The sequence below is a fragment of the Sphingopyxis sp. genome, from assembly GCF_016463645.1.
GTDB lineage: Bacteria > Pseudomonadota > Alphaproteobacteria > Sphingomonadales > Sphingomonadaceae > Sphingopyxis.
On record NZ_JAEMQX010000024.1, the window covers coordinates 1 to 42,212 of the forward strand.

The following is a 42,212-nucleotide window of genomic DNA, read 5'->3' on the forward strand; positions in this document are numbered from 1 at the left end:
ATCCGGCAAAACGCTGGACGATCATCGCCGCGAGCGCCGCCGTACTGATGATCGCCGCAACCGGTGCGCTCGCCTATTTCGGCCTGCCGGGCTGGGCGCAGGGGCTTGGCCTGCCGGGCGGGGTCGACGAGCCCGACCTCGTCATCGAATTGCCGCCGAACCAGGATCACCGCGAGCTGGCCGACGGGACGATCTATTTCGCCGCGTCGGGGGTAATCATCAACCCGACCGACCGCGAACAGCGCGTGCCGCCGATCCTCGCCGAACTGCGCGATGCGCAGGGCACGATCGTCTACAGCTGGACGATCAAGCCGCCGGTGCGGATGCTGCCGCCGAACGAGAAGGTCAATTTCAGCGAGGCCAAGCTCGACATTCCGCGCCGCGCGACGCAGCTGACGGTGAGCTGGGCGCTGCCGAAAGGCTGAATCCCGAAGCATTGCCACGGCGTCATGGCGTCACAGCGTCACAGGCAGAGCGCGGCCGCCAGCGACAGGAGGAAGCTGGTCAGCGTCGCGACGATGATCGGCGCGAAGCTTTGCCATCCCTGATCGAGCAGCAGGTGCAGCCGTGCCTTCATCGCGGTCGCGACGATGGCGAGGAGGAGCAGGGTCGAGGCGGCGGTGGCCGCCGCTTCGTCGACCGGCTTTGGAACGGCGACCAGCGAATTGATCGCGGCGACGACAAGAAAGCCGAGGATGAACCAAGGCAGGCGCAGCGGAATACGGGTCCTGGTTCCTGCCTCTCCGCTCCGGCCCAGCCACAGCGCGACGAGCATCAGCATCGGCGCCAGCAGGGTGACGCGCGTCAGCTTGACGATCGTTGCCACCTCGCCTGCGGCGGGTGAGTAGGAAAATCCGCCGCCGATCGCTTGTGCGACATCGTGAATCGCCGCCCCGATCAGGAACCCCGCCTGCGCATCGGACAGGCCGAATTCGGCTGCAAGCACCGGATAGAGCGTCATCGCGAGCGCACTTGCGACGGTGATGCCGACGAGCGTCAGCGTGAAACGCGCCTGATCGACGCGGCGATCGCCGATCAGCGAATAGAGCGCGAGCGCGGCGCTGGCGCCGCAGATCGCGGTCGCGCCGCCCGCGAGCAGGCCCGCGTCGCGGCTTTGTCCGAACAGCTTCGCGCTGGCGACCGTGATCAGGATGACCGCGATCATGATCAGCACCAGCAAGGCAAAGGGCAGGGGACCGAGGTCGGCGAGCTGCTGCGCCGTGATCCGCGCGCCGATGAGGACGATGCCGATGCGGAGCGCGGTCTGCGACATCAGGTCGAGCCCGGCATGCGTTCGCGCGTCCTGCGACAGGAAGGAAAGGGCGAGGCCGATCAGCAGCCCCATCAACACGATCGGCACGGCATAATGATCGGCGAGCCACCCCGCCGCGAGCGCGGCGATCGCGGTCACGAGCATGCCGGGAAAATAGGCCTGCCAGCGCCGCCGGGCGGGGGGATGCGCCTCAAGCTGCATTTCGCCATAGAGATCGGCGGCCATCGGCCAGCCCTGTTCGGATATTTTCACGCGATTTGCCCTGTGCCCATGCGGCGCGCTTCGCACATCGGCGCCTTGCGGTCGATAGGCCATTGCTGGCGGGCCGCGGGCTTGCTAGAGGCCGCGCTCTGTGCGCACCCGTAGCTCAGCTGGATAGAGCGCTGCCCTCCGAAGGCAGAGGCCAGGGGTTCGAATCCCTTCGGGTGCGCCAATAAAATCAATAGCTTATTCTATTTTTGGAGAGGCTTGCAAAAAAGCTAAACTCACCAAAACAAATCGCGCTGTGGCGTAGAATCGCCGAGGACCTGCCGTGATCAGCGCATCGACACGGCCGTTTTCGCCAACAATCCAGTCATTAATCGGTCCTTGGCACCCGCCTCAAAGCGGAAATGGCGCTTCGGAATATCGCAGAAGCGGATTCGATCTCCGTTTCGCTGTTCATGTGGAGTGCAGACCACTAACGTGACCGGAAACTTCACAAGGAGCGAGACAGTGACTCGATCCGACGCCAGGGACGAGAATTGCGTCGACAACCTCAATGACCTCCATAATCTTTGCCGGGCGTTCAAGGCGGCCGTGGGTGCAATCGAGGTGTGGAATGACCGTGGCCAGGGCATCGGCACCGGATTTCACATCGGGAACGGCTATATGATCACCGCCGCTCATGTACTCGATGGGGCCAGCCGAGCGACATTGGCATTCCATGACATGATATCGCGCTGTTTCGGAGCCATGTCTTCGCGGCAAACGATATCGAAAGATGCAGAACCAGTCAGCGTCCGGTTCCGGCGCACCTATATGACCGGATTCACCTCGGTCCACCCATGGAAGACGAACTCAGCGATGATTTGTTGATGCTTCAGGGGGTCGTGCTCGGCTATCCTTCGATCCCTTTTTCGGCCGAGCCGGCACTGGTCGCACATGAGTTCCGCCTCAGCGCCGTCATTAACCGCTACGATACCGGGAGGCCCGCCTTCATCATCTCGGGCATACCACGCGGCGGCTTCAGCGGCGCACCGGTGATCGCTCAGAGCGGATGGTTTCTCGGAGTGATCACCGAGGCACTCTACGGACAGACATTGACCGATCCGCAGGCCGCACCCTATTTCCAGACAGTCACCCCCGACCCGGTATTGGAAATCGTCCAGCAAGCGGGCACCAAGCCTGAGCATGTCAATCCTGAGCTCGCGGAGCTTTACCGGGAATATGACGTCCACACGATGGATACTGAGGAGAAAGAAGTCTTCTGGCGGCAGGCCGTTGCCAATCAACCAGAAACATGACGAACAGCGAACATGTAGTGGACTGCCCGTATGAATGTTCTTCGCCAAGAGCCGATAATGTCGACGTTCAGAAGCTAGGAGTGGCGGGTTGGAGACAGTCCGCTATACCCGCGCACGACCGCGGTCGCCTTCACCGCGGCGGGCAATAATTTCGAGCTGGCGATCGCGGTCGCAATCGCCGCTTTCGGCCTCGCTTCGCCGGTTGCCTTCGCGGCCGTCATCGGCCCGCTCGTCGAGGTCCCCGTCCTCATTCTGCTCGTCGGCGTCGCTTTTCGCCTCGGACGCCGATGGTTCCCGGCAACCACGCCTGCACAAGCCTGAGTATCATGACAGAATTGACCTATACGCGCCTTCGCACGCTCACCGACCCGGACCACCTCCCGGCGCTCAGCCCCGAATATCTTCACGCGCAGCCCGCGCTCGGGCTCGGCCCGCTCGATCCCGCCCCGCGCATCCTGCTGCTCTACGGATCCTTGCGCGAGCGCTCCTATTCGCGCCTCGTCGTCGAAGAGGCGGCGCGCCTGCTCCAGCTCTTCGGCTGCGAGACGCGCATCTTCGACCCGTCCGACCTCCCGCTTCCCGACCAGATCGCCAACGACGATCATCCCGCGGTGGAAGAACTCCGACAGCATTCGATCTGGTCCGAAGGCCAGGTCTGGTGTAGCCCCGAGCGCCATGGACAGATCACCGGCATCATAAAGGCCCAGGTCGATCATCTTCCGCTCGCGTACAAAGGCCTCCGTCCGACGCAGGGGCGCACGCTTGCGGTGATGCAGGTTTCTGCGGGCTCCCAGTCCTTCAACAGCGTCAACACGCTCCGCATCCTCGGTCGCTGGATGCGGATGATCACCATTCCCAACCAGTCGAGCGTCGCGAAGGCCTATCAGGAGTTCGACGAGGCCGGCCGGATGCTGCCCTCGAGCTACTATGACCGTATCGTTGACGTCGCAGAGGAGTTGGTGCGCTTCACCGTCCTGACACGCGGTCATGCGGACCAGCTCGTCGACCGCTATTCGGAACGCAAGGATCGGAAGGAGCCCGTCGTCACGCCAGCCGAACTAGCCGGAATTCCGGGCGCCCGCTGAACAATTCTGGCCGGTTAGAGACAGGCAGCTATGGATAGTTAGCTATAAGAAACGGACATTGCGCGCCAGCGTTTGAATCTGATGCCAAAGGGGCTGTTGCCCGCCAATTTCAGCCCGCTCGCCGGACTGCGCCCGCAGCGCGCGCGCCCGCTCGCAAAGCCCCCTCGAGGTAGCCGGGAAATTCGGTTGCAGTTTCGGTCCCGGCCCAGTGGATACGCCCGCACGGCTCGTGCCATGGGTGGCCATAACCGGTCAAAACACCGGGAGGCAGATGCGCGGCATACCCCCCAAGCGACCATCGCTCGTCCAGCCAGTTCTGCTCGACATAATCCAGGGGTTGCGAAGCTTGGACGCCGAAATAGTGCACGAGATCGGCAACCACCGCTTTGCGCCGCGCCTCCGGATCGAGGGCACTCATTGCCAGCGCATGGCGCGCCTCGATCAACCCGACGAGTATTCCCACACCGTCGTCGCCAAGCGACTGATCGAAGACGGCCCCCAGGTGACGGTCGCCGCTGATCGCCGAGCCCGTGAGGCCGCGATGGCGCCAGAAAGGCGTTTCGTAGGCAACATGAACCTTTATCACCGCTCCCATCGGCATGCGGCTTAGCAAGCCGGACCGTTTCACAGGCAGTGCCGGCGTGAAATGGATATGCGACGCGAGAATCGGGGGCACCGCCACGATGACATGGTCGGCGGAATAGGTGCCGTGGGAGCTGATCACACGCACGCCCTTCGAATCCTGTTCGACCGCGAGCACCGGACTGTTCAGCTCCACGTCGCCGTCGAGGCTATGCGACATCCGCTCGGGAAGCTGCCAGGCACCGCCAACGAATTTGTCCTGCTGCGCGCCGCCTGCGACGCCGATCATCGTTTCCAATCCGCCGCAGCGCCGGAGCATGTCGAGAAAGAACAGGTAAGAGGCCTGACTGGCATCGGTGCAAAGCAGCCCCGCCGCGACCGTCCGCACAAAATAGCGCGCTGCGGACGTGCGAACATGTCGGGATGCCCAACTTTCGAGCGAATGGGCATCCCATTCATGCGCGCGCAGCGCCGTCCACGGCGTCTCGGCCGGCAGCGCGTTCATGTCGCGCCGCCAGCGCCTCGCGATCAGGCCCAGCTCGACCAGCGACGCGACGGGAAGTTTCGGCGTCTCCCCATAACGCACCACGCGGCCGTTCCGGCTCATCAGATTCGCACCGGCGACATATTGCGGATAGATTTCGACCCCCAGTTCGCGCGCCTGGGCCAGCAGAAAAATCTGCTGCGGTCCGACCCATTGCCCGCCGAAGTCCACGACCTGACCGCAAATCTCGCCCCGCATCGCGCGTCCGCCGACGCGATCGCGCGCTTCGAGCACCCGCACCGTCTTTCCCGCCCGCTTCAACTCGAGCGCGGCCTTGAGACCCGAGAGCCCTGCGCCGACCACGATCGCGTCGAAGCGTGTAACCGGAACGGCCATTTTCCTATCCCTCGGTCAGAAGCCGGTGCAAGGCGCGCGATGTCGTAATACCCTGCTCGATCGCGCCGTCGATCGCGCTGCGCCAAGCGCTGGCCCAATCGCCGCTGGCGAAGAAGATTCGGCCGTGAGGCGCCTGCAAATCCTTGAGCGCCTTCGAAATCTGTCCCGGCCGCGAGATACACCAAGCGCCCCTCGAATAGGGGTCGTTGTTCCAGTCGTGCGCCTTGACGTCGACCACAACCGCGTCGGGCAGGAATTGCCTGACCACTTTCTGCACCTCGCCCTTGTCCATGATCCGGAGCGGGTGATCGCCCGAGCCGAATGCGATAAGATGCGTACGCCCGTTCGCAGCGCCATCCCAAAACATATGGTTGATCGGACTGGGGCCGGTCCCTGGCGCCCAAGCCGTAAAGATCGGCCGTTCGCCCTCGATCAGGATATGGATCTTGTTCGCCTTGCCCGCATGGCCTTCGACCGAGACGTCGAGCTTCTGCCTGGGAAGCGGCGGACGGAAACCGACGTCCTTGAGTGTGTTCAGCGGCAAGGTGGAAATCGCGGCCCGGGCCGACCAGGTCTTGCCGTTCGTGCCGACGATGCGCACGCCGTCGCCCGTCGTTTCGATCATGGCCACCGGGCTGTTCAACTCGATGGTTGCCCCGCAATCGTCCGCCAGCGCGGAATATAGCGAGCGCATTCCACCTTTGAGCTTGAAACGGCTTACGACATCGGACTCGAGCTCGAGACTATAGCCGCTGAGCGCGACCAGCCGGACGATATCGACCCACGAAACATTCGCCGCCGCGCCGCCGCTGCTCGCCGCAAAAATCGTCGCCGCCAGAATGCGCCCCTCGGGAGTCAGCGAAGACGCTGCAATCTTGTCCGCGACGGAAATCGTATCCGCCGCAATCCAGCCCGCATCCGCGAACGGCTCCGCCGGCCGCGGCATGATCGTACGCGCATCCGCGAACATCGTCTGGACGGGTCCGTAAAATTCGCTTCCCCGCTCCGACATTTTGGCTTGGTGACGCCCCCCATTCTCGTCGAGATAGATGACGTCATCGGCAAAATTCCCTGGAGATTCCTCCAGCTCTACGCCGTAGCGGTTGATTTCCGCCCAGACATGCGGCTGGAACCAATGCACCCATGTGCCCCCCATGTCGTTGGGCTTGCCATCGAACTCGGCGGTATAGGTTCGGCCTCCGATCCGGTCGCGCGCCTCGAGGATCAACACCTTGTAGCCGTACCGCTTAAGCTCGCGCGCGGCCGTCAGCCCGGCGAAGCCGGCCCCGACGATGATCGCGTCATAGTCGCCCTTGTCCTTTCCACCGCTGGCGGGGCGCGCCTGCGCGATTGAGGATGTCATGACGCCCGCCGCTGCCGTGGCCAACACCGCCCGGCGCGACGGAAAACTATTCTGCGATCGATCGTCACTCATTGCTGATGCCCTCTTCCAATTCTGTCCGGATGGCCCTCCGAACACAATATTTGACGTATGTCAAACTTTCTATGACTCTCGTTTCGACTCGCGCCAAGGGCAAAGCGAACCATGGCGCGTGCCCGACACCGGATCCCGTCGAACCAGAATAATATTGAATATATTCATCTATTTAAAATAACATTTAAGACGATTGACCAATTTTGGACATTTATCTAATATTTAAATGCAGCCGGACATGCGGAGCGCGACAGACGCTCTCCGGCCGCCCATTTGGAAGGGGACCCGGAATGAAGAAGACTAGTCTGTTTTTGCTCTCCACGGCGTGCGCAGCTACCCTCGCGGTGCCGGCCGCGGCCCAGCAGCAGCCGACCGAAGACGCCGCACGATCGGGAGGCGACGACATCGTCGTGACCGCGCAGCGCCGCGAAGAGGGGATCAACGACGTCCCGATTGCGATCACCGCCATCAGCGGCGACAGTCTCGAGCGCTTCCGGTTCAACGACGCGACCCAGATCGTCCAGCAAATCCCCAACATGAGCGCGACCAATACGCTGGGAGCAAGCGCGCCGCTCTTTTCGGTGCGGGGTATGAGCAACGCCGATTTCAACCCGTCGTCGAATACGCCCGTCCCGATCTACAGCGACGACATCCTGATCAACAACGTTACCGGTCAGGGGTTCGCGCTGTTCGACCTCCAGCGGGTCGAAGCGCTCAAGGGGCCACAGGGCACATTGTTCGGCTATAACTCTTCGGCCGGCGCCATCCAGTTCATCTCCCGGCGCCCGACAGACAGTCTCGAAGGATCGGGATCGGCGTCGATCGCGGGGCATGGCGAGCGGACGCTCAACCTGGCCGTCGGCGGTCCGCTGGTCGGCGACAGCGTCCGCGGCCGGATCGCCTTTTTCGGTCGCCGCGATGACGGCGATTTCATCAACATCAACAATGGCGAGCGGATCGGGAAGGATAATCGCTGGGCCGTTCGCGGGCTGCTCGACGTCGACCTCGCAACGAACGCCAGCGTCCTGATCAAGGCCCAATATGGCAAGTATAACGGCGACCCGGCGATCCGGCCCACCGAGCAGGATGTCAACAATCTGACCGGCGAAACATTGGGCGGGAAGCGCGAAATCCGCCAGGAACTCGCGCAGTATGAGAATGTCGAATATGGCGAACTGTCTTCGCGCCTAAAGGTCGATCTGGGCCCGGTAGGGCTCGATCTCATTACGGGCTATCTCGATATCAAATCGGGTCTTTCGACCAACTTCTTCGACGGCACACAGATCGGCCTCCTCGATCTCGGCTATGGCGCCGGTCCTGTGCAGACCGCGCTTTACGGCGTCCAGGGCGGCACCGCGCACAGCAAGCAGTTTTCGCAGGAGGCCCGGCTCACGTCGCAGACCGACGGACCGCTGTCGTTCATCCTCGGAGCCTATTATCTCAAGGAAAAGCTCGACGGGAGCATCTGGTTTTTCGCCGGCGACGATTCGGGGGCCTTCGGCTATTTCGGGACCGACCCTGCGGCCTTCCTGACCTACAGCATCTACAAGCAGAATCTGTCGTCGTTCGCGCTCTTCTCGCAATGGGACTATAAATTCACCGACAAGCTCAAACTGACGCTGGGCGGCCGCGTTTCCTGGGACAGGCGCTCGCTCGATCTGACGTTCGCCAACTATGACGGCGCGACAACCTTCGTGAACGGCGCGACGGTCGATCCGCTTCACCCGAAGTTCTCGGACGTCACCGACCTGTCCGGGCTCGACCGCACGCAGCAAAAGCTGGACTGGACGAACTGGAGCGGCCGGCTCGCTATCGACTACCAGCCGTCGCCCGACGCCTTGCTCTATGCGAGCCTGTCGCGCGGCGTGAAAAGCGGGGCTTTCAACACAGCGGCGCTGGTCGATATTTCCGAGGCGAATTCCATCGGTCCGGAAACCGTTCTCGCTTATGAAGCCGGCGTCAAGCTGACGCTGGCGGACCGGCGCCTGCAAACCAACCTCGCGGCTTTCTATTACGACGTCGACAATTATCATCAAAAGGTAGTCGACCAGTTCGCCCGCGAATTCCTGAGCAGCGCCGACAAGGTCGAGTTCTACGGTTTCGAATTCGAAGCCACCGCGCGTCCGGTCGATATATTGACAGCGAAGCTTGGTGCCGGATGGCAGAAGGGCAGGTATAAGCGCTTCATCGAACCGACCGGCTCGGGCCCCGTCGACCGTTCGGGGAACACCGTTCCGGGTACCGGCAACTGGACCGTCAACGGATTGGTGCGACTGGATCTGCCGGTAGCGAACGACGCGGCGCTGGTCTCACCGCAGATCGACTTCAACTTCGTACAAGGGTCCTATTATTCGACCGGCAATGACGTGAAGGCCCCGCAGCTCAGCCTCGCGCGAAAAACCGATGATTTCATCAATCTCAATCTCCGGCTGACGCTGCAGGACGCCGACGAACGATATGGGATCACCTTCTTCGTCCAGAATGTCCTCGACCAGTTTCGGGTGCTGCGACGCAATCCGGTCACATTCCTCGACAATTCGCTGAGCGGCTATTCGCCCCCGCGCACCTTTGGCGTGAGCATCAACGGGCGCTTCTAGAATCCGGACGCCATAGGGCGAGATCCCGTAGCATCTGAACAGGGTAGCACTCCCTGACCTAGCCCGGCGCATTTTCAAAGAATTGCGCCGGGTTCCTTTTCAGATTCGGTCAGGTTGTTCCGAGAGCTGGGGACATGGCGTAAACTTTACGAAAATCGTCGCTGAATTCGGCCGTTCCCGAATAGCCTTTCGGCAGAACGAAGCAGTCGCCGACGCCAAACGACTGCGCCTCGCCGGTCTTGCTCACGAAATCAACCTTACCCGAGACGATGTGCCAGAGTTCGTCGCTCGGATAGGCTGCAATGGTCACGCGGCCGGCCGACCCTTGCCAGACACCGACATCGATCCGCCCATCGGCGCTCCGGTAGAATGAGCGCGCTCCGCCTTGCACCACGCTCCCTTCCGGACCGGGCAACGGGTGCAAGCCATCGATCGGCACGGCGGAATCGAGCTCCACAAGCTTAGGCGGAGCGGAGGTTCGGGTCATATCCATTTTGCGTTCCTTCAGCGATTGGGGAACGGCAACGATCGCCTTTCCTACCATCAAGAAGGCTCTCTATATTTTTGACATATGTCAAGAATTGCATTTGATGACGCGAACGGCTTTACCGGTTTACCGGCCGGAAGGTCCGGAGGTAGTGGTTCACGCCCGAAGTTGGGCTGGAAGAAAGGTATCGGGGTGCCCGACCTCAATTTTTCGGTTTTGAGATTCGTCCCGCGCGAAGGCGGATATGCACGCGGCCAGGAAGGCTTCGAGCTGATTCTGAAGACCGCCGTCTCGGTTCTCGTCGAGCATGGCTACAAAGACATGACGCTCCGTCGTATCGCCAAGGAGTGCGGCATGAAGGCGGGCAATATCTCCTATTATTTCAAGTCAAAGGACGACCTCGTCCGTGCGCTTCTCCAGGCGATATCGGGCAGTTACGAGGCAGCGATTAGCGAAGCGACCGCCGGTGCCGGCGCTGACCCGGAGAGCAAGCTGACCCAGCTCATCTCCTTCATTCTTCAGGATGGCACGACGCGTCAGACCAGCTACCTGTTCCCCGAGCTATGGTCGCTCGCGAACCATGACCCATTTGCGAAACAGTGCGTCGACGAACTCTATCTTCGCGAGCATCGACGTTTCGACGAAATCATTGGCGAGCTGAACCCCGCCCTGTCGGCGGACGACCGCTCCATTCTGTCCACCTTCATCCTGTCCTCGATCGAGGGGATCGGCGTGTTCGCCGGCTACGGCAAATATTGGCAGGATGCGATGCCGCAGTTGCAGGCAACCGCGTGCCGCTGCTTCCTCGAATTCGTGAAATCGGCAAAACCCGGTGTGGACGGCACCCTTTCAGCCAGCAAGCTCGAGCTGAAACCCTGAGCTAGAGCCCATCGAAGTCCGAAGGTCCGAGCGACGTTACAAGCTGGACGAAAGATTTGCGTGCCAGAAGCTTCAGCACCGGCATGCGATCGACCCATGGCTTCTGATAGCCTGCAAAAACGGTCATGCCTTCCATCGACGCCGAGATGAACAGCGCCAATATTTCGCGTTGATCGGCGGACAGGCGGGGATTGATCTCTGCGATCAACTCGTTGAGCGATACCCGCGCACGCTGGTAAAGCTCATTCATCCGGTCGTAGACGAAGCTGTCGTGGTTCGCCATCGCCCATAGTTCGGGAAAAAAGCGCGTCGTCTTCTTGGTCGTGATGTCCTCAAGAATCAACGACACCAGATTTTCCAGCCGCGCCTCCGCGCTCGCGCCCGGTTCGTGCATGATCTCGTCGAACGATTCCTCGTAGCTGCTGATCACCGCGTTCAGCAGCTCGCGAATCAGGTCTTCCTTCGATTTGAAATAATAGTTGAGGCTGCCGACATTCATGCCCGACTCGGCGGCGATCCGGCGAAGCGTCAAAGCCGACGCGCCGTGATTCACCAGCAACGCCAGCGACGACCGAAGTATCTGCTCAAAGCCATCCTGGCCCCGCGCATATCCACCTGTTCGCGGGGTGATCTTCAGGTCTGGAACGATGAAATCCGACAATTTTTCATGGCCTCCTGCGCTGCGACTAGCCCGTTTCGCGCTACCGGACAAGTGTCCTACTTTACTCACTTGACTAAAGTTAGTCGAACGCATAATTTTTAACGCGCGGGCCGTCAGAGCCCATTGATGAACAACAGGGAGGCCGAGATGGCGCGCGTCTATCGAATGGCGACTTTTGCCATGTTGCTGCTGTCGGCAGGTGCGGCGGGTGCCGCGGATTTTCCGCAACCGCTGCCCGAGGAGCCGGTGTCGACCGTCACCGAATTGCCCGAGCGCTATCCCGACAGCTGGGTCTTCGTGCACGACCTGCATTTCAACAGCTTGCCCGACGGACGCGCCGCGATCGTCGACGTCGGTGCCGAAAACAACAATCTGCGCGGGCAGATCCCCGTCGCGCAATTCGGCAACATCCTGCCGTCGACGACGCGCGGCGAAATCTATGTCGGCGAAACCTTTTATTCGCGGCTGACGCGCGGCGAACGCACCGATGTCATCACGATCTGGGACACGAAGACGCTGGCGCCGAAGGACGAGATCGTCCTGCCCGGTGGCAAGCGCGGACTGTTCGTGACGCTGCGCAACAGCCTGCAACTGACCAATGACGAGAAATGGGCGCTGGTGTTCAACTTCACGCCGGGGTCTTCGGTGACCGTGGTCGACCTCGACGGTCGCAAGATATTGTCGGATATCGACCTGCCGGGCTGCTCGCTCGTCTACCCCACCGGTCCGCGCGGTTTCACCTCGCTCTGCGCCGACGGGACGATGACGAGTATCGCGCTCGACGCGACGGGGAAGGCGGGGCCGGCGGTTACCAGCGAGGCGTTCAACACGATCGACGACGATCCGCTGTTCATGACGCCGGCAATGGTCGGGCGCACCGGCTGGTTCGTCAGTTTCAAGGGTAATCTGCGGGCGATCGATTTTGCGGGCGCGGCGGCCAGGGACCTCGGCGGTTTTGCGATCCCGAAACAGGCGGGCGGCGAGCCCGAATGGCGTCCCGGCGGCTGGCAGGTGATATCGGCCGACCGCGCGGGCCTGCTCTACATCCTGATGAACCCCAAGGGCATCGAAGGATCGCACAAGGATGGCGGCACCGAAGCGTGGGTCGTCGACCCGAAAGCGAAGACGGTCGTCCGCCGCATCGCGCTCAAGAACCACAGCGTGTCGATCGAGGCGACGCAGCAGGAAAAGCCGCTGCTCGTCGCGTCGCGCTCCGACGGCTCGCTCGACGTCTATGACGCCGCGAGCGGTGCGTTCGTGCGGACCGTCGCGAGCGTCGCGCACGATCCGATGACGATGACGGCGGCGCGCTGATGACCGCCGTCCTGTCCGTCCTTGCGCTGGCGCTCGCGATCATCCTCGCGGTGGCGGCAGCGCACAAGTTCGCCGAACGCGCACGGCTGACGCGGGCGACTGCGGGGCTGCTGCGCCTCGCTCCGGCGCTCGCGATGCCCGCGACGATGGCGGCCGCGGCGATCGAGTTCGCTGCCGCGCTGGCGCTGCTCTTTCCGGCCTCCCGGCCCGTCGGGGCGCTGCTCGCAGCCTTGTTGTGGGCGGGATATGGCGCCGCGCTGCTCGCGGCGCGCCGGCGCGGCGATGGCGGCCTCGATTGCGGCTGCGATTTCGGCGCGCGGCGCAGCGGGATCGGCGGCTTCACGATCGCCCGCGCCTTCGCGCTCGCCGCCGCGGCGCTCGCGCTTTGTCTCTCTCCCGCAGGGGGCGGCGGGATCGACATCCAGTCGATCTTCGCCGCCCTCGCCTTTGTCGCGCTGCTCTTTGCGGCCGGCGAAATCGCCCATCTTCCCGCCCCCAGCCGGAGTGCCGCCCGATGACCGGATTTTTCCTTGCCTCGCAAATCCTGCTCTGGATCGCCGTCGCGGTGCTCGGCGTGCTCGTCGCGGCGCTCGCGCGGCAGGTCGGCGTGCTCCACGAACGCATCGCCCCCGCCGGCGCGCTGACGCTGCACCAGAAGGTGAATGTCGGCGACAGGGCGCCCGAAATGACGCTCGCGACGATCGAGGGCAAGGAAGTTGCGATTGGTGGCAAGCGCCATCGCCGCGGCCAGCTCATCTTCTTCCTCTCGCCCGACTGCCCGGTGTGCAAGACGTTGCTTCCCGTGGTCCGTTCGGCGAGCGGGGCCGAGCGCGGCTGGCTCGACGTGGTGCTGGCGAGCGACGGCGACGCCGCCGCACACCGCCGGCTCGTGATGGCCGAGGGACTGGCGGGTTTCGACTATGTCCTGTCCGAAGATCTCGGCCGCAAGCTTGGCGTATCGAAGCTGCCTTACGCGGTGCTGATCGACGAGGAAGGCAACATCGCCTCGCTCGGCCTCGTCAACAATCGCGAGCATCTGGAGAGCCTGTTCGAGGCCAAGGAACGCCGCGTCGCATCGATTCAGGAATATCTCGCACGCGGCTGATCCCGCACGCCGCGACAGGAAGGGGACGAATATGTCGGGACTGGACAAATTTTCGGAAAAGATGACGCGGCGGGTCGCGCGCGCGACCTCGCGGCGCAGCCTGCTGACGCTGATCGGCGGTGCGCTGACCGGCGCGGCGGTGATCCCGGTGCTGCCCGTGTCGCGCGCGCAGGCGCAGGGGCACGGCCACGGCGGCGACCCGGTCGCGCCGCAGACGACAGGCAACCCGCAGGATCCGGGCGACCAGACGCAGTGCGATTACTGGCGCTATTGCGCGATCGACGGTTTCCTCTGCAGTTGCTGCGGCGGCACCGCGAGCAGTTGTCCGCCGGGGACCGAAATGTCGCCGATCACCTGGATCGGCACCTGCTTGAACCCCGCCGACAACCGGTCCTATATCGTCAGCTATAACGACTGCTGCGGCAAATCCTCGTGCGGGCGCTGCCTGTGCAACCGCAACGAGCGCGACCGGCCGATGGTGCGTCCGCAGGCGAACAACGACATCAACTGGTGTCTCGGCACGTCGAGCGCGATCTATAATTGCTCGACCGCGGTGATCCTCGGCGTTGCGCTGGAGCAACAGTAATGCGGGGGTGGGCGATCCTGCTGGCGGTGACCGGATTTGCGGCCACCGGACCCGCGATGGCCGCCGATGACGGCGCGACGATCTACAAGCGCTGCGCCGCATGCCATCTGGCGAACGGCGCGGGGGTTCCGGGCGCCTTTCCGCCGCTGAAGTCAGACGTGCGTGCGCTGGCTGGAACCCCTGCCGGGCGCCGCTATCTCGCGCTGGTCGTTATCCGCGGCGTGTCGGGGGCGATCACGGTCGAAGGAAAACCCTATCGCGGGATGATGCCCGCGCAGGCCGGGCTCAACGATGCGCAGGTCGCGGCGGTGCTGAACCATGTGGTTCGCGGCGGATCGGCGAAAGCGTTCACTCCGCGCGAGATCGCCGGATATAGGGCAGGTAGCGCGGCGCTCAATTCCGCCGCGGTGGGGCGCCTCCAGCCGGCCGCCGCGGGCAAATGAAATGGCTGGCCGCATCCGCGCTGATCGTGGCGACCGGAGCGGCCGTGACAACCCCGGCGTGGAGCGGTCCGGAAGCGATCCCGGGCGTCGCCAATCCGGCGCGCGCGAAGCAGAACTGGATGCTGTCGTGCCAGGGATGCCATCGCGCCGATGCAACCGGGACGCCGCAGACCACGCCGACGATGGCGGGGTTCGTCGCGAAGTTCCTGCACGTGCCGGGCGGCCGCGAATATCTGGTGCAGGTTCCGGGCGTCGCGACCGCCGCGCTGTCCGACGCCGATCTGGCCGAAGTGGTGAACTGGTCGCTCGTGCGGTTCGACGCGGCGAATGTGCCTGCGGATTTCAAACCTTACACAGCCGCCGAAGTCGCGCGCCTGCGGCTGAAGCCGCTGCGCACGGAGGCGATGACGATACGGGCGGGCATGGTCGCGCGCTTCGCTCCGGAACCAAAACAACAGAAATAAGAACAGGGGAGGATTTTCGATGACCAAGGTAATGACGACCAAGGTAGCGGGGCGCCGCGTCGCGCGCCCGGCGCTGGCCCTGCTTCTCGCAGGCGTTTCCGTTCCGGCGCTGGCACAGGAGGCCGCGACCGAAACCGCTGCCGAAGCCGTCGCCGCCGCCGAAACGGTCGACGGCACCGACATCGTGGTCACCGCGCAGAAGCGGTCCGAACGCCTTCAGGACGTCCCCATCGCGGTCAGCGCGCTCGGCGGCGACTCGCTCGAACGCCAGCGGGTGACGCAGGCCGACGAACTGGCGAGCAAGATCGTCAATCTCCAACTCACCTCGACCGTCGGCGACAACACCCCGATCTTTGCGCTGCGCGGCGTGTCGATGTCCGATTACAGCCTCAATCAGGCGAGCCCTGTCGCGACCTATTATGACGAGGTGTACAAGGGCAATTTCGCCTTCCTCGGCGTCGCGATGTACGACCTCGAGCGCGTCGAGGTGCTGCGCGGCCCGCAGGGCACACTCTATGGCAAGAACACGACTGGCGGCGCCGTCAACCTGATCAGCCGGACACCGGTGCTGGGCGATACCGAGGGCTATCTGAACCTCGGCTATTTGGCGAGACATTGGCGGCGCGCGTCGCCTTCACCTTCGCGCGCGCCGACGGCTGGTTCAAGAACCAGCTCCCCGGCGAGCCCGACCTCGCGAGCGTGCGCGAATATGGCGTGCGCGGCAGTCTGCTCTTCGAACCGAGTGACAGCGCGCGCTTTGTCCTGCGCGCCTCGACCAGTTACCAGAACCCCCGCAACTATGGCATTTACGCCCAGCCCGAGGCGGTCAACCGGCCCGGGCTCGGGCGTCGCGAGATCGAGGCCAATGTCACCGACCGCCGCCGTGCGCGGACCTGGTCGGTGTCGCTGACCGGCACCGTCGATTTGAGCGACACGCTCGCGATCACCAGCGTGACCTCGTGGGACAAGGGTCGGCTGAGTTTTTATGAGGATACCGACGGCACCGCGACCGGGCTGCTCGAAATTCCATACACCGACCGGGCGACGCAATTCGCGCAGGACCTGCGCCTGACGAGCGACTTCGGCGGTCCGTTCAACTTCATCCTCGGCGCCTATTTCAACCGCGAGAAGGTTTATAACGAGACGACGTTCGAGATCGGCAAGGACATCGATTCCGATGGTCTGCCCGGCGTCACCGATGCGGATTGCGCGGCTGGCTTCCCCTTGGGATGCCTGTTCCGCAACAGCTTCGACCAGCTCAAGAAAAGCTATGCCCTCTATTCGGACGTCAGCTTCGAGCTGACCGACCAGCTCACGCTGCGCGGCGGCCTCCGCTTCACGCACGACAAGGGAACACAGAGCAATTTCGAAGCCAATGCCTTTGGTCCGAACGGCGTGCTGGTGATGAACCTGATCCCGCCATCGCGGCTCGATTACAGCCAGGAGAATCTGTCGGGCAAGGTCGGCGCCGACTACAAGATCAATCCCGATGTGATGGTCTATGGCAATTACAGCCGTGGCTATCGCGCCCCGAGCTTCAATGCGCAGGCCTTTTTTGACCCGTCGGAGCTGTCGGTGGCGAAGGCCGAGAAGATCGACGCGTTCGAGCTGGGACTGAAGAGCCAGTTCGCCGACCGGCGCGTCACGCTCAACATGGCGGCGTTCCGCTATACGTACAGCAACCAGCAGTTCATCAACGTCGATCCGGCCACCGCAGCGCAGACCTTGCTCAACATCCCGCGCTCGCGGATCCTCGGCGGCGAGGCCGAGCTGACCGTACGCGCGACCGACATGGTGACGCTGCGCGCCGGGGCCGGGCTGCTCGACACGAAAATCAAGCGCGGGACGGTGAGCGGCGTCGATGTCAGCGGTAACCGGCTGTCGAACGCGCCCAAGCTCACCTTCACCGGCGGGGTCGATGCGACGGTGATGGATGGCGGCAACGGGAAACTAAGCCTGCACGGCGACATCAACTATTCGGCGAGCCAGTATTTCGAGGTGCTCAACATCCCCCGGCTGCAGCAGGACAGCTATGTGCTTCTTGCCGGGCACATCGACTGGGAATCGGCCGACGGCCGCTGGAACGCGTCGGTCTGGGGAAAGAACCTGACTAACAAATTCTACTTCACGTCGCGCGTGGACCTGCTCGCAGGCTTCGGTTTCGACTATAACCATGTCGGGACTCCGCGGACCTATGGCGTGACCGTGGGCATGAAATTCTGATCGGAGAGAGAAAATGCCTGATTACAAGATGCTGATCGGCGGCCGGCTGGTGGACGGCGACCACGCGATGGACGTGATCAACCCCGCGACCGAGGAAGTGTTCGCCACCGTTGCGCGCGCGTCCGAACGGCAGGCCGATGAAGCGATCGAAGCGGCGGCAACCGCCTTTCCCGCATGGGCCGAAACCCCGATGGCCGAGCGGCAGGCAAAGGTCAGCCAGCTCGCCGACGCGATCGTGGCGAATGCCGACAAGCTCGCGCGCGCGTTGACGCAGGAACAGGGCAAGCCGCTCGCCGAGGCGCAGGGCGAAATCGCGTGGGCCGAAGGCTATCTGCGCCATTACGCGACGCTCGAAATCGCCGAACGGACGATCCAGGACGACGCGGCCGGGCTAATCCGGGTCCGCCGCAAGCCGCTCGGCGTCGTCGCGGGGATCATCGCATGGAATTTCCCGCTGCTCGTCGCCTGCTGGAAAATCGGGCCGGCGGTGATCGCGGGCAACACGATCGTGCTGAAGCCCGCGCCGACGACGCCGGTCACGGCGCTGATGCTGGGCGAACTCTGCCGCGACATCTTCCCCGCCGGGGTGGTGAACATCATCACCGATGCCAATGACCTTGGCGGCTATCTCACCGCCGACCCGCGCATCGCCAAGGTCGGCTTCACCGGATCGACCGCGACGGGCAAGAAGATCGTGGCGAGCGCCGCCGCCGGGCTCAAGCGGCTGACGCTCGAACTCGGCGGCAATGACCCCGGCATCGTGCTTGAGGATGTCGACGTCCGCGAAACCGCGCAGGGCATCTTCAACGCCGCCTTCCTCAACTGCGGGCAGGTCTGCCTCGCGATCAAGCGCGCCTATGTCCATGACAGTATCTATGACGCGATGTGCGACGAACTCGCGCGGCTTGCCGAGGCGGCGGTGGTCGATGACGGGCTGGCGCAGGGCGCGCAGATCGGGCCGATCCAGAACAAGGCGCAATATGAAAAGGTGAAGGCCTTCCTCGAAAGCGCGCGCCGCGACGGCACGATCGTTGCGGGCGGCGAGGTGATCGACCGCGCCGGATATTTCCTCCGCCCGACGATAGTTCGCGAGGTGACCGACGGGCACGAAATCGTCGACGAGGAACAGTTCGGGCCGATCCTGCCCGTCATACGCTACACCGATATCGATGATGTGGTCGCACGCGCCAATGCGTCGCCTTACGGCCTTGGCGCCTCGGTTTGGTCGCGCGACGTCGATCGTGCGGTGTCTGTCGCAAACCGGATCGAGAGCGGATCGGTGTGGGTCAACCAGCATGTCGCGATCGGCCCGCATATCCCGATGGCGGGGGTTAAATCCTCCGGCCTCGGGGTCGAGCAGTCCGAAGAGGGGCTCGCCGAATATACGCAATTGTCGGTGATCAATGTGGCGCGCGGCGGATGAGCGAGGCTTTCGACTGGAATCCGCCGACGCACTATAATTTCGCACGCGATGCGATCGGCCGGCTCGCTGCGGAGCACCCCGACGCGTGCGCGCTGCTATGGACCGACGGCGCGGGCGCCGTGATAGACCGCAGCTTCGCCGAACTCGCCGACCATAGCGCGCGCGCCGCTGCGGTGCTGAAGGCAGCAGGGGTCGGGCGCGGCGACACGGTGCTCATCCTGATGTCGCGCGAGATCGAATGGTGGGAGCTGATGCTCGCTTGTCTGCGGCTCGGCGCGATCGCCTCGCCCGGCACGGTGCAACTGACCCCGAAGGATATCGCCTATCGCTGCGAGGCGGCCGATGCGCGCTGCATCGTCGCGGGGGTCGACGTCGCGCCGCGCGTCGACGAAACGCCGGTCGATGCGGCGATCCCGCTGATCCACATCGGCGGCCCCCGCCCCGGCTGGACCGATTATGACGCGGCCAAGGCGGTGGCCGAGCCGCTGGCCGACATCGCCGACACCGCGTTCGATGATCCCGCGCTCTGCTATTTCACCAGCGGGACGACGGGCCAGCCGAAGATGACGATCCATGGCGCGGGCTATCCGCTGGCGCACGAAATCACCGGGCGCTTCTGGCTCGATCTCGGCCCCGGCGACCTGCATTGGAACATGTCCGACACCGGCTGGGCGAAGGCGGCGTGGAGCAGCCTGTTCGCGCCCTGGCTGATGGGCGCCGCGATCTTCGTCAATCACGCGTCGGGGTTCGATCCGGTCGCCGCGATGGACCTGCTCGAACGCTTTCCGGTGACGACGCTGTGCGCGCCGCCGACCGCCTATCGCATGTTCGTGCGCGCCGATCTGGAAGGGCGGTCCTTTCCGCACCTGCGCCACTGCGTCAGCGCTGGCGAGCCGCTGAACCCCGAGGTCATCGACCTATGGAAGAAGGCGACGGGGCTCGATATCCACGACGGCTATGGCCAGACCGAGACGGTGCTGCTCTGCTGCAATCGCGCGGGCGCTGCGCGGCAGGGGGCAATGGGCCGCCCGACGCCGGGCATCGACCTCGCGGTTATCGACCATGATGGCGCGGTCCTGCCGCCGGACGAGGAAGGCGACATCGCGCTGCGTGTCGGCGAGCGCCGTCCGCCGGGCCTGTTCCTGGGCTATCGCGGCGACCCCGATCGCACGGCGAGCGTATTCCGGGGCGGCTGGTATCTGACCGGCGACCGCGCGCTGGTCGACGCCGACGGCTTTTTCTGGTTCGTCGGGCGGGCCGACGACGTGATCCTCTCGTCGGGCTATCGCATCGGGCCGTTCGAGGTCGAAAGCGTGCTGTTCGAGCATGAGGCGGTCGCCGAAAGCGCCGTCGTCGCGAGCCCCGACCCGACGCGCGGCGAGGTGGTGAAGGCGTTCGTCGTCCTCGCCCCGGGGCATAGCGCGTCGGACGCGCTGGCAAAGGCGTTGCAGGATCATGTCAAGGCGACCACGGCGCCGTATAAATATCCGCGCCGCATCGAGTTTGTCGGCAGCCTGCCCAAGACGATCAGCGGCAAGATCAGGCGCAAGGAATTGCGCGACGCGGAATTCAGGAAAGTGAGTGCATGACCGACAGTTTCGTTCGCGGTGATACGAGCGCCACGCTGATCGAAATGACGATCGGCGAATGCTTCGACCGGACCGCACAGTTTCATCCAGACGGTGAAGCGCTCGTCGTCCGTCACCAAGGCGTCCGCTGGACATGGCGCGAGCTCAAGACGCGGGTCGACGCGGTCGCGGCGGGGCTGCTCGCGCGCGGGTTGAAGCCCGGCGAGCGGGTCGGCATCTGGGCGCCCAACTGCGCCGAATGGGTGATAGTGCAGTTCGCCACCGCCAAGGCGGGGCTGATCCTCGTCAACGTCAACCCCGCCTATCGCGTCGCCGAACTCGATTATGCGCTGAACAAGGTCGGCTGCGCGGCGCTGATCCTCGCACCGTCGCACAAGACGAGCGACTATGTCGCAATGCTCGGCGAACTCGCGCCCGAGCTTTCATCGTCAACGCCGGGAGCGTTGAGCGCGGCGCGCCTGCCCGACCTTCGGCTGGTCGTGGTGCTCGGCGACGACGAGCATCCCGGCTGCCTGCCCTTCGCGGCGCTCGCAAGCGACGACACGGCCGCGCTGGCGGACATCCGGCTAGGTCCGGGCATGCCGGTCAACATCCAGTTCACCAGCGGCACGACCGGCTTCCCCAAGGGCGCGACGCTGTCGCATCGCAACATCCTGAACAACGGCGCTTTTGTGGGCGCACGGATCGGGCTCAGCCCTGCCGACCGGCTGTGCATCCCGGTGCCGCTCTATCACTGCTTTGGGATGGTGATGGGCAATCTGGCGTGCGCGGTCCACGGCGCGACGATGGTCTATCCGGCCGAAACCTTCGACCCGCAGGCGGTCCTGGAGGCGGTCGAGACCGAGCGCTGCACCGCACTCTATGGCGTGCCGACGATGTTCATCGCGGCGCTGGCGCATCCCGAATTCGCCCGCTTCGACCTCTCGTCGCTCCGCACAGGGATCATGGCGGGGTCACCCTGTCCGATGGCAGTGATGCGCGAGATCATTGACCGGATGCACATGGAGCAGGTGACGATCGCCTATGGCATGACCGAGACCAGCCCTGTCAGCTTCCAGAGCGATACCGACGATCCGCTCGACCTGCGCGTGTCGACCGTCGGGCGGGTCCAGCCGCACCTCGAGGTGAAGCTCATCGACCTTGGCGGCAACGTCGTCGCGCGCGGCGAGACCGGCGAGCTGTGCACGCGCGGCTATTCGGTGATGCTAGGCTATTGGGATGATGCCGAGCGCACCGCCGAGGCGATCGATGCCCAAGGCTGGATGCATACCGGCGATCTCGCGACGCTCGACGAGGACGGCTATTGCCGGGTCGTTGGCCGCATCAAGGACATGGTGATCCGCGGCGGCGAGAATATCTATCCGCGCGAGGTCGAGGAATACCTGCTTACCCATCCCGACATCACCGACGTCCAGGGGATTGGCGTTCCCGATGAAAAATACGGCGAAGAAATGTGCGTCTGGATCATTCTGCGCGCCGGCGCAGTGTTGAACGAAGAGGAAGTCCGCGCGCATTGTCGCGGCCGGATCGCCCACTTCAAGATTCCGCGCCACATCTTCTTCGTCGAAGATTTCCCGATGACGGTCACCGGCAAGGTCCAGAAATTCGCGATGCGCGAGCAGACGATCAGGCTGCTCAAGGAAGCAAACCGACCCTCCGGGGTGGGAGGGTGAACGTCCATTTAATCCTTAGCCATCTCGTTCCCGATCAAATCCCCTGAAAACGGAACGCCGGCGCCTCGACGAATTTCCCGCTGACATCACCCGAAAATACATTCGCCTGATCGACGCCGAGATCGAGCTTGCGGACCTTGCTCGTCCCTTTCGTGAAATCGATCTTGCCAAGGTCGACCCAGAAAGTGTTGGGCGTCGTCGCGGATTCGAAGAAATAGAGCTTTCGTTTGTGGTCGAAGACGGTGCGCCACCGCGTCGAAGAGATTTCGGGCTGGTCGGGCGACGAGATGCCGAGCGGAACCGACACATTGCGGATGACGCCGAACACGCTCGCGAGCATCCGGTTCGGTTCGCCTGTTTTCGGAATCGCATTCACATAGAAGGACGCGCGCGCAAAGCGATCGGCGGCGCGGTTTGTGCCTGGGAGGACCGTCGTGCCGCCAATCGATTGCCAATAGGCATTGAGCGCCAGCTGCTGGTCATAGGTCGGCGAATTGGTCATCACCTGATACTGCCGGCCGTGATGGATGACCTGCTTCCCGTCGATATATTCGATGATCGCGCTGTCGCCCGTTGCGTCCGAAAGCGACAGGTGGAGCGTGGTCAGCCGGTTCTGCCCCGGCACATTGTCGGTCACGATGGTGAAGGGCTCCTTGCGCAGCGCCGCAACGGCGGCGTCGACCGTTGGAAAGCTGTCGAGGACATACTGGGCCCAGGCGGCGATGGTCAGCCCCGGTTTGCTTCCCTTTTCAAACTTCGGATATTCGGCTTCGGCGAGCCAGAGGACATTGGCAACCAAGCCCGCCTCATTGGCCCCGTCGGTCGTCGAGACATCATAGCCGGTAGCGACGACCGAGCCGTATTTCGCGGTCCATTTGAACGAATTCGGTCCCGCCTCGCCGCTGCGCGCGATCCCGCGCGGCAGTATATAGAGGTTCGTGCCGATGTCATATTTCCAGTCCATCGATCGCGCGGTGACAACATGGTCCTCGTCGCCCAGATAAACGAAGCGCGAGCAGGCCTCTGCGGCGATCGGCGCACCCGCCAGCGCCGCCGTGCAAAGCGCCGTTACTCTCTTCCAGGATCGAATATCGAAAACCATGCCTGGCTCCTATCCCATGTGAAAACCGGGCAAGCGCCGCGCGGCCTGTCCGGGCGCGACCGGACATTGCGCATCGACTGCGCCTTGCGCGCCCTCTCGCCACGAAAGGCGATAGGTGACGAGAAAACCGTCATGGTCGGACAACCGCGCTCCATTGTCAGAGCCGTCGAACATCGCTTCGACGCGGATGGGTTCGACGGACACCGCCTTGCCATTGTCGAACGCCTGCAAATCCTGCGTGTCGAGCCACGGCGCATCGCCATCCCATGACATTTTGACGTCGCAGGCCGCGGGTTTCTCGATGCACCAGCGATGGACGATCGTGTAGGGAACCGCGGTCGAGAAGAAATCGAACCGCCCGGGGTTCCGGCGCATGTTGAAATCGCCTCCGATGATCAGCGGGTTATCGGGCACATGATATTCGTCCAGAAAATGCGCCGCCTCGAGCGCCTGATAATGATGTGCCTCGCCGGAGCGTTCGAGCGAGACGCGCGCTGCCCGGCCCGCGTTCATATGCGTCGTGAAGATGTCGATCGGCGACGGCACGCCGGGTATCGTGGCGCGCACCAGCATCATCCCCTTGGCCGCAAGGCAGTCGAAACCCGCGCATGCATTGCGCGCATATCCTTCGCGGACCATTTCGGTGACCGGAAAGTCGCTGAGTACATAGAGACCGCTTCGCATCAACTTGGGCCCGCGCTCGCCCTTCTTGCGGCGGCGTTCGGCGACGAATTTGCCGGCGACCGCGGGGTCTTTCACCATATCCGATCGTTTCGGCCCGCCTATCGCATTCGCATAGCCCGTATGCGCGCCTATCCGCGCCGCCCGGCTGGTAAAGGTCTCCTGCATCAGCACGATATCGGGCGCCCGGCCCTCGGCCCGGAAGGCGGCGAGAGTCTGCCCGATCCGGTCGAGCGAGGGACCGCGCTTCTTGCGGGCAGGCCATGGCAGGCCTTCGACATTGTAGATCAGGACGCTGAGCGTCGTGCTCTGCCGTCCGTCCGCCAGACGCGTGATGACCGGAGTTTCGGACGCATTTGGGCAGGAGGCATATCTGTCCTTCGGCCACGAGGCACAGCCGCCCGCGAGCAGCATGATCGCCGCGGCGGCGGCGATGCGTCGCATCAGCCCCGCACCTCTGCGATAACCCGGCGCCCGAGTGCCGCGACGGCGAGCAGCGCGAGACCGTTGAGCATCAGTTCGACGCCAAGGAACGTGCCAAGGATGGCCGAGCGCCCGCCCTGCAGGTGGCGATACACCAGCAGCGCAAGCAGGAGCGAGACGACACCCGAAACGAGGAGCGGCCAGAAGCTCGAATCCTCACGGTGCGAGAAGCTCCAAACGAGCTTGCCCAGCCCCGAAACGAGCAGCAGTATGCCCATCAGGATCGTGAGCGCCTTGGCGCCGGCGACCGGATGGAACAGGATCGACAGGCCAAGCGCGAGCGCGGCCCCCGCCGTCAGCAGCGACGGAGCGCGCGTTCGCCATTCCTTCTCGAAAAAAGCACCGGCCAGCTGGATCCCACCCGACAGGACCAGCGCGATGGCGGCAAGCGTGACCGCCGCCATCGTCGCAGCCAGCGGGTTGAGAATGGCAAGAACGCCGCAGATGACCGAAAAGACGCCTGCGAAACGGAGCATCATGGCCAGGGTCGACATAGGTTTGCACTCCTCTTGTCGGCCGCAGTCAGCCGAACGACATCGAGCTTAGGGTACGGCGGATATCAACAGGAAAAAGCCGCAAATGACGAGATGGATCGCACCCTGTAAGACCGTTGTGCGCCCGGTGCCCAAGGTCAGTGCGCCAATGAGCAGGGTCAGGCCAAGCAGCGCGATCTGCGCCGGCGGAAGCCCGAGATCGAGCGGCTGCGCGACGACGAGGGAAACGATCGCCACGGCGGGAATGGTGAGCCCGATGCTCGCGATCGCCGAACCGAGTGCGAGATTGAGGCTCACCTGCAACTTGTTGCGAACCGCCGCCTTGATCGCGGCGATGCTCTCGGGAAGCAGGACGATCATCGCGACGATAACCCCGACGAACGCTTGGGGAAGCCCCGCCCCTTCGATCGCCTTGTCGAGCGGATAGGAAAGCTGCTTCGCCAGCAGGACGACGGCGATCAGGCAAAGGACGAGCAAGGCAAGACTGACGAGCGCAAGGTGGCGCGAGGGAAGTATCTCGCTTTCCGCCTCGCCATCGTCGGTCCCGAAAAGAAAATAGTCGCGGTGCTTCACCGTCTGGACGCGGATGAAAATAGCATAGAGCAGGAGCGAGGCGAACGCCACGAACAGGAGCTGGACGGACGAATAGGCCGCGCCGGGAGCCGACAAGGTATATTGGGGCATGACGAGGCTCAGCACCGCCAGCGTGCCGAGGACCGCGAGCGCCGCGGTCGCCCCATCGAGCTTGAATCCGAGCTCGCCATGCCGCCGCGCGCCGACCAGAAGGCTGATGCCGACCACGCCGTTGACCGCGATCATCACCGCCGAAAAGATCGTATCGCGCGCGACCGTCTCGACCCCCTCGGCGCCCGACAGGAGGAATGATACGATCAGCCCGACCTCGATCACCGTGACGGCGACCGCCAGCAGGATCGAACCGAAGGGTTCACCCAGCCGCAAAGCCAATATCTCGGCGTGATGTACGGCCGCAAAGACCGACGCGCCGAGCAGCGCTGCCGCGAGCGCAAGTATGCCCGCATTCCCGACCCCTATGACGTGCGCGCTGAGGCCCGCTATCAGCACAAGCGCGAGGATCGGTACGGCCGCGGTCCAGGCCGGGACCTTCCCGATGGGCGATGCGCTCACGCTATCGGTATCCGCGCACGAAGCGCCGGACTGCTCACTGGCCGCCCTTGTAGAATTTGCCGTCCTTCATGATCACGTCAAAATTCTTTGTCGGATCACCGAGCAGGTCGATGCTCGCGAGCGGGTTGCCATCGACGAGAATAAGATCGGCAAGCGCGCCTTCCTCGACGACGCCGAGTTTCCCGGCATAGGGCGTCCGGGGGCCAGACAGCGCAAGAAGCTGCGCATTGTCATAGGTCACGAGCTTGACGATCTCGGCCGGGGTGAACCACGACTTCAATCTGATCAGATAGGCGTTCTGTTCGGCATTGACGTCGGGCTCGAACAGGAAGTCTGTGCCCCAGGCAAGCTTCACGCCGAGCTTCTTCGCATTCTGCCAAAGCGCCGCATTATTGGCGAGAATCTCGCGACGCTTTTCGCGCCGATTGGGGTCCATGTTCGGATTGTCGTCGGCCAGCGTCTGGGTCGAAAGCCAGATGCCCTTTTCGGCCATCAAGCGAAGCGTAGCCTCGTCGAGAAGCTGACCATGTTCGATGCATTTCACGCCCGCGTCGATCGCCCGGCGGACCGCACGCGGCGTATAGGCATGGACCATCACATAGGTGTTCCAGTCCGCGGCCGCATCTGCGGCGGCCTTCATCTCCTCGAACGTATATTGGGTAACGTCGATCGGATCGTAATCCGAGGAGGTTCCGCCACCCGCCATCAGCTTGATCTGGCTGGCGCCGAAACGCAGATTCTCGCGCGTCGCGGTCAGCACTTCGCTGGTTCCGTCGGCAATGAAATTGGCGCCAAACAGTTCCGATCGCGAAACGGTCCCGCCGAATTTCCGCGACCGCTCGGTCGGCAGCCGGAAGTCGCCATGCCCGCTGGTCTGCGAGATGACTGCCCCCGATGGCCAGATGCGAGGGCCGACGATATTGCCGGCGTCGATCCGGCGCTTGAGGCCGAAAATCGGACCGCCCGCATCGCGCACCGCAGTAAAGCCGCGCAGCAACATATCATGCGCCTGGCGTCCGGCGGCATCCTCGGCCTTTTCGGGGGTGAGGTCGGGCGACAGCATCTGCGGCATCGTCAGCGCGCCGAAGGTCAGATGGACATGCACGTCGATCATGCCCGGCATCAACGTGCGGCCCCCGCCTTCAATGATTTTCGCGGGCCCGCGCGGCGTGATGTCACCGCCGATCTTCGCGATACGGCCACCCTCGATCAAGACATTGGTCGGCGCGCCCAGCTGCCCCTTCACGACGTCGAGCACGCGGACATTGCGGAACAGCGTTTCGGATGCCGCCGGATCCTGAGCCTGTACGCCGACGGAGAAGGAAGAAACGAGGACCGCTGCCGCAACACCCAGTCCCCAACGCAAAGCCGTCATGTTCATCGCCTGCCCCTGTCCAGTTCGAAAGTGTCTATCGAAGCTCCGCGCCTGCCTTCCGGCCGATCAGAATGCGACCGTCGCGCCCAGAAGCGGACCGGCGAGCGCGGCGCTCGTCCGGACATTGCCGCTCTTGTAGTCGACATAGAGGTAACGGTAGCCGCCCGAGAGCCAGATATTTTTCGCGACGCGCAGGTTCGCCGTCGCGGCCGCCTGCCCCGTCACCTCCGATGCAGGGCCGAAGCCGCCGATGTCGCCGTACAGCAGGAACGACAGGCGCGGCGACGCCTTGATGTTGAGGCGCGTCGCAAAAACCGGATCGACGAAGCTCGCCTTTGCGCTCGCCGAAACATTGAGTAACGGCACCGCCGCCTTCGGCCGGATCCACCAGGCCCGCCCGCCAACCAGCACGTCGAGCGACGCACCTTCCTGTTCGACGGCCCGGTAACCGATGAGCGCAGTCGCCGACGTCTGGCTCAGCTTGCCCTCGGCCGGAACGAAGGGAAGCGCCGGATTGCCGGTCGGCACCAGTCCCTCGCGCGACGAGGCTGAGTGGGTGAGGTCGGCGACGACGACCAGCCGGTCATGCTTGACGAGCCCGCTGACGAAGAAGGCCGCGTCGACATCCTCCATCAGTTCGCCGAAGCTCTTGTCGACATGCACCGTGGGAGCGCCCGGCCCCGGCCGAAGCGTCCCCCCGAAACCCGTTGCCCAGACATAGGGCGTAATCTGGACGGTCGTACCGCGCCCGTCTTCCTCCGCTGCCTGGACGGGGTAAGTTATAGCCAATGCCAATATCGCAAATGCAACCGCCGTGCACGGCCGTGCCAAATTCGTCATGAGCCTGCCCCTGTCCAACCATTCAACCAGTCCGGCGACATGATCGCCTGCCAGACTATCCACATCGATCTCTTCGCACCCGGCCCCGCCGGATATCCGTTTGGTTTCAGCGAACTCATATTGGTCGTTCGTCAAATATCTCTTCGCCAGCCGCTATTGTCAATTGATATTGAACGTATACTCGCGGGGCCTGAGTCAACATCGGGTCAACCATTTGACCCTCTCCCGTTGGGATGTCGGGGGCTGCAAGCGAAGCATAAGAGAAGCAGCCATTTCATACGTAAATCCAAAAAGAATCACCACATGACCGAAGGCGAGTGGCAAGGAGCTGTTTTCCTCACAGGTTTAAACTCCGCTTTTGGGGTCGATCGACCGAGGTTCGAATGGCCGAGATGAGGCGCCTTTTCGGACACTAGCGGTCTAGCGTGACGGAAATTTCCCAATGATTTGAGTGTCCATCATATTCATGCCGGGCGCGCCATTTCTCCATGTATTTCAATCATCTTGGATGATTTCCGAAAGCGGGCTCGCGCAGTCATGACGCGCGATCGCGGAAGGGCCGGGCCGGTTCGCTCGCAGCCCGCCCTGATCGAGCCGGCGATATCCGGACCCCTTGGGGAATCGCCGGCGCCGAAGCCTGAAAAAAGATGTTACATTTTTTCTGCCGCCGTTTGTCAAAGGTAACGACGGGTTCGGACGCATAGGGGATTCCGCCGACGCATGGTGGACGAGGAGACAATCAGGGACTGGTTTTGCCGGGAGGTTCTCCCTCTCGAACGGTCGCTTGCGCGCTTTATCGGCCGAAACTGGAGAGTGGCCGATGATGTGATGGACCTGACGCACGACGTGTACGAACTGGCAATTGCCGGCGCGCGACGGGAAATGCCGCGCAATACGCGGCAATATCTGTTTACGGTGGCGCGTAACCATCTCATCAACAGCGCCAAGCGCGCCCGCGTCGTCTCGTTCGAGCTTGTCGCGGATCTTGAGGCGGCGCCGCTCGAGGTCGATTTGTTCGAGACCGACCGGCATCTGGATGCGCGCGAGGCGCTGCGCCGGTTCCAGGCGGGCCTCGACAAACTCTCCCCACGCATCCGCGAAATCGTGACACTTCGCAAGGTGGAGGGCTTTAACATAAACGAGACTGCCGAGCGGCTCGGCATCGGCAAGGATGCGGTCAACCACCAGCTCGCGATGGGCATGAAAGCGCTCGCCGATCACATGCTCGGCGGTGCCGGCCGTATCGTGCGGCGGAAATATCCCGGGCGGGCGGCGAAGGAGGATGGGGCATGAGCTGCGCGCAGGAGGCACGGGACCGGGCTGCGCTGTGGGTCGTCGCGCGCGAGCAGGACGACTGGAGCGAGAGCGACCAGGCGGCGCTCGATGCCTGGCTGGCGGAGTCGGATATGAACAAGGCGGCCTATTGGCGGCTCGACCATAGCTGGCGCGAGGCCGACCGGATCGGTGCGCTTGGCCGGAATGAGAGCCGCAGGCAGGAGCCGTCGCCGCGCGGCCGATGGTGGGTGCCCGCCGCGCTCGCCGCATCTCTGACCCTCGTTGCAGGCGCCGGCTTCTATCGTTCATGGCAGGCCGACCAACGGCAGTCGATTGCGCAGGTCCGATATGACACGCCGGTCGGCGGTCACCGGAAGGTCGGGCTTCCCGACGGCAGTCGCATCGAACTCAACACGGCTTCGGCGGTGCGCGCGGCAGTGGGCAAGGCGAAGCGCGAAATATGGCTCGACCGCGGCGAAGCCTATTTCGAGGTCGCGCACAAGGAGGGGCGCCCCTTCGTGGTTCATGCCGGAAGCCGAACGGTCACGGTGCTCGGCACCAAATTCTCCGTCCGGCGCGACGGCGGCAAGGTCATCGTTTCGGTTCTCGAAGGGCGCGTACGCGTCGATGATGTCGCCAATGTGCATGCGGTACGTTCGACGATCATCTCGGGCGGCGACATCGCCTTGGCGCGCGGCGCTGCGACCCTCGTTACCGCGCGGTCGGACACGCGCGTCGAGGATGCGCTTGCGTGGCGTGCCGGTATGTTGAGCTTCGACCAGAGCCGCCTCGCGGACGTCGCGGCGGAATTCAACCGCTACAATGAAAAGCAGATGGTCGTGACGGATTCCACGGTGTCGAACATCCGCATCGGCGGGATGTTTCCTGCCGCCAAGCCCGACGATTTCGTGCGCCTGCTCCGCGATGCCTATGGTCTCCGGGTCGAGGAAACCGGCCGGGAAATGAAAATCTCGTCCTGACGATTACAGTTTTATGGCGCACCCTTGTCTTGAATCCCCGACGGACGGCCAAACGAGCGTCCGACCACATCGGGGGGACAGAATGGGCATCAAGACTATTGCAACCGCGCTGGCCGCGAGCACGTGCATCGTAGCGCTTTCGGCTCCGGCCTATGCCCAGCAGCGTGCCTTCAATATTTCCGCAGGCGGGCTCGACGCGGCATTGGCCGCCTATGGTCGCCAGTCGGGCCTGCCGATCATATACAAGGCCGAAGAAGTGCGCGGGGTTCGCACGCAGGGGTATCGCGGGTCCGCCACTCCCGAACAGGCGCTGAAGGCGATTCTGGCGAATACGGGCTTTGCGGCGGTTCGCGGCGCATCTGGCTCGGTTGCGATCGTCCGGGCGGGAAACGACCAAAGCGCCGGTGATATTTCGTCGGGACTGGCCGGAGCGGATCGGGACATTGTCGTCACGGGCACCCGGATCAAGGGTGCGGACACGCCGTCGCCGGTGCTCCGCGTGACCGAGACCGATATCCGCGACGCGGGCTTCAGCGATGTCGGGGAGGTGATCCGGAGCATTCCCCAGAATTTCGGCGGGGGGCAGAATCCCGGCGTGGCCTTGGGATCGGGCAACAACACCAACCTCACCGGGGGATCGGCCTTCAACCTTCGCGGTCTTGGTCCCGATGCGACGCTGACCCTGCTGAACGGTCGCCGGCTCTCCTACGGCGGCTTTCAGCAGGCGGTCGACGCATCGCTCGTGCCCGTCGCGGCACTGAAACAGATCGAGATTATCACCGACGGGGCTTCGGCGCTTTACGGGTCGGACGCGGTTGCCGGCGTCGCGAACATCATCCTCAAGCGCGATTTCGATGGCCTGACGATGGCCGGACGGGTCGGTTTCGCGACCGACGGCGGCGGCACCGAACGCCAGCTCAGCGCGACCGCGGGGACGAACTGGGGCAGCGGCGGCTTCATTGCGGCCTATAATTATCTCGATGCCGATCCGATCTTCTCCGATCAACGATCCTACACCGATTATATGCTCGATCCGTCGACCTTGCTGCCAAAACGCCGCAATCACAACGGCCTCGTCAGCCTGCATCAGAAGCTGGCCGATTTCGCCGAGTTCAAGGTCGACGCGCTCTATACGGACCGCCACTTCCGCACATCGTCGGCGCAACCGGCGCAATTGTCCGTCTCGCTTTCCGATTCCAAAGTATATGCGGTGTCGCCAACGCTGGATGTGTCGCTGCCCGCCGGCTGGACGCTGACCTTGGGCGGCACATACAGCGTCGAAGAGAATGTCGTCACCAACCAGGGCTTCAACAGCGCCGGCGCGCTCGTCGCGGGATCCAGGACTTGCTACTGCAACACCGCCTATTCGCTGGAGGCCAGCGGCGAAGGAGCGCTGTTCGATGTGCCGGCCGGCGCGGTACGGCTGGCGGTCGGCGGCGGATATCGCAACAATGAATATGAAGCGGTTCGCCATTCGACGGGCCAGACGCTGACGAAAGGCGATGTTGGGAGCCGCTATGCGTTCGGCGAAATCTACGTTCCGGTCGTGTCTCCCGACATGAACGTGCCGGCCATGCATCGGCTCAATGCAACCGCGGCGGTCCGGCACGAAAATTACAGTGTTTTCGGTAGCATCACGACTCCCAAGCTAGGGCTGATCTATCAGCCGACCGGCGATATTACGCTGAAGGGCTCGTGGGGGCGGTCGTTCAAGGCGCCGACGCTCAACCAGCGCTTTTCGGACTATCTCCTCTATATCCGGCCGGCGGCTGCGATGGGAGGGATCGGCTTCCCGTCGAACGCCACGGTGCTGATGCGTTATGGCGGCGGCGGCGATCTCCAGCCCGAAAAGGCGCAGACCTGGTCGGCCACCTTTGCAGTCGAGCCACGCGCCGTTCCCGGGCTGAGCTTCGACATCAGCTATTTCGATATCGACTATCGCGGCCGCGTCGTTCTGCCGATCGCGAATATGCAGACCGCGCTGAGCGACCCCGCATTCCAGAGCTTCGTGACCTATGACCCGACCGCGCAGCAGATCGCCGATGCGGTCGACCCCGCGGTCCAGATCATCAACGGCACCACCGAACCGCTCAACCCGGCGACGGTCGTCGCGATCGTCGACAATCGCTATTCGAACGTCGCGCGCCAGCGCGCGAGGGGCGTCGATGTCTCCGGCGCCTATCAATTCGACCTTGCTGGCGGCCGCGCGGCGATCCGGGGATCGGCAAGCTGGCTGAAGGGCGACCAGCAGGCGACCGAAGGACTGCCGACTTTTCCCACGGCCGGCATCGTCTATAATCCGGCCAAATTCCGGGCGCGGGGCGGTGTCGTATGGCGCGACGACCATCTGACGCTTTCGGCCTTCGTCAATCATGTCGCGAGCGTCGTCGACAATCGTTTTGTGACGAAGACAAGGACCGGCAGCTTCACGACCGCGGACGCGGTGATCCGTTATCGGACGGGCCCCGGCAGTTCGCTGTGGTCGAATCTGGAGCTGTCGCTGTCGGCGCAGAACGTCCTGAACAAGAAGCCGCCGCTTTACACGCCGCTCGCAAACTTCGTCGTCAATTATGACTCGACCAATTATTCGGCGATCGGACGCCATCTGAGCTTTTCCATCAGCAAGAGTTGGTGATCCGGCGCGCGCGCGGTGAAATTTCCAACTATATTTCAGAAGGATGTACCGTGAGGAAAGGTAAAGGCCGGACGTCGGCCCTGATGATGACGGCGGGCCTTATGCTGGCTGCCATTCCCATGCCCGCGCGCGCGCAATCCGCCGGCGCCGATGCCGAAGCAGCCGTGCCCGATGCGCCGGGCGCCTTTCCCTACGATCTCGCGTTTCAAAGCCGCGAGTTTCGCAGGGACGATCCGCCAGTGGTTTCGCCCGACGGTCATCGCCTCGCCTATGTCGTCGTCACCCCGCCCGACACGCGGGCGCAATCGGTGCGCTTCCTGCCCAACGGCACGCCGGTCTCCGCGATCGGCGCGCGCGTTCATGTCTCCGCCGTTTCCGCGCGAGCGTCGGGCTCGGAGCCGATCTGCGGCGGGCGGGGCAATCAGTGGAACCCGGTTTGGTCGCCCGACGGGCGAACGCTGGCCTTCTATTCCGACGAGGGCGGGCGTCCGCAATTGTGGGTCCATGATCTGGCGGCCGGCGATTGCCGGCAACTGGGCGACGGTACGATCCGTGCCAGCCTGTTCATGGGCTTTCAGCCGCGCTGGTCCGCCGACGGCCGGACGATCTATGTCCCGCTGCGCCCCGATCCGCCGCTCGAAACATCGGACGCCGAGGTTCTGAACAGATTCGATTCGGGTACGGAAGGCGAGCCCGGGGCTCCCCGCCTCTTCTACAGCGGAGGGGAGGGGGGAGCCGCAGGCTCCTCGGCGAGGAGCGTCGATCTCAGCGGATTTCTGCTGTCGAACTATAATTCCACGCTGGCGGCGGTGGATGCCGGATCGGGGACCACCCGTATTCTTGTCGATGCCCGCGCCGAGCCTCGCCCCAGCACGTTGAAACCGTCACCGTCGGACCGCTGGATCGTCTCTGCGTCGGTACCCGCGGGGACGCCCGCCGCCGCGACGAGGGAGCTCGCTTTTCTGCCGAGCTCCGGGGGTGCCGCGCAGATTCTGGTCAAAGGTTTTTCGGCGGCCGGCACCGATCCGCAATACCGCTGGCAGCCCGGCGAAGACCGGCTGGTCTATCTTTACGAAAAGCGCGCCTGGCGCGTCGATTTTGGCCCGTCGGGCCCCGGGGCGCCGCAAAGGCTCGGAGAATCGCTCGGCGATCTGGCAGACTCCATCCTCTCGTTCACGCGGGATGGACGCTCGCTCGTCGCGCGGGTCGACCGGAAGGGCGAGAGGGGCGAACCCCGCGCCGCGCTCGCCGCCATTCCGCTCGATGGCTCCGGGCCTGTCGAATTGGCGCTGCCGGATCCGGCTTCATGGGCATTTCTCGATGTCGTTCGCGCGAACGAGGATATGCTGTGGCAGCCCGACCCACATTATCTGACCGTGCAGATGCGCCATCGCACGACCGGCGAACAAGCTTTTTTCCGGATTGCGCTGGCATCGGGAGAGGTGCGGCTGATGGTTTCGGGTCTGCACCGGCTGCAGCATTTCGTATCGGGGGGCGATCACCGGACCCTCTATGCTGTATACGAGGATGTCGACACGCCGCCCGATCTCTATCGCTATGATGCGAGGCTTGCGCAGCAGGGCCGCATCTCCGCGATCGAACCGCGCCTGACCGGTATCCGCCTTGGCGGCGTCCGGGTGATTGAGACGGCCGCGCCCTTGCACGATGGCCGCATCGCGAATGTTCGCACGACGCTGCTGCTGCCGCCGGGGGCGAAGCCCGGCGACAAGCTCCCGGCGATCGTGATGATCTATTCGGGTTCGGATCTGTCGACGAGCGCGTCCTATTATGGCGGCGGCAGCGGGAACACGATCCCGAACCAGATATTCACGAGCCGCGGCTTTGCGGTGGTGATGGCGGATATCCGGCTTTCCCCGATGGGCCAGCCGGGCAATCCGGCGCGGGACATGACGGATATCCTGTTGCCGCAAATCTACGCTCTCGCCGACGCCGGCCATATCGACATCGGGCGCCTGGCGATCAGCGGCCAGTCTTTCGGCGGATACAGCACCGCCGCGATCGTCAGCACCACCAATCTCTTCCGCGCCGCCATCCCCATAAACGGCACATTCGACCTCGGTTCGATGTACGGTGGCATGGATACCCAGGGAAGCAGCTTCACCACCCATTGGGCGGAAAAGGGACAGGGTCGCATGGGCGAAACGCCTTGGGACAATCCGCTGCGCTACATCTCGAACTCGCCTTATTATCGGCTCGACGGAATTCGTACGCCCATGCTGATCGTTGCGGGCGAGGCGGATAATGTGGTTCCGCCCGAGCAGTCGACGCGGCTGTTCGTCGGCTTGCGGCGTCTGAAGAAACCGGCGCAACTGGTGGTCTATCCGGGGCAGGGGCACGCGATCGGCGACTGGTCGCTGGACCAGGCTGCCGATGTGAGCGAGCGCATGGTGGAGTTCCTGAACCGCCATCTGCAGAAAGCGCGATGATCGTCCGGGCCGTCACCGCAATCCTGCGCGGCGGAAGGTCTGCATTGACGACATTCGACCCGGGCGCGGAACGTCGGGATTGATATTTTCCCATAACCCGTCGTTCCCGATCCCGACCCTGCTCAACTGCGTTCAAGGTCTTCGCCCTTGGCGCATTGTTTGAACGCCACCGATCGCGCCCTCCATGCTGGCAGGCAGTGCGGCCGCCTCTCCGCACGCGCCGGGCGCGCTCATGGTTCATCGCGGATAATGCTGCTCAATCTTTGCGCCCGGATCTCGCGTTTCAGGACCTTCCCTACCTTCGACCGAGGCAGATCGTCCCGGATTTCGAGTTCTTTCGGCGCCTTGACACTGCCGATCGCTGCCTTGACGTGCGCCATGATCTCGTCAGCGCTGGCCCTCTGTCCGGTGCGAAGCTGGACGACGGCGCAGACGCGCTCGCCCCATTTATCGTCGGGCATGCCGAACACCGCACCGTCCTGGACCGCGGGATGCGCGAGCAGCGCCGCCTCGACTTCGGCCGAATAGACATTGAAGCCGCCGGTGATGATCATGTCCCTGGCACGGTCGACGATGTAGAGGAAATTGTCGGAATCGAGATAGCCGATGTCGCCGGTGCGGTGCCAGCCGTTCAGCGTCGCCTCGGCGGTCGCATCGGGATTCCTGTAGTAGCCGTCCATCACAAGCGACCCGCGCACAACGATCTCGCCGCGTTCGCCCCGCGCGAGCATATTGCCCTCCGCATCAAGGATCGCGACCTGCACCAGCGGCCCCGGCTTGCCCGCCGACGACAGGCGATGGCGCGCGATCGACCCGTCGGGATTGAAATGGTCCTGCGGCGCCATCATCGAGATCATCATCGGCGCCTCGGTCTGGCCGAAGAGCTGCGCCATTACCGGACCGAGCTTGCCGATCGCTTCTTCGAGCCGCGCGGGCGAGATCGGCGCCGCGCCGTACCAGAAGCATTGCATCGCCGAGAGGTCGGTCGCGGCGAGCGCCGGATGGTCGAGCAGCATGTAGATCAGTGTGGGCGGCAGGAACGTATGCGTTGCGCGGTGGTGCGCCGCGAGCGCCAGGAATTCGCCAACGTCGGGGTAGGGCATGATCACGATCTCGCCGCCGTGCGCCATGATCGGGAAGGCCAGCACCCCCGCCGCATGGGTCAGCGGCGCCATCGCGAGGTAGACCGGACGCCCCTCGAACGGATAGCCCATCAAGGTCAGCGCGGTCATCGCCTCGAGGTTGCGGTTGGTCAGCATCACCCCCTTGGGATGCCCCGTCGTGCCACCCGTGCCGGGCAACATTGCAAGGTCGCTGACGGGCGTTGCCGCGAACGGGACATCGGCAACACCCGCCAGCCACTCGTCGAGCGACGGCGCGAAAGGCTGCCCGGCGTCGAGGCAGACGAGCTGCTCGAGCTTGGGCAGATCCTTTCGCAGCGCAGCGACGAGTTCGGCGAATTTCGAATGAAAGAACAGCGCCGCGCAGTCGAAATTGTCGAGCACATAGGCGTTCTCGGCGGCTTCGTTGCGCGGGTTGATCGGGCACCACACCGCAGCGGCGCGCGAGATGGCGAAGACGCAGGCGAAGGCAACGGGATCGTTACCCGACAGGATCGCGACATGCTTGCCCGGCGTGATCCCCGATGCGTTCAGCCCGCGCGCGACGCGGTGGGTGAGTTTCTGTACCTCGGCGTAGGACAGGCCCTTGCCGTCCATCGTCAGGCACGGCGCCTCGGGCCCGAGCGACGCGCCCTTGTCCAGCCAGTCAACGAGCCGCATCGCCGCTCTCTCCTCAATCGTGGACCGTGACGACCGGTTTCAGCACCAGCCCGAACTGGCGCAGCGTGCCGAGCAGTTCGCGGTACCCGAACGCTTGGCACGCCGAGGCGAAGCCGGTGCGTCGCGGAGGTTGCTGGAGCAGGTTCGCGGCGCACCATGCCTGCATCAGCCCCGTCTGCTTGTAATTGCAATTGCCGTGGACCAGCACATGCGCGCGGCCGAGCGGGCCCGAGGCGTGGACCGAGTCGATGCTTGTGTTGAGCCGCGGATTCTCGCGCGGCGGCATGTCGCCCTGTACCGATTCCGCCATTTTGGCGAGCGCGGCTTCCTGTTCCTCGAACGGCAGCGGCTTGATGTCGGTGTCGATCATCTTCGTCATATTGACGACATTGTCCATCACCTCGCGCGCGAACACGCCGCCATAGACCTTCACCGTCGACACGCGCGGGTCCTGCTTGAACCAGATCGGGTGCGAGGTGCCGCCCCACGGCAGCGTGAGCGCGGTCGCGTGCTGGCCGGGAACATGGCACTCGGTTGCGGTCAGCGTCGGCCATTGCGCATACTGGTTGTTCTCGAGGAAATACCAGTCGGCCTTCAGGATCGTGAAGATCGTCTGCACCGAGGCATAGGTCGGGAAGCCCTTCCACAGCACGAGCATGTCGAGCGTGTCGAGACCGGGCATGGTATCGAGCGCGATATTCGCCGCGATCTCACCCGTCGTGTACATCTGCGCAACGCAGGGCGAGAGCAGCAGGTCCTTCTTCGCGAAAGCGTTGCCCCATTTCTCCTGCGCCGACATCATCCAGTCCTGCTCGCCGGTGGTGTCGAGATAATGGCATCCGGCAGCAAGCGCCGCCTCGACCGTCTCGGGGCCATATTTGATGAACGGGCCGACCATGTTGCACACGACCTTCGCGCCCTTGAACAACCTGGTCAGCGCCTCGACGCTGTGCTCGACCTCGGCAACTTCATAGTCGGCGGTCTCGATGCCGGGCACCTTGTCCATCACCTCCTGCACGCGCTTCGCATCGCGCCCCGCTGCGATGAAGGGAATGCCGAGTTCGCGCAGATATTCGCAGACGAGGCGGCCGGTGTAGCCCGAGGCGCCATAGACGATGACCGGTTTCTTGCTCATTGGATTTTCCTGTTTTTCCGGATGTTTGGTGGATCAGATCGCGGTGTAGCCGCCGTCGACGATCAGCTCGCTGCCGCACATGTACGCGGCATCGTCGCTGGCGAGGAACAGCAGCGGACGCGCGATCTCGCGCGTCGTCGCCATGCGGCCCAAGGGAATGGCGGCGGCGGTCGCGGCGGCGAAACCCGCAGCTTCGTCGCCGAGCGCGCCGACCGCATCGGCAACCAGCTTGGTCTCGCAATAACCGGGGTGGAGCGAGTTGATCCGCACCGGCCAGCCCTTGCGCGCGCAATCGACGGCGACCGCCTTGGTCAGCATCGCGACCCCCGCCTTGCTGGCGTTGTAGGCGGGGAAGAGCGGCTCGGCGACGTTCGCGGCGATCGAGGCGACGTTGACGATTGTCCCGCCCTTTTCCTTCATCGCCTCGATGCCGGCGCGAACGCCGAGGAAGACGCTCTCGAGATTGACCGCCATCAGCCGCTGCCATTCGGCGAGGCCGGTATCGACGACCGATTTCAGGAAGCCCATGCCCGCATTGTTGACGAGGATGTCGAGCTTGCCCTCGCGCGCCACGACGTCCGCGATCAGCACGGCCCATTCCGCCTCGTCGGCGACATCCTGCCGCCTCGCTTCGGCTTTCAGCCCCTCGGCGCGGATCGCGACTGCGGCCGCCTCGGCCTCGTCGCCGTCGATATCGGTGATCGTCACCGAAGCCCCTTCGCGGGCGAACTCCTGCGCGGCGGCGAGCCCGATGCCGCGCGCGGCGCCGGTAATCAGCACGCTCTTGCCGGTAAAACGCATCATGACATGCTCCAGAAATATGGGTCAGCAACAAATCGGGGACGGCGGGCCAAGGGTGGGGCGCCCGCCGGTCCCCGTGGCGTGGGGCGATCAGAACTTGAAGGTCGCCTCGACGCCGTAAGTGCGCGGGGTCCCGCGGTTCAGATAATCGAGCCCGAAGACGTCGATGTTGAGCCCGTAGGTGTAGTAATATTTGTTGGTCAGGTTCTTGACCCACGCGCTGACCGACAGATTCTCGTTCGCCTGAAAGGTCAGCCGGCTGTTCAGCAGCCAATATCCGGGATTGCCGCAGGTGAAGGCCACGCCGGCGGGGCGGGCGGCACCCGGTGCCCCGGGCCTGTCGCACGGGTCGAGCCCGTAGTCGCCGAAGGCGTCGAAATAATATTTGCCCATATAGCTCGCGTCGCCGCGCAGCGTCAGCTTGCTGTCGCCCTTCTCGAAAATCTCCCAGTCGAACCCGGCGTTGATCGTGACCTTCGGCGCATTGGGGAACGGGTTGCCGTTCACATTGCGTGTGAACTGGGTCGCGGGATCGTCCGGGTCGACGACATTGCCCTTATATTTGCTGTTGAGATAGCCGAAGGCCGTGTTGAGCTGCAGACCGTCCATCGGCTGCACGGTCAGCTCGGCTTCGCCGCCCCAGACCCGGCCGTTGGCGCTGCGGGTAAAGGTCGTGGCGCCGACGACCTGCGTCGTCTGCTGGTTCGAATAGTCATAATAGAAGCCGGCGAGGTTGAGCTGCACCCGGCGGTCGAGGAACTGCGTCTTCAGCCCTGCCTCGTACGCATTCACCTTCTCGGGCTTGATATAATAGACTTGGTTGGTGCCCTGATAGGCGAGGCCGTTGTAGCTGCCGCTGCGATAGCCGCGGCTGTACTGCGCATAGCCCATGATATCGTCGGCGAACTCATAGCTGACGTTGACGCGCCCGGTCAGTCGGTTCGCCTTTTCCTGCAAATTCATCTTCGGCAGGTCGGGGTCGTAGGGGAAGGCGTAGGGAATCAGATTGACTGCGGGTGTCGTCCCGTCGAGGCTGTAGATAAAGGTGCTGCCGTTCAGGAATCTCACCTTGTCCATCGTGTAGCGCAGGCCCACCGCGACGGTCAGCCGGTCGGTCGCCTTCCACGTCAGGTCGCCGTAGATCGCCTTCGACGGGCGCGAGATGTCGAAATCCTGCTTGCCGAGGATCGGGCCGAACGGCCCCGCGCCCGCGGCGAGGCATCCCTGATAATAGGCGCCGCCGGCAGGGAAATTGCCCGTATTGTTGATCGCGATATCGGTCTGGTACGCGACGAGCGTCCGCGCGTCGAAAAATCCGTTCGGATTGACGACGACGGGATCGCAGAAGCCGGCGGTGCCGGGCGTGAGCGTCGGGTCGAGCGCGAAAGCGGGTAACACCCGGATCGAATCGGGCGTCCCGATCGCGGCGTTGTTGTACCCGCCGGGAACGCCGAGCCCGAGCAGCATCGGCCGCAAGGCACCGAAGAAGTCGGGCTCGTTGCGCGTCTTGATCTTGTCCTTGCCGTAATAGAGGCCGCCGACGAAATCGATGCTGTCATCCGAATAGTTCAGCCGCAGGTCCTGATTGAAGTTCTTGCTGCTGCTGTTGAAACGGATCGAGCAGAGATCGATCGGCGAACCGTCGCAATCATTGGGCGAGGTGCTGTATTTGCCGGTGTCGTAGCCGGTGATCGACGTGAGCGTGAAATTGTCGTTGAGTTCGTAGCTGATGTTCAGCGCGACCCCCTTCGAAGAGGAGAGCCGCTTGCCGCCCGCGTCGGCGGACACCTCGTTCTTGCCGAGCGCGCGCCCGCCGTTCAGCGGCGAGGCGTCGAAGCGCGAATAGCCGACGACATCCTGTCCACCGCCGAGCTGGCCGATCGAATAGGCGTTTGCGCCCCACGGGTTATCCTTGGCGGCATAGAGTTTGAGATTGATGTCGAGCGCGTCGCCGGGTCTCCAGCGCAGCGAAACGCGGCCCGCGATCGAATCGGTGGTCCCGACCTTGCGATCCTGCGCCGGATTATATTGCCAGCCGCCGCCCTTGGCGACGGTTCCCGCAACGCGAATGCCCAGTATGTCGGGGATGATCGTCTTGTCGAAACCGCCTTCGACCGTCTTGGTGTGGTAATTGGCGTAGCCGAGCGTGAGATAGCCCTCGTCTCCCGCCAGTGACGGCTTTCTGGTGAAAAAGCTGATCGCGCCGCCGGTGGTGTTGCGGCCATAAAGCGTGCCCTGCGGTCCGCGCAGCACCTCGACGCGGTCGATGTCGTAGAGCTGTCCGCCGTGGCTGGCGCGGAAGCTCTGATAGACTTCGTCGACATAGACGCCGACCGGCGATGCGGTGGAGGCCGAAAATTCATTGGCGACCGAAATCCCGCGCAGCGAGAAGTTCGGCTGGGTCTTGCCATAAGGGGTCGAGATTTGCAGGCTCGGCACCGCGCCCATCAGGTCGGAGGTCTCGTTGATCCCGCGTGCCTCGAGCGCATCGCCGCCGATCGCCGAGACCGCCGCCGGAACGTCCTGCAGATTCTGCGCGCGCTTTTGCGCGGTCACGACGATCTCGGCGATTCCGCCGCTGTCAGACGTTCCGCTATCGGCGGGCGGCGCCTCCTGCGCCAGCGCGGCGGCGGGCCAGCCGATCAGCATGGTGGTGGACAGGCAGGTCGCCAGAAAAGCCTTGTTGGTCACGCTTTCTCTCCCGTCGTTCGACCCCGTTCTGTGCGGTGTCTTCGTTGGGGAAGAAGCTATGGCGACGGCCGGTCCCGCGACAGACAAGGCGGCGGGGGGAACGGTGGGGGGGTGTTGCGGCTCCGCTTGCTCCATCAAGCTC

At 63.8% G+C, this 42,212-nt stretch carries 35 protein-coding genes, 1 tRNA gene and 2 pseudogenes; 23 read left to right on the forward strand and 15 right to left on the reverse strand.

Annotated features, from left to right (window positions below; translation table 11 throughout):
• Positions 1 to 425: pseudogene (locus JHC57_RS07520) on the forward strand (thioredoxin); the annotation flags it as partial.
• A gap of 38 nt (positions 426 to 463) precedes the next feature.
• Here the strand turns inward: JHC57_RS07520 and JHC57_RS07525 are convergent.
• A complete protein-coding gene (locus JHC57_RS07525; RefSeq protein WP_294029394.1) occupies positions 464 to 1,525 on the reverse strand; it encodes a putative sulfate exporter family transporter in 1,062 nt (353 codons plus the stop codon).
• 104 nt (positions 1,526 to 1,629) lie between these two features.
• Between JHC57_RS07525 and JHC57_RS07530 the strand changes: the two genes are divergently transcribed.
• The 5 genes and pseudogenes from JHC57_RS07530 (at position 1,630) to arsH (ending at position 3,863) form a co-directional block, all read left to right on the forward strand.
• A tRNA-Arg gene (locus JHC57_RS07530) sits at positions 1,630 to 1,706 on the forward strand.
• A 281-nt stretch (positions 1,707 to 1,987) separates the two neighbouring features.
• Entirely contained in the window at positions 1,988 to 2,350 is a 363-nt protein-coding gene (locus JHC57_RS07535; RefSeq protein ID WP_294029395.1) for a hypothetical protein, read from the forward strand.
• A complete protein-coding gene (locus JHC57_RS07540) occupies positions 2,320 to 2,778 on the forward strand; it encodes a hypothetical protein (RefSeq protein ID WP_294029396.1) in 459 nt (152 codons plus the stop codon). Before JHC57_RS07535 ends, JHC57_RS07540 begins: the two co-directional genes overlap by 31 nt.
• Positions 2,779 to 2,883: 105 nt before the next feature.
• Positions 2,884 to 3,099, forward strand: a pseudogene (locus JHC57_RS22500) (arsenical-resistance protein); the annotation flags it as partial.
• Between the two features lie 5 nt (positions 3,100 to 3,104).
• On the forward strand, positions 3,105 to 3,863 hold the full coding sequence (gene arsH / locus JHC57_RS07545; protein WP_294029397.1) for an arsenical resistance protein ArsH: 759 nt from the start codon (positions 3,105 to 3,107) through the stop codon (positions 3,861 to 3,863).
• A gap of 109 nt (positions 3,864 to 3,972) precedes the next feature.
• Here the strand turns inward: arsH and JHC57_RS07550 are convergent, their stop codons facing one another.
• Together JHC57_RS07550 and JHC57_RS07555 are read right to left on the reverse strand one after the other, a co-directional pair.
• The gene (locus tag JHC57_RS07550; RefSeq protein ID WP_294029398.1) at positions 3,973 to 5,325 is read right to left on the reverse strand and encodes an FAD-dependent oxidoreductase; all 1,353 of its coding nucleotides are present in this window, start codon (positions 5,323 to 5,325) and stop codon (positions 3,973 to 3,975) included.
• Between the two features lie 4 nt (positions 5,326 to 5,329).
• The gene (locus JHC57_RS07555; protein ID WP_294029399.1) at positions 5,330 to 6,688 is read right to left on the reverse strand and encodes an NAD(P)/FAD-dependent oxidoreductase; all 1,359 of its coding nucleotides are present in this window, start codon (positions 6,686 to 6,688) and stop codon (positions 5,330 to 5,332) included.
• A 362-nt stretch (positions 6,689 to 7,050) separates the two neighbouring features.
• On the opposite strand from JHC57_RS07555, the gene JHC57_RS07560 reads away from it, so the two are divergent.
• Positions 7,051 to 9,357 (forward strand): TonB-dependent receptor, encoded by a 2,307-nt coding sequence (locus JHC57_RS07560; protein WP_294029400.1) that lies wholly within the window; start codon positions 7,051 to 7,053, stop codon positions 9,355 to 9,357.
• Between the two features lie 109 nt (positions 9,358 to 9,466).
• Here the strand turns inward: JHC57_RS07560 and JHC57_RS07565 are convergent, their stop codons facing one another.
• Positions 9,467 to 9,901: a cupin domain-containing protein gene (locus JHC57_RS07565; protein ID WP_294029427.1), complete on the reverse strand. Its 435-nt coding sequence runs from the start codon at positions 9,899 to 9,901 to the stop codon at positions 9,467 to 9,469.
• 27 nt (positions 9,902 to 9,928) lie between these two features.
• Here JHC57_RS07565 and JHC57_RS07570 point away from each other — a divergent pair, with 27 nt between their 5' ends.
• On the forward strand, positions 9,929 to 10,723 hold the full coding sequence (locus JHC57_RS07570; RefSeq protein WP_294029401.1) for a TetR/AcrR family transcriptional regulator: 795 nt from the start codon (positions 9,929 to 9,931) through the stop codon (positions 10,721 to 10,723).
• Position 10,724: 1 nt separating this feature from the next.
• Here the strand turns inward: JHC57_RS07570 and JHC57_RS07575 are convergent, their stop codons facing one another.
• Positions 10,725 to 11,477 (reverse strand): TetR/AcrR family transcriptional regulator, encoded by a 753-nt coding sequence (locus JHC57_RS07575; RefSeq protein WP_294029402.1) that lies wholly within the window; start codon positions 11,475 to 11,477, stop codon positions 10,725 to 10,727.
• Positions 11,478 to 11,510: 33 nt separating this feature from the next.
• Here JHC57_RS07575 and JHC57_RS07580 point away from each other — a divergent pair, with 33 nt between their 5' ends.
• From JHC57_RS07580 to JHC57_RS07630, 11 genes are read left to right on the forward strand one after another with little or no spacing between them, the layout of a single operon-like run.
• Positions 11,511 to 12,698 carry an amine dehydrogenase large subunit gene (locus JHC57_RS07580; RefSeq protein ID WP_294029403.1) on the forward strand — a complete coding sequence of 396 codons (1,188 nt, stop codon included), beginning with the start codon at positions 11,511 to 11,513 and terminating at the stop codon, positions 12,696 to 12,698.
• Entirely contained in the window at positions 12,698 to 13,216 is a 519-nt protein-coding gene (locus JHC57_RS07585) for a MauE/DoxX family redox-associated membrane protein (RefSeq protein ID WP_294029404.1), read from the forward strand. Before JHC57_RS07580 ends, JHC57_RS07585 begins: the two co-directional genes overlap by 1 nt.
• Positions 13,213 to 13,803, forward strand: coding sequence for a redoxin family protein (locus tag JHC57_RS07590; protein WP_294029405.1), 591 nt, complete (start codon positions 13,213 to 13,215; stop codon positions 13,801 to 13,803). Before JHC57_RS07585 ends, JHC57_RS07590 begins: the two co-directional genes overlap by 4 nt.
• Before the next feature lie 31 nt (positions 13,804 to 13,834).
• A complete protein-coding gene (locus JHC57_RS07595; protein WP_294029406.1) occupies positions 13,835 to 14,389 on the forward strand; it encodes a methylamine dehydrogenase light chain in 555 nt (184 codons plus the stop codon).
• Positions 14,389 to 14,832 carry a cytochrome c gene (locus tag JHC57_RS07600; RefSeq protein ID WP_294029407.1) on the forward strand — a complete coding sequence of 148 codons (444 nt, stop codon included), beginning with the start codon at positions 14,389 to 14,391 and terminating at the stop codon, positions 14,830 to 14,832. Before JHC57_RS07595 ends, JHC57_RS07600 begins: the two co-directional genes overlap by 1 nt.
• Entirely contained in the window at positions 14,829 to 15,296 is a 468-nt protein-coding gene (locus JHC57_RS07605; protein WP_294029408.1) for a cytochrome c, read from the forward strand. The genes JHC57_RS07600 and JHC57_RS07605 overlap by 4 nt, the downstream gene beginning before the upstream one ends.
• A gap of 19 nt (positions 15,297 to 15,315) precedes the next feature.
• Positions 15,316 to 16,206: a TonB-dependent receptor plug domain-containing protein gene (locus JHC57_RS07610; protein ID WP_294029409.1), complete on the forward strand. Its 891-nt coding sequence runs from the start codon at positions 15,316 to 15,318 to the stop codon at positions 16,204 to 16,206.
• Positions 16,101 to 17,519, forward strand: coding sequence for a TonB-dependent receptor (locus JHC57_RS07615; protein ID WP_294029428.1), 1,419 nt, complete (start codon positions 16,101 to 16,103; stop codon positions 17,517 to 17,519). The genes JHC57_RS07610 and JHC57_RS07615 overlap by 106 nt, the downstream gene beginning before the upstream one ends.
• Before the next feature lie 13 nt (positions 17,520 to 17,532).
• Positions 17,533 to 18,942, forward strand: coding sequence for an aldehyde dehydrogenase family protein (locus tag JHC57_RS07620; protein WP_294029410.1), 1,410 nt, complete (start codon positions 17,533 to 17,535; stop codon positions 18,940 to 18,942).
• Positions 18,939 to 20,531, forward strand: a complete 1,593-nt coding sequence (locus tag JHC57_RS07625; protein WP_294029411.1) for an AMP-binding protein — start codon at positions 18,939 to 18,941, stop codon at positions 20,529 to 20,531. Before JHC57_RS07620 ends, JHC57_RS07625 begins: the two co-directional genes overlap by 4 nt.
• Positions 20,528 to 22,204 carry an AMP-binding protein gene (locus tag JHC57_RS07630; protein WP_294029412.1) on the forward strand — a complete coding sequence of 559 codons (1,677 nt, stop codon included), beginning with the start codon at positions 20,528 to 20,530 and terminating at the stop codon, positions 22,202 to 22,204. Before JHC57_RS07625 ends, JHC57_RS07630 begins: the two co-directional genes overlap by 4 nt.
• Before the next feature lie 34 nt (positions 22,205 to 22,238).
• On the opposite strand, the gene JHC57_RS07635 is transcribed toward JHC57_RS07630, so the two are convergent.
• The 6 genes from JHC57_RS07635 to JHC57_RS07660 form a co-directional block, all read right to left on the reverse strand.
• Positions 22,239 to 23,306, reverse strand: a complete 1,068-nt coding sequence (locus tag JHC57_RS07635; RefSeq protein WP_294029413.1) for a linear amide C-N hydrolase — start codon at positions 23,304 to 23,306, stop codon at positions 22,239 to 22,241.
• A gap of 9 nt (positions 23,307 to 23,315) precedes the next feature.
• Positions 23,316 to 24,431, reverse strand: coding sequence for an endonuclease/exonuclease/phosphatase family protein (locus JHC57_RS07640; RefSeq protein WP_294029414.1), 1,116 nt, complete (start codon positions 24,429 to 24,431; stop codon positions 23,316 to 23,318).
• Positions 24,431 to 24,964, reverse strand: coding sequence for an HdeD family acid-resistance protein (locus JHC57_RS07645; protein WP_294029415.1), 534 nt, complete (start codon positions 24,962 to 24,964; stop codon positions 24,431 to 24,433). Before JHC57_RS07645 ends, JHC57_RS07640 begins: the two co-directional genes overlap by 1 nt.
• 48 nt (positions 24,965 to 25,012) lie before the next feature.
• Complete coding sequence (locus JHC57_RS07650; RefSeq protein ID WP_294029416.1) at positions 25,013 to 26,110, reverse strand: ionic transporter y4hA; 1,098 nt, start codon at positions 26,108 to 26,110, stop codon at positions 25,013 to 25,015.
• 34 nt (positions 26,111 to 26,144) lie between these two features.
• Entirely contained in the window at positions 26,145 to 27,485 is a 1,341-nt protein-coding gene (locus JHC57_RS07655; protein ID WP_294029417.1) for an amidohydrolase family protein, read from the reverse strand.
• Between the two features lie 66 nt (positions 27,486 to 27,551).
• The gene (locus JHC57_RS07660; RefSeq protein ID WP_294029418.1) at positions 27,552 to 28,274 is read right to left on the reverse strand and encodes a hypothetical protein; all 723 of its coding nucleotides are present in this window, start codon (positions 28,272 to 28,274) and stop codon (positions 27,552 to 27,554) included.
• Between the two features lie 771 nt (positions 28,275 to 29,045).
• On the opposite strand from JHC57_RS07660, the gene JHC57_RS07665 reads away from it, so the two are divergent.
• The 4 genes from JHC57_RS07665 (at position 29,046) to JHC57_RS07680 (ending at position 35,662) form a co-directional block, all read left to right on the forward strand.
• Positions 29,046 to 29,618: an RNA polymerase sigma factor gene (locus JHC57_RS07665; protein WP_294029419.1), complete on the forward strand. Its 573-nt coding sequence runs from the start codon at positions 29,046 to 29,048 to the stop codon at positions 29,616 to 29,618.
• Positions 29,615 to 30,580 (forward strand): FecR domain-containing protein, encoded by a 966-nt coding sequence (locus JHC57_RS07670; protein ID WP_294029420.1) that lies wholly within the window; start codon positions 29,615 to 29,617, stop codon positions 30,578 to 30,580. Before JHC57_RS07665 ends, JHC57_RS07670 begins: the two co-directional genes overlap by 4 nt.
• A gap of 82 nt (positions 30,581 to 30,662) precedes the next feature.
• A complete protein-coding gene (locus tag JHC57_RS07675) occupies positions 30,663 to 33,215 on the forward strand; it encodes a TonB-dependent receptor (RefSeq protein WP_294029421.1) in 2,553 nt (850 codons plus the stop codon).
• 50 nt (positions 33,216 to 33,265) lie between these two features.
• Positions 33,266 to 35,662: a prolyl oligopeptidase family serine peptidase gene (locus JHC57_RS07680; protein ID WP_294029422.1), complete on the forward strand. Its 2,397-nt coding sequence runs from the start codon at positions 33,266 to 33,268 to the stop codon at positions 35,660 to 35,662.
• A gap of 230 nt (positions 35,663 to 35,892) precedes the next feature.
• Here JHC57_RS07680 and JHC57_RS07685 read toward each other — a convergent pair whose 3' ends face one another.
• The 4 genes from JHC57_RS07685 to JHC57_RS07700 all read right to left on the reverse strand — a co-directional run bounded on the left by JHC57_RS07685 (position 35,893) and on the right by JHC57_RS07700 (position 42,070).
• Complete coding sequence (locus tag JHC57_RS07685; RefSeq protein WP_294029423.1) at positions 35,893 to 37,443, reverse strand: AMP-binding protein; 1,551 nt, start codon at positions 37,441 to 37,443, stop codon at positions 35,893 to 35,895.
• A gap of 13 nt (positions 37,444 to 37,456) precedes the next feature.
• Positions 37,457 to 38,578, reverse strand: a complete 1,122-nt coding sequence (locus JHC57_RS07690) for a DUF5938 domain-containing protein (protein ID WP_294029424.1) — start codon at positions 38,576 to 38,578, stop codon at positions 37,457 to 37,459.
• 33 nt (positions 38,579 to 38,611) lie between these two features.
• The gene (locus tag JHC57_RS07695; protein ID WP_294029425.1) at positions 38,612 to 39,382 is read right to left on the reverse strand and encodes a glucose 1-dehydrogenase; all 771 of its coding nucleotides are present in this window, start codon (positions 39,380 to 39,382) and stop codon (positions 38,612 to 38,614) included.
• An 87-nt stretch (positions 39,383 to 39,469) separates the two neighbouring features.
• Positions 39,470 to 42,070, reverse strand: coding sequence for a TonB-dependent receptor (locus JHC57_RS07700; protein WP_294029426.1), 2,601 nt, complete (start codon positions 42,068 to 42,070; stop codon positions 39,470 to 39,472).
• Positions 42,071 to 42,212: the final 142 nt, after the last annotated feature.

Bases quoted from the DNA above. Each gene is read 5' to 3' on its own strand.
- JHC57_RS07565 (WP_294029427.1), bottom strand. From the start codon at position 9,901: ATGGTAGGAAAGGCGATCGTTGCCGTTCCCCAATCGCTGAAGGAACGC.
- JHC57_RS07670 (WP_294029420.1), top strand. From the start codon at position 29,615: ATGAGCTGCGCGCAGGAGGCACGGGACCGGGCTGCGCTGTGGGTCGTC.
- JHC57_RS07595 (WP_294029406.1), top strand. From the start codon at position 13,835: ATGTCGGGACTGGACAAATTTTCGGAAAAGATGACGCGGCGGGTCGCG.
- JHC57_RS07695 (WP_294029425.1), bottom strand. From the start codon at position 39,382: ATGATGCGTTTTACCGGCAAGAGCGTGCTGATTACCGGCGCCGCGCGC.
- JHC57_RS07675 (WP_294029421.1), top strand. From the start codon at position 30,663: ATGGGCATCAAGACTATTGCAACCGCGCTGGCCGCGAGCACGTGCATC.
- JHC57_RS07620 (WP_294029410.1), top strand. From the start codon at position 17,533: ATGCCTGATTACAAGATGCTGATCGGCGGCCGGCTGGTGGACGGCGAC.
- JHC57_RS07605 (WP_294029408.1), top strand. From the start codon at position 14,829: ATGAAATGGCTGGCCGCATCCGCGCTGATCGTGGCGACCGGAGCGGCC.
- JHC57_RS07570 (WP_294029401.1), top strand. From the start codon at position 9,929: ATGTCAAGAATTGCATTTGATGACGCGAACGGCTTTACCGGTTTACCG.
- JHC57_RS07590 (WP_294029405.1), top strand. From the start codon at position 13,213: ATGACCGGATTTTTCCTTGCCTCGCAAATCCTGCTCTGGATCGCCGTC.
- JHC57_RS07685 (WP_294029423.1), bottom strand. From the start codon at position 37,443: ATGCGGCTCGTTGACTGGCTGGACAAGGGCGCGTCGCTCGGGCCCGAG.
- JHC57_RS07640 (WP_294029414.1), bottom strand. From the start codon at position 24,431: ATGCGACGCATCGCCGCCGCCGCGGCGATCATGCTGCTCGCGGGCGGC.
- JHC57_RS07645 (WP_294029415.1), bottom strand. From the start codon at position 24,964: ATGTCGACCCTGGCCATGATGCTCCGTTTCGCAGGCGTCTTTTCGGTC.
- JHC57_RS07550 (WP_294029398.1), bottom strand. From the start codon at position 5,325: ATGGCCGTTCCGGTTACACGCTTCGACGCGATCGTGGTCGGCGCAGGG.
- JHC57_RS07560 (WP_294029400.1), top strand. From the start codon at position 7,051: ATGAAGAAGACTAGTCTGTTTTTGCTCTCCACGGCGTGCGCAGCTACC.
- JHC57_RS07600 (WP_294029407.1), top strand. From the start codon at position 14,389: ATGCGGGGGTGGGCGATCCTGCTGGCGGTGACCGGATTTGCGGCCACC.
- JHC57_RS07540 (WP_294029396.1), top strand. From the start codon at position 2,320: ATGGAAGACGAACTCAGCGATGATTTGTTGATGCTTCAGGGGGTCGTG.
- JHC57_RS07585 (WP_294029404.1), top strand. From the start codon at position 12,698: ATGACCGCCGTCCTGTCCGTCCTTGCGCTGGCGCTCGCGATCATCCTC.
- JHC57_RS07635 (WP_294029413.1), bottom strand. From the start codon at position 23,306: ATGGTTTTCGATATTCGATCCTGGAAGAGAGTAACGGCGCTTTGCACG.
- arsH (WP_294029397.1), top strand. From the start codon at position 3,105: ATGACAGAATTGACCTATACGCGCCTTCGCACGCTCACCGACCCGGAC.
- JHC57_RS07625 (WP_294029411.1), top strand. From the start codon at position 18,939: ATGAGCGAGGCTTTCGACTGGAATCCGCCGACGCACTATAATTTCGCA.
- JHC57_RS07630 (WP_294029412.1), top strand. From the start codon at position 20,528: ATGACCGACAGTTTCGTTCGCGGTGATACGAGCGCCACGCTGATCGAA.
- JHC57_RS07665 (WP_294029419.1), top strand. From the start codon at position 29,046: ATGGTGGACGAGGAGACAATCAGGGACTGGTTTTGCCGGGAGGTTCTC.
- JHC57_RS07575 (WP_294029402.1), bottom strand. From the start codon at position 11,477: ATGCGTTCGACTAACTTTAGTCAAGTGAGTAAAGTAGGACACTTGTCC.
- JHC57_RS07690 (WP_294029424.1), bottom strand. From the start codon at position 38,578: ATGAGCAAGAAACCGGTCATCGTCTATGGCGCCTCGGGCTACACCGGC.
- JHC57_RS07580 (WP_294029403.1), top strand. From the start codon at position 11,511: ATGAACAACAGGGAGGCCGAGATGGCGCGCGTCTATCGAATGGCGACT.
- JHC57_RS07555 (WP_294029399.1), bottom strand. From the start codon at position 6,688: ATGACATCCTCAATCGCGCAGGCGCGCCCCGCCAGCGGTGGAAAGGAC.
- JHC57_RS07655 (WP_294029417.1), bottom strand. From the start codon at position 27,485: ATGACGGCTTTGCGTTGGGGACTGGGTGTTGCGGCAGCGGTCCTCGTT.
- JHC57_RS07610 (WP_294029409.1), top strand. From the start codon at position 15,316: ATGACCAAGGTAATGACGACCAAGGTAGCGGGGCGCCGCGTCGCGCGC.